Here is a 56,723-nt window from a genome sequence, read left to right as displayed (position 1 = left end):
CGAGGTTAAAATGAGGGCTAGTGTCAAAGAGTTGACAGCCATTCTTATATCAGTCCTAGCACTGGTTATATCTTGTATAAGTATTTTTCTTCAGTTTAGGGAAGTGAATAATGTAGTCGTAAGTTTAGTTGACTTCGATGCTACGGTGAACAGCGGTCAAGAGTTTAAAGCCAAGCTGGTATTTTCGAACAACGGGAATGTTAACTACTTAGTGAGCGAGGTGTTATCTGTTAAAAAAAGCTTGGGCGAAGGAGGGTACTCATATCTTTCGGACGGTAGGTCGATTTCGAAAGATGCCCCATTTGTCCTTGCAAAGGGGGACATGAAGATAGTGGAGTTGTCATTTAAAGCTGCAGATGTGGGGGTGAGTCAAGGACCACGACCTACTCATTTTGGAGTCGTAATGAGCTCAGTTGACACCGAAGGAAAGTATCACAGGGTAGAGTTATGGTACGCAGGCTTGTGTGTACTACCTGACATATTTTCAGACGGGTTTACAGTGGATCGTACTTCTACCCTGACAACCTGGGATAATACGATATTGTCTCGATCGCCATGCCCAGCCGGTTAGGCCGGTGCCGCAAAAAAGGGCACAGCTATGGCGGGGTGGCGTGAGTCGTTGAAGTGGTGTATTGATGTGCTGCCCGACATGGAGTCGGATTGGAGAGCTAAATGACAAGTCGTGCTATGCCAATTTTTACTGTCAAGCAATACACAGACCAGCAGCCTTGGATATGCATTGAGTACGCAACTGAAGAACCTGGCATGACCCACGATCTGTTCGGTTTCGATTTGAAGGCTGGAACAGCCTTTAAAAAAGCATTGGAAATCGCTGAATATTTAAACGAAAACCTTGAACACTTCACTTTTACGAAAACGACTTGAGGGCCGTTCGTCAGCGCAATAGGTGAGGGTGGCGTTATGCGGCTTCGGTGACAGGCGCGAGGAAAACCGGCAGCGCTCCGGCCATATCCCGAACAGCCTTCATCGACTCTTCTTCGTAACCCCACACGTTGGAGTCGCCAAAGCGCTCGGGCCCCAGCCAGTTGCGAGGCATTTTCTTGCCCTCGCAGATGTAGTCACGAAAGCGCTCAACCAAAGCCTTCAAAGTGCCGCCATGGCTGAAGCCTCTCCAGCGTCCGCCCCAAGGTGTTGGGTGGGTGAAAACACGCTTTCCGGTGTAGTCGTCAATTAGCCAAACCTTGCCCCGCTGATCGACCTCCAGTGTGGCGTAACGCTGGTTTGATTCGTTGAAAAAGAACCTGCGCCCGTGGTCGCCAATGATCTTGATCACCTTGTTGACCTGCTCGCAGCGCTGGCGCTTATTCCACAGGCTTTTCTCAGTGTATCTGGCTCCGCGATACTCAGGCTTCGGCTCGTACTGAGTTGGCCTGATCACAGCCGCCAGCAGCTTGGACCAAACGCCCGCTCTGTTCGGCAGGCAAAGCCCGTATTCCTTCGTGTCGTACTCGACTGTTTCGCACAGATCGATAACCAGTTCGGCCGGCACAGCGATATTGGAGCAGCCGCTGTTGTAGTAGCCCAGTCGGTCCAGAACCTCGATTTCGGTGTACACACCCGCCGGCTCAAGCGTCCAGCAGTAGCCGGTGTTATTGCCCTTCCAAAGAGTAATCGCTTTATCGCGACGCTTGGTGTGCTTGAGGCTGAGCACGATGTATTGGCTCATGGCGTTTCTCCATGCATGCGCCGCCCTCCGTGTCCGGTGGTGGCAAATTGGTTGGGATTAGTAGTCAGCTCAAACGAAACTGCTGATCCGGAAAGTCCTTTTCAAACTCCGCGAGGATGCTGTCTGCTAGTTCAGGACAATTCCGAGGTAGTGCCTTGGCGCGATCAGCAGTTGTTTCGATACGCTTTCCTACGAAGCACAACACGAACGCCCAACCTTGGGCGGTGAGGACTTGCAGCTTTGCATGTAATGCTCCCCGCCCGACATGGGCGTAGTGGCGAATTGTTTGGGGGTGAGCTGTAGATGTTCACCGGCATGGAGCCGTATCAAGGAGTGGAAATGAGCAACAAGGCGCAAATTGATGCTGTCGAGCATCTGCTAATGGCGGTTTTAGAAGAGAAAACCACTCGTGATATAGAGAGAGTTTTTGAAAAGGCTCAAGTCTCGATTATGGGCAGCGCTGGCCCTGGGGGGCCGACTCAAAAGACGCAGGCATTCGAATACCTTCGCCACATTCGTACCAATATGAGCGACTAGTCATCCTGCCATATCCGCAAAGCCTCACGCTCAGCGGCGTTGCGGGCTTTTTTTTGGAACCGAATGCCTTGCAGGGCCCACACATGACGAGAGGAACGCAAAACCGCTATGGAAGCCCTCAACCCTTCTGGACGGATAACACTTAAGCGCCGTTCACAACCGATAAGGTGCCCAAGATGAAAAAAATCAAACTGCTCAACCGCGCTATCTGCATTGCCGTTTTTCCGCTGGCAGCATTGGCTGGTAACGCATTCGCGGACTCGGACTGGGGCTCGGCCTCGGCCTCAGCAGAATCCGGTAGTGCACAGAGTGCAGCTGATCAGCGTGCAGCCATGGAGGCTGCTGCAGAGGCCGCTGCGCGATGCGGATTCGTTCTCGGAAGAGGTTATGTCTGCGATTGAATCAGCTGACTGGCACTCCATACAGGCCTGATGCGTCACTTCCATGCCTGGATGACCAAATGGATTGCGTTGCGATAGGTCTACACCTATCGCAACGCTAACAAACGCTCATCAAAGCGTTTGTGATATGCAGCTCACATTCAAACAGCAGTAAGCCAGCTCCAACTTCCGCGCCACAACTGGCGACACTGTCATTTCGTGGCGCGGAACCTCAAGGATCAGGCAGAGAAGCTGCCCAACGCCAGTCGAGCGGCATCGCCCACTTTCGCTTCAAGCACCGACTTGAACTCCTGCGCGATCTCTTCGCGCTGCACGTCCTCGCCCACCCAGCGCAGCTTGATCAACGGCTGTGCACCACTGGTGATGACCGAGATACGCAGAATGATCTCTCGCAGCTGCAGGCCTTCGAACGGCACCGTCGAGAAGATCAACGACGTGGGCAGCGTTTCTTTGCTGGTCGCCTCGATGGCATCCATCGCGCTGCGGCTGGCGCGAGTTTCGCTCACTGTGTGGTCGCTTTCCGACGTGGCTTTCACGGAGATCGTGCGAACAGCGGCGATGGCCTTCACCAGGCTGATGTTCTGCATGTCCTCACCGACCGCCGACAGGGTGCTGTGCCAGTCTTCAATCCAGTCGCTCATGTCCTTCTGCGACATGGCCCGACCACTGATGGCCTGCACAGCCTGATAGGCTCATCCAGCCCAGCGATCAAGCGTTCTTTCTGGATTTTTGTGGTTATTTGTGAAGAGTGGCTTGGATTGTAGAACGAGCTCTCAGGGTTCATGCGATCAAGATCGCTAAGCCCCAGATCATCTGGCTCGTTGAAGCTTCGCTCTAGGCGATCCAGTATCTCAGCAGTAGCAGACCGCTTATTTTGCTTCGCAGCCACCATCACCAGATCACGAAGGGCCTCTGGTATTCGGAGGTTGAACTGTGGGTCGCTACGGCTCATATCGAATTAAGTTCCATTTAACGGAACGAAATAATGCATCACCGTTATAGATTGTGCTTGGTGAACAACGGTGATGCACCGGGAGTGCGATATGAAAGTGAGAGAAATGGCTCAGGTGATATTCTGAGCCTGACATTAAAAAATGGCTCGAGAAAAAGGCAAAGCAGGAGCAGCGTAGCCAGAATTGGCTAGTAGGTAAGGCTCTGAGGGAGGCAATGAAGCGGGATGAGCAAATCAATCAGGCATGAAAAAGCCCCAAGCGTTGCAGCGCAAGGGGCCTATGAAGCAGAACGTAAATCTACTAGGAAAAACGTCATGACGAATAATAGCACAGCCGTATCCAATGTCATCCCGTTCCGCTTTGAGGAGAGGTACGCACGCTACTGATCAATGATCAGCCATGGTTCGTAGCGAACGACGTTTCTGCGGCGCTTCTTTATAGCGAAGCTTCGGCGATGACTCGCCATCTCGACGATGATGAAAAGGGTCTGTCAATTGTGCAGACCCTTGGCGGCGACCAAGAAATGCTGGTCATCAACGAGTCTGGTCTTTATTCGGCTATCCTGCGTAGCCGCAAGTCTGAAGCTAAACGCTTCAAGAAGTGGGTCACTGCCGAGGTGCTCCCGGCGATTCGAAAAACAGGCCGCTACGAAGAGCCCGTCGGCTGGATGGCAACGCTGATCGGCCAGACCATAGGCACCGACGGATTTCACATGTTGGGTGCGATAGTGAAGGGAAAGGTTTCCGGCCTGCCAAAGTCTGCCCAGCGCCGGGCGACCTCTAAAATTTGGTCGCAGGCCCACGCCGCGTTCGGCGTGCGATCCGCTGCTGACATTCCGGCCGAACTGCTGGACTCAGCTAGGAATTTCATTGCCGCCTACTGGCGGCTCTCTGCCTGCTGGCGTGAGCTATGGCCGGGTCGGTACTGGCGGACGGCTACAAGGCCGTTGGCTCTGGCCTGACCGGGATCACCACGCGTTGGTACAAGGAGCCTGCCGCCTATGGTGAGGCGCAGTGCATCGAGCTGCGTGGCAACATGGCGGCGGCGGGCGGCTACATCTACGTGCAACCCACGGCCAACGTGGTACAGACCAACCTGGCGGCCGGCGACGTTATCGAAATGGTCTCGGCTGTGGAAATCATGGGGTCGTCGCGCGGCATTCTGGCTTGGGAGGCTGAGTTGACCATCACCAAGACGGTGGGCGAGGCGTCGTCCACGTTCTACTATCGGTCGATGGACAAGTACCAAGAGCCGTTCACCATGCCGGCAAGCTTTGCCGGGGCGCTGGAAACGCAGCGCGGCACGATTGACCTGACTGAAAGCGTGATCACCTCGCGCATGGGCCTGTACTTGGCTGCAGGTGTGCCGCAGAACTCAACAGTCAAGGCCGCGCAGTTCGGGATTCGCAAGGTTTAAATATTTATGCCGAGGATGACGTGCGCTTTTGAACGAGCTCAGTCACCTGGGTTTTTGCTAAGCTATCCTCTAATATAAATATTACCTGGTGTTTATGCTAAAGCCCTCAATAGGGATTTCTTCGGTTCGATTGTAAATTGGTAAAGTGCTAAAGTTGGTCTTTTCAAGAGTTTCGCAGTTCCATGCCTTGGTTTGGGCTGCGTTATACAACATGCCCAACGTCATTGCCATTTTTGCGCGCCGATCTTTAGATCTAAAAAATACGAAAATGTCAGTCCCTTCTGGCTTGAAGTAACGGTAGTGGTCGTAGTCGCCGGATTCAACACCAAAGTGTTCGAAAAAATCCTCCATAAAGTCACTGGCGTCGTCACCATCAAGCCCTAGCTCCCAACTGACTCTAGTAGCGAGGCTGAGAGTCTCGAATGCCTTTCGGCTAAATCCTACATAAAAGTAGATTCTCTCTACAAGATAATCAGCTACTTCATAGTTTAGATTGCTTCTATCCATTTTTAAAAAAACCTGATCTTGTTCATCTACGATAGAGTTGTAGGTGTTCACGGTTATGTGTTTCATCTTGCCAGGTTTTATGTGTGGTAGGATCATGCGATGACTAGTGCTGACTGTACATGGTGGTTTCTAGGTGCTGGTGTATTTCTGAACTTAAAAATCAAAGTTGCTCCGCCCGGTCTAGAAGTTTAACTGATTAGGCCGGATAACAATTATCAATACAGTCAGCTCTAAAGGGGAAGTCCTATTTGTCAGTTCCTTGGCGTGGTATCTTCTTGAGTTAGCGTAATCCTGTAACTTCTAAGGTCGTCGCCTTCAGTGACATACTCCTTGCTGAAGTAACGGTAGACAGCGCCCTTTACCGTAATCCCTACACCATTGGGTGTGTCATGGATTGCGACGTTTTCTAAAGAACTATCCGTGATCAGAAATTCGCTTTCCTTATTAAGTTTATGCAGTACTTCTGAATCATCGCCTTCAAGCGGTTTGCTGATGAAAAAGCGTAGTGTGTCCACGTCAGTAGCCATGGCGCCGTAACGTGTAATATACAGCCAATCACCCTGAGGAAGCGCGCGCTTCAATACTACTTCATCCGCGTCACTACCGAAATCAAAAAGGTCGCCAAGAAATGCCTTGGCTATTAAAAAGACTACAAGTATCCAAAACGAATTCTTGTAAGTAAATTTAAAATTAGTATCCTTTGGATTTTGCATACAAGATCCCCATTTTTATCCATTTCTGGTCTTTGGGGTCATCCCCGTATGGAGGCAGCCAGAACCAATGGCCCCATTTATACTTTCTTGTTTTCGCTTCTCCTTGAGCGAATCCAGCGGCTCTCAGTAGAAGCTGCTCAGTTAATTGGCCGGCTGTCCCAACAGCGCCGTAATGAAAATTTCCGAAGTCTTCCCACTCAGGATGTTTTTGCTTGTAGTCCCACGGGCCCTTGTTACGGACTTTGTAGTAAAACCAACTCATGAAAGCACCCGTGCTAGGATCTTTTTTCCACTGATCGTTCGCGAGCTTCATGTGGACGTCTACATTGACTCCGGGAGGAATGAATGCTGGTATTTCGTAATTAATCGCCTGTCCCTGCGAAATCTAATGGGTGGTTATGAAAATATCTTGTTGCTGATAGCATCCCAGCCGCCAGCAATTTGTCCAGCGCTTTGCCCTGTTTTTCTACTTTGTTTGGAGTAAATAAGTTGAGTTCTTCCATAGTTCAGAGCGATAAGTTCGCTTGGGAAGCTGTTGTCTTGGTCGCCATTGCCCGTTAATGAAAAAGAACTGATAATAACTTCTTCAAGTTTTATCTCCAGGTATTTGACTTTTGGATCGCCTGCACGGAAAAGATGCACAGATACCTGCTTGAAGTGCTTGCCACTGCAGCAAGCCTCATGAAGCTTTGGGGTAGCATTATCAACAGCCTTACGAACGAGCATGTCGCTCATGTAAGCCCTGCCCGAGGTTGCGCCGCCGGCCGACGTGGAGGTGGCTGAGGCCGTCTGACTAGCTGAAAGGTCGAAGTCTTGCAGCTCGATCCAGTTTTCATAGCCTTCTGAGAGAGTCTCGCCGGGAATTCCTTCGATCTGCAGATATGCTTCTAATGACATTTTCAATTCCTTTTAATGCGATCCTGAGCTTTTGATAATACACGGAAGCATTTTTGATGTGAATCGCTCAGTCGGTGGGGCAGGACGCGCATTGTGCAGAGAAGCTGGACAAAAATTGTCGGTAGAAAACCAGGCCCGCCGCCAGCCCTTGTGGGCAGTCAATGCTGTCATAAAGCTGGCATTACTGGGCCAATACGGCCCAAAAAGGCACAAAAAAAGCATTTGCGATAAACTATAAGTGATTGATTTGTAAAGCTTTTTTGGTGGGGTCGGGGGGGTTAACCTCCGTTCGCCAGTAATCCGCTGTCGGGCAGTACTGGATAGTCAAAGTGGCATAGGTCGGGATTCGCAAGGTAGGGCCGCTTCGAGCGCTACTCCGTCCCCCCCATCTTTCCGGGCTGATTCCAGCACCTCTCATAACCTCGCGATGCTGGTCGATGACGTACTTCTGTGAGTTGATTGTCGCCCAGGAGTCGCAAGCGTCGCGCAGCAGATCAGATATCCGGCTGTCCGCGTCTCTCAGCTTTATCCGGAGCTTGTCACGCTCAAGGGCTGCGTCGTTGTGCATGTCAATCAGCTTGGTGACGTGTTTACGATATCGGTCTACCTCATCGCGCAACAGCCTATTTTCTTCCGATACCAGGTGCGCGTGTTGTTTGAGCATCTGCTCCTGCGTGGGGCAGAACGGCCAGTCTTCGGCGTAGTCGACGTTCATGATGATTGATTCTCAATTGCTGTATAGATATACAGTATTCGAGTGATTCGGGTTTGGGGAGTGGTGTTCGTCGGCAGGACGCCGGGAGGGTAGGGTTTACGACGAGTTGCGGAGCAGCATCAATTATTGCGGAGCATGAAGATCAAGGGGTACGTGACTAAAGCCTCATAACCCCTTGATTTTAAATGGTGCCCCGAGCCGGGGTCGAACCGGCACGTCCAAAGGACGAGGGATTTTAAGTCCCTTGCGTCTACCAATTTCGCCATCGGGGCGGTAGCGCCAAGAGCAGGGAATATATACACCCGGCCTCCATGAAGCAAGCTTGAAAGCGTCACAAATGGCTCAGGATGACGCTTTTTTGTCTGTCAGAAATGCTTGGCAAATCATGAGGCTACGAATTTTTATTGGAGCAAAGGCTGAATTTCCGTCTCCGGCCGATCAGGCTTTGCGCTCTTTCGCCACTGCCTCGTTAACCACGGCGTCGACTTTGTCAGCCAGTATCCGCAGGTAACTGGCCAGGGCAGCTTCTTCCAGGCGCAGGCCTTTACGCTGTCGGGAGCGGGGGAGTTTGGCCAGGTTGCCGAGCAGAAAGCCCTCCAGCACCGCAGGATGGATGTAGCATTTGCGGCAAATGGCCGGGGTGTTGCCCAGTTGTTTCGAGACGGCCTTGACCATATCGACGATGTGTCGTTTAGCGTCGGCTTCCGGTTCCCAGTGCAGCTTTTGCAGGGTGGCCAAAGCCAAAGCGCTGGCTGCCCAGGTCCGGTAATCCTTGGCGGTGAAATCCGAGCCGGTGAGGCTTTGCAGGTAGGCGTTGATATCGGATGACGTCACCGCATGACGCACGCCGTCTTCATCCAGGTACTGAAACAAGTTCTGTCCCGGCAATTCCATGCAACGCTTGATCACATTGGCCAGACGCCGATCCTTGACGCTGACTTTGTGTTCGACGCCGCTTTTACCCCTGAACTCGAACAGGACCTGGCCACCTTTGACCTCGACATGCTTGTTACGCAGAGTCGTCAGGCCGTAAGAGCGGTTTTCCTTGGCATACTGGCTGTTGCCGATGCGGATCAGCGTTGCATCGAGCAGCGAAATAACCGTCGCCATGACTTTTTCCCGGCCCATGCCGGGTTGAGCGAGTTGCGCCTCAATCTGTTTGCGCACTTTGGGCAGCGCATGGCCGAACTCGATCAGGCGCGAGTATTTGTCCTGGTCACGAATCTCGCGCCAGCGTGGGTGGTAGCGGTACTGCTTGCGGCCACGCGCATCGCGCCCGGTGGCCTGCAGGTGGCCCATCGGGTCAGCACAAATCCAGACATCGGTGTAAGCGGGTGGGACTGCCAGGGCGTTGATCCGCTTGATCTCTGCCTCGTCTTTGATCCGCTCACCCTTGATATTGAAGTAGGCAAATTTGCCGCGCAGTACCTTGCGCGTAAGGCCCGGCTGAGTGTCGTCTACGTAATGCAGTTCACTGGCGGGCGGGCTGATGGCAGTCGAGTCAGGCATGGCTAAGTTCCAAAGGCAGTTAAAAACACTGACCTCGGCCTTTTACCGTGGTGCCGTTTATTTGCTGCCTGACCGGTTTTTCAGGGCGTCAGGCCAGTACGGCAACCGCCTTTATCTGCGCCCAAAGCGACTGGCCTCTGTGCAGATTCAACTGGTCGCTGGAGTAGCGCGTGATGCGCGCTAGCAAAGGCGTGCCCCCAGCGTCCAGTTTTACAAGTACATGTGCCGAATTGTCGGCCAGCGCTTCCTCGACCACGGTGACCGGCAAACGATTGAGGATGCTGCTTTGATCGTTGGGTTGCAGGTTCAGACTGACATCCCGGGCCTGAACCTTGACGCGCAGATGGGTACCGATCTGCACTTCGGCGTGTGCGACGCGCATGCTCAGGCTGCTGCCCGGCAGGGTGACGGTCAGCAATTGATAATGACGGTCGTACGCGCTGACCGTGCCTTCGATGACCACGCCTGCATCGCCGCCTATGGCCAGCGGCAGGTCCAGGCGCGCCAGTGTTTCGCGGATCGGGCCGCTGGTCAGCACCTTGCCGGCCTCAAGTAACACCAGATGATCGGCCAGCCGCGCCACCTCGTCCTGAGCGTGGCTGACATACAGCATGGGGATGTCCAGCTCGCGGTGCAGGCGTTCCAGGTACGGCAGGATTTCACCTTTGCGCCTGGCGTCCAGCGCTGCCAAGGGTTCATCGAGCAGCATCAGGCGCGGGCTGGTCAACAGAGCGCGTGCAATGCCCACGCGCTGACGCTCGCCACCGGACAGCTTGTCAGGGCTGCGCTCTAGCAGATGGTCGATGCCGAGCAGCTCGGTGGCCTGCGGCAATTGAATGCTGCGCTGCTGACGCGGGACGCGTTTCATGCCGAATTCCAGATTGGCTCGCACGGACAGGTGCGGGAACAGGCTGGCTTCCTGAAATACATAGCCGATCGCCCGCTTGTGCGGAGCGAGGAAAATGTCTTTTTCAGTGTCTTGCCAGACTTCATCATGAACACGAATGAAGCCGTGGCTGGCTTTTTCCAGCCCGGCAATGCAGCGCAGGCAGGTCGTCTTGCCCGAGCCTGAAGGCCCGAACAGCGCCGTGATGCCCGACCCCGGCAGGGTCAGGTCGGTACTCACAGTGAAGTCCGGGTAGCTCATCTGCAGGCGAACGTCTATCGGTGACGCCATGACTCAGCTCCATCCTGCTTTGGATTTACCGCTGGAATACAGCGTCAACAGCACCAGAAAGGAGAACACCAGCATCGCTCCGGCCAGCCAGTGTGCTTGCAGGTACTCCATGGATTCGACGTGATCGAAAATCTGCACGGATACCACGCGGGTTTTCTCGGGGATGTTGCCGCCAATCATCAGCACCACGCCGAACTCGCCGACCGTGTGCGCAAACCCCAGAATCGCCCCTGTAATAAAGCCAGGCTTTGCCAGCGGCAGAATCACGTGGAAGAACGTGTCCCATGGACCCGCTCTCAATGTGGCTGCCACCTCCAGCGGACGGGTGCCAATGGCTGCAAATGCGTTCTGCAGTGGCTGGACGACGAAAGGCATCGAGTACAGGACCGAGCCGATCACCAGTCCGGCAAAGCTGAAGGTCAGTGTGCCCAGTCCCAGACTCTGGGTGAGCTGGCCCACTGCGCCATTGGGGCCAAGCAACAGCAGCAGGTAAAAGCCGATGACCGTCGGCGGCAAAACCAGAGGCAGGGCGACGACTGCGCCAATCGGCCCCTTGAGCCATGAATCAGTGCGCGCCAGCCACAGCGCGATGGGCGTGCCGATGATCAACAGGATGACGGTGGTCAATGACGCCAGCTTCAGTGTCAGCCAGATCGCCGCGATGTCGGCACTTCCCAGGGGCATTTACAGCTGGTATCCGAAAGACTTGATGATAGCGGCGGCTTTTGGGCCTTTAAGGTACTCGACCAGCGCCTTGGCAGCGGCGTTGTCCTTGCCCTTGCCCTTGTTGAGGATAACGGCGTCTTGCTTGATCGGGTCATGCAGGGCGTCCGGGACGATCCAGGCCGACCCGCTGGTCAGTTTACCGTCCTTGTAGATCTGTGACAGAGCCACGAAGCCAAGTTCCGCATTGCCGGTGGAAACGAACTGGTAGGCCTGGGTAATGCTCTGGCCTTCGACTATTTTGGCTTTGGTTGCGTCGGTCAGGCCCAGCTTGTTCAGAACTTGTGTCGCTGCCAGGCCATAAGGGGCAGTCTTGGGGTTGGCGATGGACAAGTGTTGATATTGATTGGCCTTGAGCACTTCGCCCTTGCCGTCTACATAACCGTCCTTGGCGGACCACAGCGCCAGGGTGCCTACGGCATACGTGAAACGCGATCCCTTGACGGTGTCGCCTTCCTGCTCGAGCTTTGCCGGGGTGGTGTCGTCGGCCGACAGGAACACCTCAAAAGGGGCACCATTCTTGATCTGTGTGTAGAACTGACCGGTAGCGCCAAACGCGGCAACAAGCTTGTGGCCGGTGTCCTTCTCGAAGTCAGTGGCAATCGCCTGGATGGGCGCTGTGAAGTTGGCTGCGACGGCGACCTGAACCTCGTCGGCAAACACGTTGGCTGTAGCTGATGCGGCGAAGGCCAGAGCAGAGAACTTGAGGATGGCGCGCAGCGTGGTCGTTCGCATGGAACAGCTCCTTGATGATGAAAACGCACGCCGTCGAAATAAAGGCGTTTCGCTATATAGTTAAATATATAGCGATAGCCTGTTGTTCTGAAAGCACTGTTTTACCGGGGCGAGAGAATTTTCAGCGCGTTTTCAGCCAGTTGCCGAGTCAGTTCGGTCGCGCCCAACTGATGTTTGATACCAACCGCCTGACCTGCCCACAGGTTCGTGAAGTCACTGCTGCCGCGTTTTTCTGCTTGCGCGCGCAATGGCATCAGCGCTCCGCCCGCTAAGGGGAACGCCGGGGCAAGGGCACTGACAGGGCCTGTTTCGCGCATGATTCGATTGACGATACCGCGCGCCGGACGTCCGGTGAAGAGATTGGTCAACGCAGTCTGGCTGCCCGTGGCAGTGTGCAGCGCCTGGCGATGCAGTGCACTGACGCTGGCTTCAGGGCAGAACAGATACGCCGTACCTACCTGGACCGCCGAAGCGCCCAGAACAACTGCCGCCGCAACTCCGCGGCCGTCTGCAATACCGCCCGCAGCGATGACCGGGATGCGCACGGCGTCCACTATTTGCGGCACCAGCGCCAGAGTGCCGACCTGAGTGTGCAGTTGATCGCTGAGGAATAGACCCCGATGACCACCGGCTTCGTAGCCCATGGCAATGACCGCATCGCAGCCATGCTGCTCCAGCCAGACCGCTTCCTCGACCGTGGTGGCCGATGAAATGATCTTTGCCCCAGTGGCTCTGACCCGTTCCAGCAGTGCTCGCTCGGGAAGGCCGAAGTGGAAGCTCACCAACCCCGGCTTCAGGCGCTCGACCAGCGTACAGGTGTCGCTGTCGAAAGGGACACGGTTGGAGACGGGCGTCGGTGCATCGAAATCGGCCCCCAACTCTTCGTAATAGGGTTTAAGCGTCTGTTTCCAGAGTTCGGCGCGTTCTGCATCGTAGGCCGGAGGCTGATGGCAGAAGAAGTTCAGGTTCAGCGGTGGATTGCCGGCGTATTGCCGAAAGGTGGTGACTTCCTTTTCGATTTGCTCAGGGGTCAGCATTGCGCAGGGCAGCGATCCCAGCCCGCCAGCCTTCGCGACAGCAATGGCCATTTGTGATCCGGTGGCTCCGGCCATAGGCGCTTGCAGCACCGGCAGTTCGATATTTAGCAGGTCAATAATGCGGGTGTCCGGCCATTGGCTCATGTGTTTCTCCAGCTTGCATTCAGGCAGTCATGCACAGGGTATTGAGCGCGAGACTAGCGTGAATGGCAATCGGCATTTGCGGCGCAAAACATGGACCGCGCGGCGAGGTTGACATAAAAAACGATCGGTCTAATATTCCGGCATGACTCAATTGCCTGTAAAAACCAGACGCCCCGGGCGGCCACCGAAAGTGGACCGCGACAACCTCGAAACTCGCGAGGTACTGGTGCGCCGCGGTCTGGAAGTGCTGACTGAGCAAAGCTTTTCGGCCACCGGGCTGGATTACATCCTTAAGGAAATCGGCATCCCCAAAGGCTCGTTCTATCACTACTTCACCAGCAAGGAAGCCTTCGGCCGGGCGGTACTGGATGAGTACGCCCGCTATTTTGCACAGCGGCTGGACCACTGGCTGCTGAACGAAGCGCTATCGCCGCTGGAGCGACTGGTCGGCTTTGTGCAAAGTGCCAAGAGCGGCATGGCGCGGCATGATTATCGACGCGGTTGCATGGTCGGCAACTTGGGCCAAGAAGTCGGTCTGTTGCCGGAAGGGTTTCGTAACGTACTGGAGCAGACGCTGCTGGACTGGCAGTTGAAGCTGGCGTGTTGTCTCAGGGCCGCACAGGCGCACGGTGAGTTGGCCAGAAGTGCCGATTGCGACGAACTGGCCGCGTTTTTCTGGATCGGCTGGGAAGGGGCGGTGCTCCGGGCACGGCTGGTCAAAAGCGACACACCACTGAACACGTTCATTGCCGGTTACCTTCGTGGTTTGCCGCAATGAATTGTTCTTCAGGACTATTTAAAGACGATCAGTCTAAATTGGAGGCGCATATGTTCAAGGGCATTTTGATCGACAAGGACGATGCGGGCTATCGCGTTAATCTGACCGATATCGACGAAGCACAATTGCCTTCTGGTGATGTGACGATAAACGTGTCACACAGCACGCTGAACTATAAGGACGCGCTGGCAATCACTGGCCAAAGCCCTATCGTGCGCAGTTTTCCGATGGTGCCGGGCATTGATCTGGCGGGTGCGGTGCAAGCCAGCGAAACGTCTGAGTACAAGGTGGGCGACAAGGTCCTGCTAAATGGCTGGGGTGTTGGCGAAGGGCACTGGGGCGGCCTGGCGCAAAAGTCGCGACTCAAAAGCGAATGGCTCATTCCATTGCCCGATGCGTTCACGCCCGCGCAGGCGATGGCCATCGGCACGGCGGGTTACACCGCGATGCTCAGCGTATTGGCTCTTGAGAAGCACGGTTTGACGCCCGACCACGGCGATGTGCTGGTGACCGGTGCCAATGGTGGGGTCGGCAGTTTCGCCATCGCTATTCTTGCCAGGCTTGGCTATCGGGTGGTTGCCTCCACCGGGCGCGTTTCGGAAAGTGAGTATCTGCACCAACTCGGCGCAGCGCAGATCGTTGACCGGGCGACCCTTTCGCAACCGGGGCGACCTTTGGTCAAGGAGCAATGGGCGGCGGCAATCGACTCTGTCGGTAGTCATACGCTGGCAAATGTGTGCGCCGGTATTCGTTATCGCGGCATAGTGGCGGCCTGCGGCCTGGCGCAGGGTATGGAGTTTCCGGGCTCGGTTGCCCCGTTCATTCTGCGGGGTGTCACGCTGGCCGGCATCGACAGCGTGACCCGCCCGCGCGCTGATCGGCTTGAAGCCTGGTCCAGGCTGGCGACCGACCTTGACCTCGCGCTGCTGCCGCTGATCAGTCGTGAAGTCGGCTTGAGCGAGGTGATCGACATCGCGCCGCAATTGATCGCGGGCCAGATCCGTGGCCGTGTCGTGGTGGACACTGGGCGTTGAACAGGGTCAAAAAGGGTTGCTTTGGCATTGGTCATGCCGCTCCGGCAAGCCGCCGAGTAGACGATGCAACTGAGCCGTGCCGAGCCCGGTTTCGCAGAGTTGCAACGGGATGTGATTGCCAAGTGCTGCGTTCGGGGTGATCAGCCACTGAGCGGCCCGTTCGGGCGTTTCAAACGCCCGTAAAGCGTGACTGGCAACCATTGCGACACGATCCAGACGCTCAGAGGCCACCGGGTCCAGTGACTGTTGCTGGCGCTGGCGACGTTCCAGGGTTGAAATCGATGCGTTGAACAGAGCTTCCATTTGCGGGGGAGCCAGGCGTAGCGCTTCCCGGACTGCGCGGATCCAGCCAGGCGCAAAGCCCGCCTGAATGTTGGTCAGGCGTTCGGCTGGGCTGCGCTGACTGACCTGATGGGCCAGCAACCAGAAACGTGCAGCCGCCTCGCGACGGCCATGTGCTTTGCTAGCGAGGGGCAGAATCAAGATGCTTACTTGCCTTTGGTGCCAGGGAAGAAGGCCAAGGCTATATCAGTCAGAGCGTCGTTCAAGCTGCGGTCTGTTACCGGTGATTGCCGGATGGGCTGAGGTTGTTGCGTTGAACACGCCGCGGCAAAGGTGCCGCGCTAGAGGCTCCGTGCTAAAGTCAGCCGCCTGAATACGAATGAAGAGCGACGGGGCTGTCCGCACGCGCTTGCACCAGAAAAGGCGTCGCTCCACATGCCGCATGACCGTCACAGCAACCAGGACGCACGCATTGTCAGCCAGCCTTCACTGCCTGACGTCAATAAGCCGCTGCGCATCTACCTCGACCGGCTGGCACCTTCGAGCCGCCTGACCATGACCTATGTTCTGCAGGACGCGGCAGATCGTCTGGGCATGGCTGACGTCGATATTCATGACATACCCTGGCACACCCTGCAGCCTGGCCATGTCACCGCACTGGTCGCGACACTGCGTGAAGACGACTACGCGCCCAACACCACCTCGCTGTATGTGAATGCTATCCGTGGCGTGATGAACGAAGCCTGGCGGCATGACCTGATCAGCCACGATCAGTTGCTGAAAATCCGCTCCATCAAGCCTGTCGGCGGCACGCGTCTGGTCAAAGGCCGTAATATTCGCCGTACGTTGATTCGTGAACTGATGGAGGCATGCGCTGCAGACCCCAGGCCACAGGGGCGTCGCGATGCCGCGATCATTGCGATTCTGTATGGGTCGGGGATGCGCAAATCCGAGTCGGTCAACCTGGATCTTTCACAGATCGATTTCGCCGAACGCAGCCTTCGAGTGCTGGGCAAAGGCAACAAACAGTTGATCAAATACGCCCCGGAGTGGGCGTTCAAGGCGCTGAGCGACTGGCTGGAACTGCGCCGCTCGTGCCTCCAGCCGGGGCAGGGCGATGACGCCTTCCTGTTCAACCGGATTCGACGCGGCAGTCATATCACCCGCGACCGAATCACCAAACACGCCATTTACTTCATCGCCAAGCAGCGTGGACGGCAGGTGGGCGTCGATATCATGCCTCACGATTTCCGGCGTTCGTTCATCACCCGGGTGATCGAAGAGTTCGATCTGTCGATTGCCCAGAAGCTCGCGCACCACACGCACATCTCGACCACCGCCAGTTATGACATGCGCAGCGAGAACGAGCGCCGCAACATAGTGGACGGGTTTGATCTTTAGGCAAAAAAAAGCCACCTCGCGTAAGCAGGGTGGCTTAAAGATCTAACCAAAGGAGTGATGAAGCAGAGCAGGGATTCTCAGGCCTCGCGACGCGGATTCGCCAGACCGGGGATATGTTCGTTCATCGCCGACAACGTTAACACCGCAGCCGCCGATTCGATTATCAGCGTTATTGATACCCGTCATTGCCAAAAAACATAGCGACGGCCAGCGTTTGCGGCGATGGCCATCCGGAAAATCGATTTCTCGAACCTGAGCTATCCGGCAATCGAATAGCCAACAATTGGCAACACTTTCATGCTTTACCGCACTTGAAACGTACGGAAATGAGCATGGAAAAGTTCGCTATACACCGTAAAACCCGCTTCGACTCACTGGTACATGAGTACGGGCTGGAAGGCAGTCGCCTGTTGCCATGGGACGGCTATCCAATGCCGTTTGCCGGCGGCTGGTGCGTGGTCCGTCCGGGCACCTGCAGCGAAGCGCATACTCAGATCGATCAGGAAATCTTCATTGCCATCAAGGGCAGCGCCCGTCTGGTAATCGGCGACAGGCAGATGGAATTCACTGTCGGTGATATCGCCGCCATTCCGAAACACACCAACCATTACGTCATCAATGATTCCACCGAGGACTTCCACTTTTATGTGGTGTGGTGGGACATGAATTATGTGAACGCCTTCGTGGCGCAGCATGACCAGAGCACGGGGTGCCTTGATGAGTAAGTTCATCGTTACCATCACGCCGCCCACTCCCAATGGCGATTTGCACATAGGCCATATTGCAGGCCCGTTTCTGGCGGCAGACGTCTTTACCCGGGTTCAGCGCCAGCGTGGTCACGAATGCGTGCTGATTTCCTATTCCGATGATTACCAGTCCTACATGCTGCGTAAGGGGCTGGAGCTGGGCGTCGATCCGATCGAACTGGCAGGACGTAATTCCGACCGTATCGAAGCGTCGCTGGCGGCGATCAACATAAAACCCGACAACTGGATGCGTCCGCACGACAACCCCTGGTTCGCAGAGGCGGTTGGCGAGGTCTTCAACGCGTTGCGTGACGACGGTTCGATCGAGTTTCGTGACTCCAGCGAGCCTTACTGCCCTGATTGCGATGTCTGGGGCTATGAGGCATTCGCCCGGGGCAACTGTAATTATTGTGGTGCCGAGTCCGATGCCAGCCAGTGCGAGAACTGCGCTCAGGCCCCCGACGCAGAACTGATGATCGGCTTGCACTGCAAGCTCTGCAAGCAACCGTCGCAATGGAAAACGGCTCATCGCGCGTTTCTGAAACTGGCTGATTTCAAGTCGCAACTGGCTGATCGTCTGTTGGGCCAGCAATGGCGCAAGCCGCTCGACAACTGGCTGCGCGACACGCTGGACCACCTGCATGACTGGGGCGTAACCCGTCCGGGCGACGGCGGGCTTGACCTGCAGGCCGACGGTTCCTGCCGCACCCACACCTGGTTCATGGGCCTGGCGGGCTATATGGCGGCATTTCGTGAATATGCCGACAGCGTCGAACGTCCAGAGCTATTCCGTCAGTACTGGCAGTCGGGGCAGGGCACGCTGGTGCATTTTCTAGGCTTTGACTGCATGTTTAGCCACGCCGTCGTCTACCCGGCGCAGCTGTCGGCGCTGCGCGATATCAAGGTTCGCCAGCGCTTCATGCCCAATCAGTTTTTGAAACTGGACGGCCTGAACCTGTCGACCAGCCGCAACCACGCGATCTGGGTCGGCGATATGGCCCGTGAAGCCTGCGCCGACAGTGCGCGCCTGTATCTGGCGAGCATCGCACCTGAGGAAAGCGAAGGCGATTTTCGTCTGGCGCATTTCCTTGAGTGGCGGGCCGAGGTGTTCAACGAGTTTTTCCCCGCCTTGCTGGACGCCGGGAAAAATCGTGACGACAGCTGGTGGAGCGGTCTCTGCGGAGCGGACGCAGGGCTGTTGCAGGCATTGCGCGTGCAATGGAACAGAGCCACAGAGCCTGCGAAATTCTCGATGAAAAACATGGCTCTGGTTCTACTCGACGTGATCGCCATTACCCGTGCGCGTCTGGCTGAAGGCCGGTCCGTCAGCCATCTGGCGGCGTTCATCGCAGTGGCTGGCAGGGCGCTGATTCCAGAGACGTCAGCGCACATCATGACGGCATTCGATCTGCCCGAAGCCCGGGTGAACGCCACGCTCATGAACGGCGCGGCTGCCGAATACTCCATCTGAACGGATGCACCCCATGTTCATCGATTATGAGATAGCGGTCATCGGCGCCGGGATTACCGGTGCCAGTATCGCGGCGAAGCTGTGCAGCGAAGGTGTGTCGGTCGCGCTGATCGACAAGGCCGCAGCCGGCAGTCTGGGCGCAAGCGGTTACTCTGGTGGGCTGGTTCGCCTGTACGACAGCGATCCTCTGTTGATGGAGCTGGCAGCCTGTTCGATAGGCGTGATGAATGACGGCGTTTTCGCGACGACATACGCCAGCGCGCTGCGCTGCACGGGTGTGATCTATCGGGCCGCCACCGAGCAACTGGATAATCTGTGCCGCGCCATTGAGCAATACGGCAACGAGCGCTACCCGATGCGCCTGCTTGCAGGTCATGAACTGGATGGAAGCCGCTACCCGCACTGTCCGGCAGCGAATCGGGTGAATCTGTTCGAAGCCCGCGCCTGCGTCGGCAATGTCCGTCAAGCTGTTGTCGCACTGTGTCAGGTGGTCCGTCAGCAGGGTTTGCTGCTGGAACATCGCGAGATCAAGGCCATCGATTGCCGCGCTGCTGATCTTGTGCACATCGAAATGGGCGATGCAACGCTGCGTTGTCGAGCCGTAGTGGTGGCTGCGGGTGCCTGGAGTCAGCATCTGGTGCCGCAGGCGGGGCTGGAAGCCCGTTCGATTCCATTGGCTCGGGTCGTGACCGAGAGCGACTGGTCAATGCCGGTGATCGATGAGGTTACGCAGAGCTATGGCGTGCCGCTGACTCGCCATATCGTGCAGACCGGCTGTGGCACGCGCGACAGCGGCCCTTGGCCGGAGCATCTGGCGCAGCCCGATGCGCGGCATGCCGAGGATGCCTGCAGACGGATTGCCCGGTTGTGTGGTTCTACAGCCAGCACGCGGGTGCTGGATGTGCTGCCGGGTTTCGACAGCTACAGCGTCGACGGTCGTCCGCTGCTGGGGTTCTGCGCCGAGCACAGCCCGGTTTATCTGGCCGCAGGCATGTCGGGACTGGGTTTCAAGTTTGCGCCTGGTGTTGCCGGTATCGCTTTCGAGCAATTGCGCAGTCATCTGGCCGGAAAGGACCGGCCGAGCCTCGGCTGGTCGGCATTGTCGCCACGTCGGCAGATGCCCGCTGCCAGTCTGGCGGGGATACAGCCATGATGCCCCTCGCCTCACTGGTGCCAGGCTTGCGGGTCGGTGTCAGCGCACTGTTCGACCCCCACGACACGCCGCACGCCCGGACCTTCATGAGGGCGCTGGCGGTGGCACGTAACTGCGTGCCGGGACTTGCGCGGGTGCAATGGCACTTTCTCGACGACGGAGCCAATGCCGTTCGCGGGGCCGAAGTGGCGCGGCAAATGATCGATTGGAAAGCCGATCTGGTCATCGGCCATTTCTCTTCGGACGCTGCCGTCAGCGCCGCCGCGCTATATCGGCAAGCCGGTATCGTGCTGCTGACACCCGCTGCAACGATTGATTGCCTGACGCTGGAGCATCACAACGTCTTTCGTTTTTGCCCGGCGGACAGGCAACTGGCGGTGGATCTGGTGAATTGGCTGGCAAGCCGTCAATGGTGCCGCGTGCATGTTCAGACTGATGACAGCGCTCACGGTCAGGCCCTGTGCGTTGCCATCTGCGAAGCACTGGTGCGCGCCGGATTGCAGCGCGTCGAAGAGCCAGAGCACGCCGATGTCGAGGTGTTTGCCGGCCGCCTTGCGCCCAGTCGCGAACATTTGCACGCGCGACGACTGGCCGGGAGTAACCGCCCAATGGTGCTGACTGACGACGCTGCCTCGCCATACCTGGGCTGCGCCGAGGACCAGCGTGGCAAGACGTTCGTGATCGGTTTCGGCATTCCTGACAACCCAGAAAATGGCTGCCATGCCAGCGCTCTGCACCAAACGTTGTTCGCTGCCGAGCCATACACCTACTTTCGCGAAAGCCTGCTGATGCTTTACGCGCTGGCTGAATTGGCCAATGGCGGTCTTCGCGCCGGGCAACTGCTGGACGCGTTGCAGCACACCACCTTCAACACACCGTTGGGCGCAGTTAGCTTTGATCGGGGCGAGCTGCGAGGCGCGATGACCTGCGTCTGGACCCCGGGAACCACAGGACTGACCCGCGTCACCCGATAGCCGCAAGAAAAACCAAGAACACCGCTTCACGCCAACTCTAAGGACAGGAACTTCATGGGTAACTCTACACCACACACGTTGAACCCGGACGCCGTCTGTATCGGCTTCGGTCCAGCCGGCATCGCGCTGGCCTGTGCTGTTGAAGACGCACGGGAGGCCAATGACCCGCTCGGTTCGCTGTCCATCCGCTATCTGGAAGCCGCGCAAGACAGCCAATGGCACCGCGAACTTTTGCTGTCCGGGACCGACATCAACCATCACGTATTTCGCGACCTGGTAACGCCGCGCAACCCGCGCAGCCGCTTTTCCTTCGCCATGTACCTCAAGGAACAGGGGCGGATGTTCGATTTCGGCTTGCTGGGCCGTCCCGCCAGTCGCCATGAATGGTCGGATTATCTTGCCTGGGTTTCCAGGCAAGTGGACAGCCAGACCCGCTTCAATACTCCGGCAACCGGAATTGACCCGGTGATCCGCAACGGTCGCCTGCATGAAGTCCGGGTCTGTACGCCGGATACCTGCTTCACGACGCGCAACGTTGTGCTGTCCAGCGGCAGCGCACCGCGTATTCCACCCGCGTTCGAGGCGCTGCTTGGCCCGACGCTGTTTCACACCTCGCAGTTTCTGACCCGCCTGCAAGCTTTTGGCGAACACTTGCCCAAGCGCTGGCTGGTGCTGGGCTCGGGGCAGAGCGCAAGTGAGTCGGTGCTGGAGCTGGTCAGTCGCGATCCTGCCATTGAGGTGCATTCAGTGCATCGCTCTGCCGGTTTCAAGCTCACTCAACTGGGCCAGTTCCCCAACCGGGTGTTTGCCCCGGATCACGTTGATTACTTCCATAGCCTGAGCCCCGCAGCGCGGCAGCGCTTTCTCGACTGGAGCCGTTCGACCAACTACGCCGGTATCGACCCTGATGAAAGCCAGAAGCTGTTTTCACTGATTTATGAGGACTCCATCGCCGGACGCAAGCGTCTGCAGACCCACGCCTACAGCCTGATCAGTGCCATCGAGCACAGCGCCGATGGCTACCGGATCGAGCTGACCGACACCTTCAGCCAGCGTACCCAAGTGCTGCAAGTCGATGCCGTTGTACTTGCCACCGGTTATCAGCAGTACCTGATACCGCCGCTATTGAGTGGCTTGCAGCCATGGCTCAAGGCCGATCTGGATGGCGGCCTGCTGATTGGTCGGGAATACCGCGTCGCTACGCAGGGCGAGTGCGACGTGAATATCTGGGTCAACGGTCTTTCCGAACGCAGCCACGGAATCAGCGACAGCCAGTCGTTCTCGCTGATGGCGCTGCGCGCCGAGCGTATCGCCACTGCGCTTCAGCAGGCGGTAACACCGGCAGCCGAACCTTTGCTGGCACAGTGGAAGTGACCCCTATGTACGACTCTCTTTGCGACATCGTCCACGATCAGACCTTCCTCAAGGTTTCTGGTCTGGGCGAAGACTTTTTCCTGAAGCTGGAATCACTCAACCCGGCCGGCTCGATCAAGCTCAAGACCGCCGCAGGGCTGATCAATGACCTTCAGACTCGGGGTTTGCTGGGCCCTGACACGATTCTGATCGAATCTTCGTCGGGCAATCTCGGTGTGGCGCTGGCGATGATCTGCGCGGAGCGGGCGATCCCTTTCACCTGCGTGGTCGACCCCAACAGCTCCAGCCACAATATCCGCATGATGCGCAGTTACGGCGCCGAAGTGATTCAGGTCGAGGCCCCGGATGCCAATGGCGGGTTTCTGGGGACGCGAATTGCGCTGATCAGAGAAATACTCGCCAGCGATTCGCGATACGTCTGGCTCAATCAATACGAGAATGCCGCCAACCCGCGTGCTCACGCCCGGACCACGGCACGCTCGATCAGCCAGCACTTCGGTCATGTCGACTATCTGTTCGTCGGCGCCGGGACCACCGGCACGCTGATGGGCTGTGTCCAGCATTTTCAGCGGCATCACCCGAGCACCAGAATCATTGCCGTCGACAGCGTCGGTTCGGTGACCTTTGGCACTCCGGCCAGCCGTCGCTTCATACCGGGGCTGGGCACCAGCCAGCATCCGCCGATCTTCAAGGCTGATGGTATTCATGCGCTGGAGATGGTCCCGGAATCCTGTACCGTCGCCATGTGTCGCATTCTGGCGCGCAGCAAGGGTTTGCTGGTTGGCGGGTCCACCGCGACGGTAATCGCTGCGGTACATGCCTGGCGCGAGCGCATCGAGCCGGGCTCGGTGGTCGTGGCATTGTCGCCGGACTGGGGCGAACGCTACCTGGATACCCTCTACGACGATCAGTGGGTCGAGCAGCGTTTTGGCCGTGAAGTGCTGAGCATGACCCTGGCGGATCTGCCCCCATCAGGGGCTGCGACATCTCCGGGAAACGTAAAAACGCCTCCGCGAGCAAGCTCGCTCCCACAGGATGAGTGTGTGTCTGAGCTGTCTCCACAGCAGCAGTGTTCAACCCTCTGGCTGGCCGCCGAGCGGTTGAAGCAGGCAGCCTTTCATGTGGTCGACGGTGAAGTGGTTGCGCGCCTGCTGGCGGCGGATCCTCTGGCTTGCATCAATGATGTGCAGGCAGCTTATCTTGCTCACGAGGCCGGGAGCACGATCAACCCTGACAGTTACTTTCTGCGCTTTCCCGAGGCACCGGCCAATCGGATCATTGCCTTGCCCGCCAGCCTGTCCGGCGAGCAGGCAGTCAGTGGCATCAAGTGGATATCCAGCTTTCCGGACAATATCGAGACGGGCCTGCAACGCGCCTCGGCCGTGCTGATCCTCAATGACCCACTGACCGGCTACGCCTTCGCCTGCCTGGAAGCCTCACGGATTAGTGCCATGCGCACGGCTGCCTCGGCGGTACTCGGTGCGCGCTGGATGAACCGTCATCAACGTCATGTCGGACGAATAGCGTTCATCGGTGCCGGTTTCATTGCCCGAACCATCCTCGACATGTTTGTCAGCGATGGCTGGACGATGGACGCAGTAAGCGTCTTCGATCAGCACGAGAGTTCAGCGTTGGCGCTGGTCCGGTACGCCGCCAGTCGACATCAGTTGAACAGCGCATCGAGCGACTTGCCTGCCTGTTTACAGGCGGATGTAGTGGTGTTCGCTACCACCGCGTCGAGCCCTTATGTGCTGGAACCGGTGTTTCAGCCCGGGCAACTGATACTGAACATTTCGTTGCGTGATCTGGGCCCGGAAGTCATCGCGCAGGCCAACAATATCCTTGATGACGTCGAACACTGCCTCAAGGCGCAGACTTCACCTGATCTCGCCGTTCAGCAGTATCAGGACCGTTCCTTCATCACCGGGACGCTGGCGCAGTTGATGACCGGGCAGGTGGAACTAAGGCCGGATCGGGCCTCGGTCTTCTCGCCATTCGGTCTCGGCGTGCTGGACCTTGCCGTGGGCCAGCGCGTGTATTGCCAGGCAGTGGCCGAAGGCAGTGCGTTGCCGGTGCCGAAGTTCTTCTTTGAGTCGAAGCGCTGGTGATGGCCGTGCAGACGCATACCGTAGCGATTATCGGTCTGGGCTCACGTGGTTTGAGCATTCTGGAGCAGTTGATCGGCCTGAGTCGCCATGCCGATCGGCCTTTGAATATCGAAGTGTTCGACCCGCAACCACCCGGCAGCGGGCTGCACCAGGCGCAGCAGCCGGATTACCTGATGCTCAACACCATGGCCGGCCAGTTATCCGCGTTTTCTTCCGCATTCCCGGCTTGCGCGCCACCAGGCCCAACCTTTCTGCAATGGTGCCGCAGTCAGGATGTGCGCCTTGACGAGCGCGGCCATGTCAGCACGGACGGGCGGGGCAGAGCGGTGGTGTTTGGCGACTTTTTGCCGCGCGCATTGCTCGGGCGCTACTTGCAGGATAGCTATCGCTTGCTCCTGCAGTGCTGCCCGGCGCATGTGCAGGTGCGCTATCACGCCGAGCAGGTCATGACCTGTCGGCCGCTATTGGAGACTCCCGGCTTCAGGTTGCGCACTCGACGTCTGGGGATGGATGTCGATGCCGTGTTCCTCACCAGCGGGCATGCCTCTGAAACCGGCGTGCAACTGGAGGTCGGCGATAGTGTGGCCATCGAGGGGCAGGGACTGACCGCGATGGACACACTGGCCCACCTGACTCAAGGGCGCGGCGGGCGCTACGTGCGGGATGCCGGCTTTGCAGGTTGGCGATATCTGCCGTCCGGACGCGAGCCCAAGGTGTTCCTGTACTCGCGCACAGGGCTGCCGTTTCATGCACGGCCGCAATGGCATGCCTCCAGCCAGCCCCCATTGCCGAGGCTGTTCTTAACCGCTGCCGCCATAGCCCGTTTGCGCGAGCAAAAGGAGGGCGGGCAACTCGACTTTCGCGCCGATGTACTGCCCCTGATCAAGGATGAAATGTGCGCCGTGTTTTATCAGGCCAGGGTCCGGCTCGATGCGCCCGCGAAGTTGGCTTCCGTGCAGCGGCTGCTGCGCGAGTCAACCGCCAGACCGGCAGCGTTTGAGCGGCTGGCTGAGCGGTGGGGTGAGTTTGACCCTGAGCAATGGCTGTTGACCCAACGCTGGTCGGGTACGCAAGGCACGTATGGCCAATGGTTCGTCGACTGGATCAAACGGGACCTGGCGCTGAGTCGGCTGGGCACGGCAGGCAGTCCGATCTGCCAGGCACTGGAAGTCTGGCGAGATTACCGCGACCTGCTGCGCCTGATCGCGGATCGCAACGGCCTGACCGAGTCGTCGACTCTGGAGTTTTATGGCACATGGGCCGGGCTGAGCAACCGGCTGGTCGGCGGGCCGCAGAAGGAGCGCCATGAAGATCTGCTGGCGCTGATCGAGGCTGGCGTCGTGACGATCCTGCCACCGATGGACGATGTGCAAAGGACCGATTTTCGCCCCGACAGCATCATTGGTGCGCGGGTCGCCCACGGCGGTCTGTCGGGCAATGGCCCTGGACTGATCAGTGATTTGCACGAGCAAGGACTGATTCGCGCTGCGCATGCCTGGCCTGCCGACGGTATTGAAACCGATGAGTCTGCTCGTGCCATTGGCCGCGATGGTTCTGTGCAGCAGCGGCTCTGGGTTCTGGGACCAGCCGTGGAAGGCTGCACCTTCTACAACCACTACGTGCCCACGCCTGACCCGACCTGCCGCGCACTGATCGAAGCGCGCAGAGCGGTCGAGTCATGCCTGGAGGTGCTGGCGAAGCACACTTCAAGTTGCATTACATTCAAGTTTAATAAAGCTGTTTAACTTATTAATTAAAAAGGAATTAATGATATGTATGAAGTCACTTTACTCACCGCGCTGGCGGGAGCGTTTATCGTGCTGATCATCAGTCCCGGCCCGAACTTTCTGGTGATCACCCAGCTCTCGTTCAGCCAGTCCCGGCAGCAGGGCATCTGTGCAGGGCTGGGTGTGGCTTCGGGCAGCATTCTCTGGGCGTTGCTGGCGGCTACCGGATTGGGGTTGGTGTTTCAGCAGTTGCCGTGGCTACAACCGGCGTTGCAGTTGCTGGGCGGTGCTTATCTGACCTGGCTCGGCACCAAGAGCCTGCGCAGTGCCGGCAGCCAGCCCAAACCGAGGGACATCGGTGCACTGGGCATCGGCAGCCTGAGCCGTGCCTATCGGTTCGGCCTGCTGACCAACCTGACCAATCCCAAGGCGCTGGCGTTCTACACCAGCGTGTTCACCACTGTGACCACGCCGGGCATGCCGATGTGGGTGCGCACTGCGGGGGTGTCGATCATTGCGGTACTGGCGATCTCCTGGTTCGTGCTGCTGGCCACGTTGTTTTCGATCCCTGCCGTGCAGGCGCGCTATCAGCGCATGAAAAAGGCCATCGATATCGTCACCGGTATTTTCATGATCGCCTTCGGTCTGCGCCTGCTGATCGGTTTGCTGCCCGCCAACTTCATCTACTGAAATAACCTGCAAGGGACTACGTACATGCACAGCAACGACTGGCACTACCCGACTTCAATCCGTGCAGGCGCTGGACGCGTCAACGAGCTGGCCGACGCTTGCCGGAAGACCGGCATAAAACGGCCGTTACTGATTACTGACAGCTTTCTCGGCAGTACCGACATGATCGCCAGCGCCGTGGAGGATTGCCGCAGCCAATTAGGCCATTGCGGTCTGTTTGACCGGGTCAAGGGCAACCCGACCGGCACCAACGTCGCCGAGGGGCTGCACGCCTACAGAGCCGGCGATTACGACGGCGTCATTGCGTTTGGTGGCGGTTCGGCGCTGGACGCGGCCAAGGCGGTTGCTTTGATGTCTGGCCAGACCCGCCCGTTATGGGATTTCGAAGACATCGGGCAGAACCACCTGCGCGCCGACCCGAAAGGCATTGCGCCGGTGATTGCGCTGCCGACCACGGCCGGGACCGGCTCTGAAGTAGGGCGTGCATCGGTCATTACCGACGAACAGGCACAGGTCAAGCGCACCATCCTGCACATTCGCATGATGCCGCGCATCGCGATTCTGGATGCCACGCTGACCCTGAACCTGCCGACGCACCTGACTGCCGCGACGGGTGCGGACGCCTTGACTCACTGCATGGAATCCTGGTGTTCACCGGCGTGGCACCCGATGGCCGAAGCGGTTTCGGTCAAGGGCATGCAGATGATCAAGGAATATTTGCCTCGGGTTGTTGCTGACGGCCACGACCTGGAGGCACGTCAGCAGATGCTGGTGGCCTCCAGCCTCGGTGCAGCGGCGTTTCAGCGCGGGCTGGGCGGCGTACACGCGATTGCACAGAGCCTGGGTGCGCTTTACGACCAGCATCACGGTTTGCTCAATGCGATCCTGCTGCCTTACGTGCTGGAGGCCAATCGCTCGGCATTACTGACGCAAATGGATGAGCTGGCAGTCTACCTGCGTTTGCCCACACCGGGTTTTAGCGGGGTTATGGAGTGGTTATTGACATTGCGCGAGCAGATTGGAATCCCGCATACGCTCGGCCAGATCGGTATCGATGATCGCGACGCCGAGCGCGTCGGGAAGATGGCGTTTGCCGATGGCTGCTCGCACACTAACCCGATTCGTCATTCGGCCGAGGTGTACGCGCAAGTCTTCAGCCGTGCGGTCAGGGGCCAGTGAGTCATGACCGCACTGGATGAACCCGCCATGCAGCGTCTCGACAGCGTCTGGCAACGCTTTATCGGTCAGGGCCGGATCGTCGGCGGTGTCCTGTTGCTGGCTTGTCGTGGGCGCACATGTTACGCCAGTGCGCTCGGCTGGGCTGATCGCGAACAGCAGATTCTGATGACTCGCAGCACACGCTTTCGGCTGGCGTCACTGACCAAGCTGCTGACGTCGGTGCTGGTGTTGCGGCTGTGCGAGGCGGACGTCCTGAGGCTTGATGCCTCGGTGACGGACTGGTTGCCAGCCTTTCGTCCGCGTCTGGCCTGTGGCCGTGAGCCTGTCATTACGCTGCAGCATTTGCTGTCGCACACTTCCGGCTTGAGTTACGGCTTCGAACAAGCGCCCGACAGCGCCTATCACCGCGCAGGAGTGTCGGACGGGCTGGATTGTGTCGCCTTCGATCTACAGGAAAACCTGGCCCGGTTGGCGCGTCTGCCCTTGTTGTTCGAGCCGGGCAGCGCCTGGGCCTATTCGTTGGCCACTGATGTGCTGGGCGCGGTAATTGAACAGGCCACCTGCATGCCGCTGTCAGAGGCTGTTGCCAAGTGGGTCACCCTGCCTTTGCGCATGGATGCGACCTCCTTCAGGCACGACCAGCAAAGAACGCTGGCCAGCGCCTACAAGGACAGTATCAAAGGCCCGCAGCGTATCGGTGACCACGATGTGTTGTTGCTCGACAGTGGACAGGCGCGGTTATCATCGGCTCGGGCTTGTGACGCAGGCGCATATGAGTCTGGCGGGGCAGGCATGCTGGGCACAGCTGATGACTATCTTCGGCTGCTTGAGTGCCTGCGTCGGGGGGGCGCGCCGTTATTAAGCGCCGTCAGCACCGAGCGCTTGCTGAATAACGCGATTGGAAACATGACCATCGCCAACCGTGGGCCTGGCTGGAAGTTCGGCCTGGGGCCGATGATCCTTGCCGAACCCGCTGCTGTGCGGGGTCAGCAGCAGGGTGTCGGAACCTGGTCATGGTGCGGCCTGTATGGCAGCCATTACTGGGTCGATCCGGTTTCCTCGCTCAGCATGGTTGTCCTGACCAACACGGCTGTTGCGGGCGCGTGGGGTGAGTTTGCCGAGGCGCTCGTCGATGCGGTCTACGCCAGACCCGAGGTCACGCCCGGGCAAACTGCTTGCGGTAGCTGCTCGGGCTGACGCCCACCAGATTGCGGAAGTGCCGGCGAAAGGACTCTTCGGAGCCGAAACCGGCCCGATCCACCACTTCGTTGAGACGCAGCTTCGAGGATTCCAGTAATTCCTTGGCGTAGGCAATGCGTTCGCCAAGCAGCCAGTCGTAAGGCGTCAGGCCGGTACTCTCCATGAAGCTGCGGTGCAATGTCCGGGTACTGAGCGCCGCCCGTGAGGCCATTTCCTTGATGGTGTGGGGACGTTGCAGGTCGCTGCGAATCCAGTCCATGAGGTTGGAAATCGGCCCGTCGCTGGCCGACACCAGCTGCCTGGAAGCATATTGCGACTGACCGCCTTCGCGATGCGGCGGTATGACCATGCGCTGCGCCACCATGTTGGCAACGCGCGAGCCGTGATCGTTGCGCACCAGGTGCAGCATCATGTCCAGCCCGGCGGCCGAGCCCGCAGCGGTCACGATAGTGCCCTGGTCCACATACAGCTCGTTAGGCTGAATGGTCAAGCCCGGATACATGGTTGCCAGCAGGTCTGTATAGCGCCAGTGGGTAGTGACCTTGTGCCCGTCGAGCAAGCCGGCTGCGGCCAGAACGAAGGCACCCGTACAGATGGAACAGATCCGCGCGCCGCGTGCATGAGCAGCCTGGAGCTGTTCGATGAGCCGTTGCGGAACCTCGGACTCCACCCCACGCCAGCCCGGCACGATGATGGTATCGGCGTTTTCCAGCAGCACTTCGCCTGGCGTTGGCACGATGGTAATGCCACCGGCGGCGGTAATCGGCCCATCGTCGACCGGAAAGGTCGCGAACTCGTACCAGCTGACGCCCAGTTCGGGCCTTTTCAGTGCAAAGACTTCGACCGTGCAGCCGAATTCGAAGGTGCACAGCTGGTTGTATATAAGTGCGACGACAAGGTGATTTTTCATGGCGCGATGTTACCGGATATTGGCATTTCAGCCAGTAGTTTGGCGTGATGCTACTGGTTAATCTGCACGCTGTCACTCGCTTGAACCCGCTTGAACTTTAATATGCAAGAGGCCTGCCCGGCAGGCCCTGGAGCCAACTCGTGCCATTCAATATCGGTATCTACGTTTATGACGACGTCGAGGTTCTCGACTTCGCTGGCCCCTACGAAGTGTTCACCACCGCAACGCGCATGCACGCTCGCAACAGCCGTGATGACCGGCAGTTGTTCAACGTGTTCACCATTGGGCGCAGCACTGCACCGGTGCGTGCCCGCGCCGGACTCAAGGTCGATCCGGATTTCTCGATCAATGACCATCCGGCCATCGACTGTCTGATCGTCCCTGGCGGCGTTGTGACTGCCGAGCTGGAAAAACCTGACGTGATTCACTGGATCAGTGATCAGTCGGAGCCCGGGCGCGTCGTCGCCGCAGTGTGCACCGGTGCCTTTCTGTTGGCCCGGACCGGCAAGCTGGCAGGCAAACAGGTCACCACGCACTGGGAAGACATCGACGACCTCAAGGAAATGTTCCCGTCAGTAGACGTGCTCAGCACGCTGCGCTGGGTCGACGAAGGCTCGTTCGTGACATCGGCAGGCATCTCCGCCGGTATCGACATGAGCCTTCATCTGGTGGAGCGCCTGCACAGCCGTGAACTGGCCGAACGCACGGCGCTGCAAATGGATTTCGACTGGACCGAGAACGACTGAGGCTGTCAGTAACCCCCGGTCTCCTCTGAAGACGCTGTGTGCCCGAAACGTGCATAGCGAACCCTTCAAAGCGATAGCCAGCCATCGCCATACCCCCGCTCGAGACATTCGCCCGAATGGCCGATAACCCGGCCATTCCGGTGTTTCAGCGGGGGTTTCCTGTATTCCCGAGCCTTTGGCTCAGCGGCAGGGCCGCACCCATCTTTGCAAAACCAGAGTGCAGGACACATGAAAACCCACTTCTTCAAAGTCGTTCAAACCGTTGCACAGCACGGTTCGTTCTCGGAGGCCGCAGCCATTCTGGGCTGCAGCCAGTCGAACATCAGTTATGCCATCAAGGAAGTCGAAGATTTTTTCGAGAAACGCCTGTTCATTCGCAGCCGCACCGGTTGCACACTCACCCCTGAAGGCAAGGTCATCAGCCAGACCCTCGGAAACATCATGGCCACGCTCGAACAACTAAAAAAAATGGGGTCAGTGGCAGCGTAACCATTCATTACCATTCGCATATCCTCGAGACCAGCCTGAGCGCCTCGCTGGACTTTCTCGCCCATCACTACCCCGATATTCATCTGAACGTGCTGCACCGCAGCGAACAAAACCCGTCGCTGGATGCCTTGATAAAGGGCGTGGCCGATATCGTGGTTCTGCCGGCTATCGTGCTGGACGAGCATTATCTCGAGCATCATTGCTGGTCGGATCATTACGTGCTGGTGGCGGCGCGCAGCAGGCAGGAGACGCCGCAGCGCTTCGCCGAGCTGTCGCAGGTGTCACGTTACGTGGCCTGGCGGCATCCTGGGGTCGAACGCCTGCACCAGCAACTGGCATCGGCGCACGTGCGGCTCAGTCAGCGCGGCGAACTGACCTGCCTGGACACGCTTCTGGATCTGGTCGCAAAGCGCCATTGCATCTCGATCCTCCCCAGCGCGCTGTTGAACGGACGCTTGCGTGAACTGGAGTCGATCCCGCTTCCATTGACCGTGATGCGACACATCAGTGTCGTGGCGCGGCCGGTTTCGCTGCTGTCCAATGCCGCAACTGCAGTGATTCAGGCTCTGAAAAAGCCCCCGGCCTCCATTCCTCAGCCACATTGATGCTGCAAAAGCCTGTCAGCGTGCTGTCGACGAGCGTTTGACCGCGACATGAATGCAACGAATCGGGCCCTGTGGGCTCATATCCGTAGGTAATACATTCAGGACGCTCCGCCCGCGGAGCGTCTCAGTTCGCCGATTCGAGAGGAAGACTGGACGCTATGACGATACCGGACAAGCAATACGTGGACTGGCTGGTCGAGCAATCGATGCTGAATGCCGCAAGACAGCGCGCCAAGACCTATTCGGGGCAGGGCAGGCTCTGGCAGCGTCCTTTCGCCCTTGCACGTCCCAGAGATGCATCCGCTATCGCATCGGTCTGGTTCACCGCCTATCCGGCTTCTATCGTCACCCGTGAAGGTGGCTCGGTGCTGGAAGCTCTGGGCGATGAAACCCTGTGGCATGCGTTGTCGGAGATCGGCATTCAGGGCATCCACAATGGACCTCTGAAATTGTCCGGCGGGCTGAAAGGTCGCGAACGGACCCCGAGTATTGATGGCAACTTCGATCGCATCAGTTTCGGCATCGACCCTGATCTGGGCACTGAAGCGCAGCTGTTAAGCCTGACGCGCATTGCCGCAGCGCATAACGCCGTGATCATCGATGACATCATCCCGTCGCACACCGGCAAAGGGGCGGACTTCCGTCTTGCCGAGCTGGCGTACGAGGATTATCCCGGCCTGTTTCATATGGTCGAGATTCGTGAGGAAGACTGGCAGTTGCTGCCTGACGTGCCGACCGGGCGCGATGCGGTCAACCTGATGCCCGATGTGGTTGATCAATTGCGCGACAAGCATTACATCGTCGGCCAGTTGCAACGAGTGATTTTCTTCGAGCCCGGCGTCAAAGAAACCGACTGGAGCGCAACCGACGTGGTGCACGGCGTCGATGGCAAGGCTCGGCGTTGGGTCTATCTGCATTACTTCAAGGATGGTCAGCCTTCATTGAACTGGCTGGATCCAAGCTTCGCCGCGCAGCAGATGATCATCGGTGACGCGCTGCATGCCATTGATGTCATGGGGGCCAGGGTATTGCGTCTGGACGCCAACGGTTTTCTCGGTGTGGAGCGTCGCGCCGAAGGCACCGCCTGGTCGGAAAGCCATCCGTTGTCGATCACCGGCAACCAGCTTTTGGCCGGGGCGATCCGCAAGGCGGGCGGTTTCAGCTTTCAGGAACTGAACCTGACCATCGATGATATTGCGTCCATGGGGCAGGGCGGCGCGGATCTGTCCTACGACTTCATCACCCGACCGGCTTATCAGCATGCCCTGCTGACCGGCACCACCGAGTTCCTGCGCTTGATGCTGCGTCAGGTGCATGCGTATGGCATCGATCCGGCTTCGCTGATCCACGCCTTGCAGAATCACGATGAGCTGACCCTGGAACTGGTGCATTTCTGGACGCTGCACGCCCACGACACCTTCCATTATCAGGGCCAGACATTCCCCGGCAATATCCTGCGCGAGCACATTCGCGAAGAGATGTACGAGAAGTTGTCCGGCGAACACGCGCCGTACAATCTCAAGTTCGTCACCAACGGCGTCTCCTGCACCACGGCGAGTATCATTACCGCGGCGCTGGGCATTCGTGATCTGAGCACGATTACTGCTGCCGACATTCAACAGATTCAGCACATTCACCTGCTGCTGGTGATGTACAACGCTATGCAGCCGGGCGTGTTTGCGTTGTCGGGCTGGGACCTTGTGGGCGCGTTGACGCTCCCTGCCGAGCAGGTCGACCACCTGATGCAGGACGGCGATACTCGCTGGGTTCACCGAGGTGCCTACGATCTGGTCGATCTTGACCCCGACGCCGAGTTTTCTGCGGGCGACATGCCGCGTCCCCAGACGCTGTACGGCAGCCTGGTCAGTCAGCTGCAGCGACCTGACTCGTTTGCCTCGCAGCTCAAGAAGATTCTCGCTGTGCGCCGCGCCTATGACATCGCGGCAAGTCGCCAGATTCTGATTCCCGATGTCGAGCATCCAGGGCTGCTGGTCATGGTTCATGAGCTGCCAGCCGGGAAGGGGACCCAGATCACCGCGCTTAATTTCAGTGCCGAGACCCTGGTTGAAACCCTGCACCTGCCCGGTATCGCGCCGGGTCCGGTGGTCGATATCATCAATGAACGGGTTGAAGGCGATCTGAGCGAGCAGGGCGAGTTCACCATAACACTGGACGCCTATGAAGGGCTTGCTTTGCGCGTGGTCAGCACCTTGCCGATCTGACCAGCGACGCGCAGCCTGACTGGCTGCGCGTTACCATCAAGGTCAGGCCCCTCGTGACTGCTGTTTCTTCAGGCGATAGGCGAACTGGGCGCGACTCAGGCCCAGCAACCGTGAGGCAGCCGCCAGGTTGCCTTCACTCTTGTCCAGTGCTTCCTGAATCAGTCGTTGTTCGAGTTCGTCGATGGAAAACGCCTGATCGGGCTGCGTCAGGTTGTCCAGCAGCGCGGCTGTGGGCGCTTGCTGCGCGTCTGAAGCGGGAAGCTGTCGCAATGCGCCTTCGTGGTTCAATGAGTAGGAATCCACGGGTAGTGGCTCATTCCGGAAAATATGCATCAGATCGATCGCTTGGCCTTCGTCGCTGGCAATCAGCCCGCGCTCGATCAGATTTTGCAACTCGCGCACGTTCCCGGCGAAGTCGTAACGCAACAGCGTTTTCAGGGCCCGCATGGTCAATCCGGCCGGCGTCCTGCCGTACTCCTGACAGAAACGTTTGAGAAAGGCATTGATCAGCAATGGAATGTCATCGCGGCGTTCGCGTAGCGGAGGCAGGGCGATCGGGTAAACGTTCAGTCGATAGAACAGGTCTTCGCGAAAATCGCCGTCGGCCACGGCCTTGCGCAGGTCCACGTTGGTTGCCGCCACAACTCGGACATTGACCCTGATGCCATGGCCGTCCCCGACACGTTCGATCTCCCGTTCCTGCAAGGCGCGCAACAGTTTGCTCTGGCCGGCCAGGCTCAAGGAAGTAATCTCGTCCAGAAACAGCGTACCGCCATCGGCACGCTCGAAGCGCCCGGGCCTTGAATGTGTCGCCCCGGTGTAAGCCCCACGCTCGACTCCAAACAGCTCCGCCTCGATCAGGTTGTCGGGAATGGCTGCGCAGTTAAGCGCAACAAACGGGCCTTCACGGTTGCGGCTGAGCTGGTGCAACTGACGGGCAAACATTTCCTTGCCGACGCCTGACTCACCGCTGATCAATACCGTCGCCGGGGTCATGGCCACGCGTTGCAGAGCCTGGGTGGCAGCGTTGAAAGCGGCGCTTGCGCCGATCAGTGGCTGTTCGGTGCCGGTCGGCGGCTCGGGATGGTGCCTTACCTTTGCCAGCGATACGGTTTGTTCCGGGGCGGCTGACTTGACCACATTCAGGTAGCTCAAGTCTCGTTCGACATCACCCCATTGTTCCGACGTCTTGCCGACTACCCGGCAGCTCGCGTGACCCATGCCGCGGCACTCCACTTCGCGGAAAACCACCATTTGCCCGAAAAGCCCGCTGACGAAACCCATCGCATAGCCTATTTCGGTCCAGCACACCGCATCCTGTCCGATACCATACGCCGCAACATGCTCGTCGGCTTCGCAGGAGTTGTGCCAGAGAAACTCCCCTTCATAAAACCCGGACTCGGCGTCGAACTTGAAGTGCATGGGCTCGACCTTGGTCATGCCTTCCAGCGTATGCAAGTGCGTACCGGCACGAAACGCCGAGGTGGCATCAGCCAGTGGCCAGCGCTCCCGAATCAGCCGCGCATCGCGCGCCCCGGAGAGGTAACCGGCACGGGTGAACATGCCGCGCGCCTGCTCCTGGCCCAGACGCTCGATGATTTCGCGGCGCAAGGTGCCGAACGATGAGGTGTGCAGTAACAACATCCGTTGATCGTTAAGCCATATGCGCCCGTCGTCAGGCGAGAAAAACAGGCAACTGGTCAATTCCTCGGCGGTCGGCGAGCCACTGGCGTCCGGCTGACTGCTGTCACCCTGGGCGAGAGGCGTTCGGTGGGGGCGGCAGGGTCGGAAAGCTCGCAGTGAGGAATTCTCATTTTTTGTATCTCGTCCTGGTATTGCTCTAAATGATCAACTGATGAGTCCGTTAATAAATATAACTTGATCAAATGAACAAGTCGGCTCAGACGTACTTTTCGACTCGGGACGCCAGAAACATCTTTGCTATTGGCGAAGACGCCTGTTCCAGAGCGTTCCAGATGCTATATGACAAACTGTTTGCAATCCCGGCACAGGCTTTGCTCAGGCCTGTTTACGGCGCGTGCTGTCCATTGGAGTGGAGCAGGCGATTACAACCATAAAAGCCGGAGTCTGAATATGTCAGCGTCTGATGGCACCCCTCTGTTGCAGCGCGCGATTGAAGCCGAATGTGTATTCAATGGCGACTGGATTCCTTCCTCTTCTCCCTTACAGCCTGTCATCGAGCCTGCGACCGGTGAGCTGTTGATGAACACGGCCATGGCCGATGCAGCGGATATCGCCGTCGCGTGCCGGGAGGCTGCGCTTGCCCAGCCTGCCTGGGCGGCGCTGGGGCCTCGTGAAAAAGCCGAAATATTTTTGCTGGCTGCCGATCACGCGGTCTGTGCTTACGATGAACTGGCCTTGTATGTCGCACGCGAAACCGGTGGCAGCCTGCACAAGGGACAACACGAGGTGAACGAGGCCATTGTGCTGTTGCGACAAGCAGCAGGCATGCTTTCGCAGGCTCATGGCCACGGCCTGATCCTGCCCAGCGCGGCTGGCCGCCTGTCTTATGCACGGCGCGTGGCGCACGGCGTGGTAGGGGTGATTTCGCCTTTCAATTTTCCGTTGGTGCTGTCCATGCGCTCGGTCGCCCCGGCGCTTGCGGCAGGCAATGCCGTGGTGCTGAAGCCTGACCCGCAGACGCCGGTCAGTGGCGGCTTTCTGATTGCCCGGCTGTTCGAGGAAGCCGGACTGCCCAGAGGGCTGTTGCAGGTGCTGCCAGGTTCGGCTGAGGCAGGCGAGGCATTGTGCCGCGACACCAACGTGCAGATGATCACTTTCACAGGTTCTACCGGGGCCGGACGCAAGGTTGCCGAAGCCGCCGGGCGTAATCTGAAGAAAGTCTCGCTGGAACTGGGAGGCAAGAATCCACTGGTCATTCTCGAGGATGCCGATCTTGACCTGGCCGCCGGCAGTGCGGCGTTTGGAGCCTGGCTGCATCAGGGGCAGATCTGCATGGCCACCGGCCTGATTCTGGTTCACGAATCGATTGCCGCTGACCTGACCCGCAAGCTGGCGGACAAGGCACGGGCGCTGTCGGTCGGTAATGCCGCACGCGGCGAAGCTGCATTGGGGCCGCTGATCAACAAACGCCAGTTGCAGCACGTACATCAGGTGGTCAGCGACAGTCTGCAAGCCGGTGCGCAACTGGAAACCGGTGGTGAATACGAGGGGCTGTTCTATCGTCCTACGGTGCTAAGCGGCGTGAAGCCCGGTATGCGCGCATTCGAGGAAGAAATTTTCGGCCCGGTGGTGGCGGTGGTCAGCTTTTCGACCGACGAGGAAGCCGTCGAACTGGCCAATCGCTCTGAATATGGCCTGGATGCTGCTGTTATTTCGCCGAACGTGGGGCGTGCAACGGCCATTGGTGACAGGCTCCGGTGCGGCATGCTGCACATCAACGACCAGACCGTGGCGGACGAGTGCATCAACTCGTTCGGCGGGCGAGGCGCGTCGGGCAACGGCGGCAGCGCAGGCAGTCCGTCGGACTGGGAGGAGTACAGCCAGTGGCAATGGGTGACGGTGAAGAGCCAGCCCCCGGTCTATCCGTTCTGAGTGTGCCTGCGGTTTTAAATTGTATTGCAAGTAGTGTGATTCAACGACAAGACGTGATCCAACAACAATAAGAGCGCGCGACTATGAACCTGAATAACAAAACACTGATCGTTACGGGTGTGTCATCCGGTATTGGCGCTGAACTCGCGCGGGTGGCGCGCTTTCAAGGTGCCAGAGTAATTGGCATTGATCGCCATGAGCCGCAGTTGACCGTGGACGGGTTCTTTGAGGCGGATCTGGGCGATCCTGACAGTATCGATGCGCTGATCGAGCGCCTGCCAAGGCAGATCGACGCCTTGTGCAATATCGCCGGCGTACCCGGCACTGCGCCTGTCCAGGCGGTAGCCCGAGTCAATTATCTCGGGCTGCGCCATCTGTCTCAGCGCCTGCTGCCACGCATGGCACCGGGCGGCAGTATCGTCAACGTAGCGTCGATACTCGGTGACCAGTGGGCCAGACGGCTTGAACTGCACAAGGCACTGGCTGCCACTGAAAGCTACCGCGAAGGACAGGCGTGGCTGGCGGCCAATCCGGTGGCCCAGGAGACCTGCTATCAGTATTTCAAGGAGGCGCTGATCGTCTGGAGCTTTCAGCAATCGCAAGAATGGTTTCGCGAGCAGTCGGTGCGGGTCAATTGTGTCGCGCCGGGGCCGGTGTTCACGCCGATCCTCGGTGATTTTGTCAGCATGGTCGGCCAGGAGCGTGTCACCCGTGATGGTCTGCACATGAAGCGTCCTGCGCTGGCCGATGAGGTGGCCGAGGTGATTGCGTTTCTGTGTTCCGACGCATCGAGATGGATCAACGGTGTCAACCTGCCGGTAGACGGAGGGCTGGCAGCCTCTTACGTCTGATGGCGGCAGGCATTACTACCCCGGCGGCGCGCTCGCGGCGTCGGGGCTATTGAAAAACAACAACAATAAGTACAGGAATCACAAGATGCCCAAGTCTATCTTGCGTACCGTCGCGACCGTATCAATCATCGGCCTTTCATCGACCGCTTATGCCTATGACCTGCCTGGCCTCAATCTGGGCAACACCAGCTTTTACGACGGCTCGCCAGCCCCGGACGGGCCAGGCTGGTATCTGGAGGAATACCTCAACTACGCCAGGGCCGATCGCTTCAATGATGTAAATGGCAACAAGCTGCAACTTCCCAGGCAGGATGTGGATGTATTGGCGGTGACCACCCAGCTCATTTATGTCGGCCAGCCGATGGCCAATGGCGCGATGCCGGGGATTACCGCTATAAATACTTCACTGGCGCATGCTGATGTGGACGATGGTCTGGATAACACCGTACTGAGTTCGCGCGCAGGTTTCGGCGACCTGATCATCGGCCCGTTTCTGCAATTACCGACCCTTACTCGCGCTGATGGCAGCCCGCTGCTGACCCAGCGTATCGAGGCGGACATTGCGATTCCGGTCGGGGCCTACAATCGCAATCGCTCGATCAACCCTGGCAGTCATTTCTGGTCGTTCAACCCGTACTACGCGGCGACTTACTGGTTTTCTGCGAAGTGGTCCGCCAGCGGGCGTTTCATGTACCTGTGGAACGGCAAGAATGACGACCCTCAGGCCGGGTTCGGCAATGTCTCCGACACCCAGGCAGGTCAGGCGCTGCATGCCAACCTGACCTTGCAATACGCTGTGACAGAGCAGCTCTCTCTGGGGCTAAATGGCTATTGGCTCAGGCAGTTCACTGACACTCAGGTAGATGGCCATGATGTCAGTGGCCGTAAGGAGAAAGTCTGGGCCATCGGCCCCGGCTTCCTGTATGCCTTCAGCAAGAAGAACGTGCTGACGGTCAACAGCTACTTCGAACAGGGTGCCGAAAACCGCACCGAAGGCAACAAGGTTGTGCTGAATTTTCTGCACAAGCTGTAGGACGCTGCCGTCGGATGATTGTTGTGTCGGTGCGTTGCATTGCCACGATAGTCCGCTCAACCCCGGTTGCAGCGATGATCGCTGCGACGTGAGGCACCATCCGCCAGGCCGCTCAGCCGGTGGCCTTGAGCGCATGCTTCCCGGCTGCGGCCGACCGGGACAGCACCACGATCGCTGCCAGTGCGGCGACCACCAGGCCTGGCGAGGTGGCCAACAGTACGCCGGCGGTTCCCGCACCAGCTCCGAGCAGATGCCCGGCAGCCAATGGACCGGCCACAGAGCCGAGGCGGCCGATGGCTACCGCAGCACCGACGCCGGTGGCACGTACCGAAGTCGGGTATGAAGGAGGGGCCAACGAGTACAGCACCAGTTGCGCGGCCATGACAAATACGCCGGCAGCAAACCCGGCAATTGCCATTGGCACGATACCGATCGATAAACCCACGCCCGCCAGTGCAGCCAGCAAACCGGCATAAACGAACAACACAACCTTGATACCGTTGCAGCGATCCAGCAACAGCCCGCCCAGCAACGAACCCGAGGCACCACCAATGTTGAACAGCATCTGCACCATGCCTGCCTGCGGTTTGCTGAAACCCTGGCCGATCAACAGCGACGGCAGCCAGTTGAGCAGCATGTACATCACGGTCAGAGTAAAGAAGTAGCCGACCCACAAGGCCAGTGTCGTGCGAGCCCGGCCTTCACCGAACAGCGCACTGGCACTTGAATGTCGAACAGGGCTGGCAGTCGTCTGCTGTTTAAAGGCGCTGGATTCGGGCAGCAACATGATCATCAGCGGGACCACCAGCAAAGGCACCAGACCGCCAATGATGAAGGTTGTCTGCCAGTGGTCGCTGGTAAACATCGCGACAACCGCCGCCAGGGCACCGCCTAGCGGAACGCCTGCGTACATGACGCTGATGGCGAGCCCTCGGTGGCGCTCGCCGACTGCTTCGGCGCACAGCGCGATCAGGTTGGGCAGTGCAGCTCCCAGCCCCAGGCCGGTCATGAAGCGCACCAGTAACAGCGCGGAAAAGCTTTCGACGTAAGCGGTGCTCAGAGAAAAGACCCCGAACAGCAGCACTGCGCTGACCAGAATCTTCTTGCGGCCAATTCGGTCGGCGATCCAGCCACCAAAAAAAGCACCTGGCAGCAGGCCAATGATGCCGGCACTGAATACCCAGCCCATCATTTTCGGGTCAAGGGCAAAGCTCTGACGCAGTCCTGCGGCGGCTGTTCCGGCAGCCTGTAGGTCGAACCCTTCGATGAGCGCGACGATAAAACACAAGACGATGGTCAGCGTCGAACGACGCAATGAACTGTTCATGGCAAGCCTCGTTGTTGTTTTTGTTGTGGAGAAAAGCCTGTTCCCGGGCGCCGGCTACGGCGTTGTGACAGGTGCCGATCAAGGTAACAAAAATAACTAAAAAGTGAATCTGCGCCGAAATTTCAGGAGAACCAGGGTTTATTCATTTAGAAACATTGGGTTAGGTCGCCAGTTCAGGCGTGCCGATCAAGTAGTTAATAATATTAACGTTCGATTATCGAACATTCCGGATTGACGTCGATACCGAATCCTTCAACTCTCTGTCCACGGGCCTGCAGCGAATCGCCGGACCGAATCCAAAAACAACAACAATAAGTGGACAACTGACATGCCAACGCTCACTCGTGGTACAGCAAGCGCTGTGTCAGCGCGCTTTTTTCGTGGGAAAAATTGCAGCCTCGCACTGGGCCTGCTGGGCATCAGCGCTATCCCCGATCCTGCACAGGCTCAGGGTTTTATCGATGACAGCCACGGCACTCTGACGCTGCGTAATTACTACATGGACCGTGATTACAAGGACGATGACACCAAGACTGCCACTCGGGAGTGGGCGCAGGGGTTCATCTTCAATGCCGAGTCCGGGTTTACACAAGGGCCGGTAGGTTTCGGCCTTGATGCGCGAACGCTGATAGGCATAAAGCTTGATTCCTCGCCAGACCGCAGCGGCACCGAGCTGTTGCCGGTGTCCGCCAGTGACGGGCGGGCTGCTGACGAGTATTCCCGATTGGCCCTGACGGGCAAGCTGAAATTTCACCAGACGACAGTCAAGACTGGCGATGTGTCGATTTTCCTGCCGTTCGCTTTCGCCAGCCCCCCACGTCTTCTGCCACAGACCTTTCGTGGCACCACAGTGACCTCAAAGGAAATCGACAATCTGACCTTCAATGCCGGCTATATCGACCGGGTCAACAAACGCGACTCCAGCAACTATCAGGCGATCACTATCGCTGCGCCGAACCGTCGCTTCAACGGTGCGGCAACGTCCTCGCACATGGTTTATGCCGGGGGCGACTATCAGGTCGACAAGGAACTGAGCATTCGTGCCTATCACGCCGAGGTGGATGACTTCTATACGCAGAACACGCTCGCGCTGCTGCACAAACTGGCGATCGGCGATGGCGTGCTGAGCACTGATCTGCGGAGCTTTTTCAGCCGCGACACGGGCAGTGCGAAAGCCGGGGAAGTGGATAACCAGAACCTCTCGGCGCTGCTGGGCTACAAATGGGGAGGGCACAGCGTCAGCCTCGGCTATATGCATTCGAGTGGCGATACAGCTACGCCCTATGTATCGGGAACCGAACTGATGGGCTTGAGCGAGATGACCATGAGTTCTGACTTCCTCAATGCCAGGGAGCGCACCTGGCAAGCCATTTATGACTATGACTTCACTGCTGTCGGCCTTGTCGGGCTACGCAGCCGGCTGCGTTATGTGCGGGGCGACAACATCGAGCTGGCTGCTTTCAATGCTGACGATCGCAAGGAACGTGAGTTTCAGATGGAGCTGGGTTACGTCATTCAAAGCGGCCCGCTGAAGAGTATCGGCTTGCTGGCGCGCAAGTCGATCTACCGCAACGACTTCCCGGCAGGTGCAGCCTTTCGTGATGAAAACCAGACGCGTTTCATTGTGCAGTACAGTTTGCCGCTCTGGTGATCAGCCGGTCATCGATGGCAGGACCTGCCGTCGATGACTTGCTCTTACGACTGATAAACCTTTTTCAGCAGCCTGAGCAGGTCCTGGCGTTCCTTATCATCCAGCGCTGAAGTGGAATCAAGATCACTGTCGGCGGCGATCTGTTTCAGTTCGCGCAGCAATGTTTCACCACTCTTGCTGAGAAAGATGCCATACGAGCGTTTGTCCGGTTTGCAACGAACCCGCACAGCCAGCGCGCGCTCCTCGAGTTTGTTCAGCAACGGTACGACCTGGGGCGGCTCGATCGCCAGCGCCTTGGCCAGATCGGCCTGCATAAGGCCGGGGGTCTGCTCGATGATCGCCAGCGCCGAGAACTGCGCGGGGCGCAAGTCGTGGGAGGACAGGCGACTGATCAAGTTCTGGAACAGCTTGAGCTGTGCCCGGCGCATGGCATAACCGATCAGATCATCCAGCGCAGAATCCGTTGGCAAAGCTGCCTCGGCGACCTGTGTGGGGGCCTGGCAAATGTCGGCAATGTCGGATGGCTTGGCCATTGAAAGTGCAGTCCTTTTGATGGGGTGGGTCAAACAGCCGATCAGTTTGCCGAGGTTAGCGAACGATAGCTATGGGGTATACGTGACTGTGACCAGCCTCTACGGGCAGAGTGCCGACTTTTTGATTAATATAAATAACAGTTAATTTAAATAACTATATTTGCGGTTTAGCGTTGAGCTATCGTCAAGCCAAGAGCAAGAGAGTATCGCCATGAGCAAGTACGAAGGTCGCTGGACAACCGTCAAGGTCGAGATCGAGCAGGGCATCGCGTGGGTCATCCTTAACCGGCCCGAAAAGCGCAACGCCATGAGCCCGACGCTGAACCGCGAAATGATCGATGTACTGGAAACACTCGAGCAGGATCCCGAGGCGGGCGTGCTGGTGTTGACCGGCGCCGGTGAGGCCTGGACCGCTGGAATGGACCTCAAGGAATATTTTCGCGAGGTGGATGCAGGGCCGGAAATTCTTCAGGAAAAAATCCGTCGTGAGGCCTCCCAGTGGCAGTGGAAGATGCTGCGCATGTACGCCAAGCCCACCATCGCAATGGTCAATGGCTGGTGCTTCGGCGGTGGTTTCAGCCCTCTGGTGGCATGTGACCTGGCGATCTGCGCCGATGAGGCGACCTTTGGCCTGTCTGAGATCAACTGGGGCATTCCGCCCGGCAACCTGGTGAGCAAGGCGATGGCCGACACGGTGGGCCATCGTCAGTCGCTGTACTACATCATGACCGGCAAAACCTTCGACGGTAAGAAAGCCGCTGAAATGGGACTGGTCAATGAGAGCGTGCCGCTGGCACAGCTGCGCCAGGTGACTATCGATCTGGCCCTTAATCTGCTGGAAAAGAATCCGGTGGTGCTGCGCGCCGCGAAGCATGGCTTCAAGCGCTGCCGCGAACTGACCTGGGAGCAGAACGAAGACTACCTGTATGCCAAGCTCGATCAATCGCGCCTGCTGGACAAGGAAGGCGGCCGCGAGCAGGGCATGAAGCAATTCCTCGACGACAAGAGCATCAAGCCAGGCCTGGAGGCGTACAAGCGGTAGATGCGAACCAGGCCTGTACCTAAAGTGGCTGCGCATCGGTGATGCGGCGTTGAAAACAGGCTCGGAATGCAAGCGTAATACTTTGAGTTTCAAGCGTGCAGCTTGAAACTCGTAGCGCCTCTGAACACTAATAATAAAGAGGAATCACCATGCTGGACGTGCAACTGCTGATCGGCGGCCGTTCGTGCCCCGCCCATGATGGACGTACATTTGAACGCTGCAATCCGGTGACCGGCGACGTGGTATCGCGTGTCGCCGCTGCGACTCTCGAAGATGCCGACGCGGCAGTCGCGGCCGCCCAGGCTGCTTTCCCTGTCTGGGCAGCGCTGGCACCGGGTGAGCGTCGTGATCGCCTGCTCAAGGCTGCCGGGCAGTTGCAGGCCCGCAGCGGTGAATTTATTGCCGCTGCAGGAGAAACCGGAGCGATGGCTAACTGGTACGGCTTCAATGTACAGCTGGCCGCCAGCATGCTGCGCGAAGCCGCGTCCATGACCACGCAGATAACCGGTGAAGTCATTCCCTCCAACGTCCCCGGCAATTTTGCCATGGCGCTGCGCCAGCCCTGCGGCGTCGTGCTCGGTATCGCTCCATGGAACGCTCCGGTGATCCTGGCTACCCGTGCCATCGTCATGCCGCTTGCCTGCGGCAATACCGTGGTACTCAAGGCGTCGGAGCTCAGCCCGGCGGTGCATCGTCTGATCGGTCAGGTATCGCAGGATGCCGGACTGGGTGATGGCGTGGTCAATGTGATCAGCAATGCGCCGGCCGATGCCGCGGCGATTGTCGAGCGCCTGATTGCCAATCCGGCCGTACGGCGAGTCAATTTCACCGGGTCGACGCATGTGGGACGCATCGTCGGTGAGCTTTCGGCACGCCACCTTAAACCTGCCTTGCTGGAGTTGGGTGGCAAGGCACCGTTTCTGGTGCTGGATGACGCTGATCTCGACGCTGCGGTAGAAGCAGCAGCATTTGGTGCGTATTTCAATCAGGGGCAGATCTGCATGTCCACCGAACGACTGATCGTTGATCAGAAAGTGGCCGATGCGTTCGTGATGAAACTGACGGCCAAGATCGAGACACTGCGTGCCGGCGATCCGCAGGACAGCAAATCGGTGCTGGGTTCGCTGGTAGATGTGGGCGCTGGCACGCGCATCAAAGGCCTGATCGACGACGCCGTCAATCTTGGTGCAACGCTGATGGCTGGCGGGCAACTGCAGGGCAGTATTCTGCAACCGACGCTCCTCGACGGCGTAACGGACAGCATGCGTCTGTACCGTGAAGAGTCCTTCGGCCCGGTTGCTGTGGTCCTTCGCGGTAGCGGTGACGAGGCGTTGTTGCGGCTGGCCAACGATTCGGAATTCGGCCTTTCAGCGGCGATTTTCAGCCGTGACACCGGCCGGGCGCTGGCACTGGCGCAACGGATCGAGTCCGGTATCTGCCATATCAACGGCCCGACAGTGCATGACGAGGCGCAAATGCCATTCGGTGGCGTGAAGTCCAGCGGTTATGGCAGCTTCGGCGGCAAGGCTTCCGTCGAGCACTTTACCCAGTTGCGCTGGGTGACCTTGCAAAACGGGCCACGACATTACCCGATCTGAATCCTCCGGAGCTGGCTTCAACGGCCTGTTGCAAGAGACCGTGTCGCCAGCAAATCAGGCATAACAATAACGAGGCTGCAGCCGGGTGCTGCTACGCCCGGCCCTAACCGCTGCAAGCCGTTCGGTGTCTGCGCACCTTGATGGAGAGAATGCACGTGAGTTCCGATATCAGATCATCAACGCTGCACAGTGAAGACAGCCTGCCGCGCTATCGCCAGGTCTCTATCGGCCACCCGCCCATCGAGGTGCGGGAAGAGCAGGGCATTCTGCACATGCGCGCCCTTGAACCCCTGGATCCATTGCCCGACCGATTGCTTGACCGGCTGGTGCACTGGGCCCGCTTGCGCCCGCAACAGACCTTTATTGCCGCCCGCGACAGCCGTGGCGGCTGGCGCAAGGTCAGTTACGCCGACATGCTGAATGACGTGCGCGCTGTCGCGCAGGGCCTGCTGGCTTACGGGCTGTCAGCCGAACGGCCGCTGGCGCTGCTGTCAGGTAACGATATCGAGCATTTGCAGCTTGCTCTGGGGGCTATGTACGCAGGAATTCCCTACTGCCCGGTATCACCGGCGTACTCGGTCATGTCGCAGGATTTCGCAAAATTACGTCATGTCTGCGACGTTTTGCAGCCCGGGCTGGTATTTGTCGGCGACGCCGCGCCGTTTCAGCGCGCCATCGACGCGGTCATCCCGGTGGATACACCCGTTATCACGGTACGCGGTCAGCTCACTGGCCGGCATAACCTGAGCTTTTCCAGCCTCTTAGAACAGCCGGGAGGCAGTGAAGCCGAGGCTGCTTTCCAGGCCAGCGGTCCGGACAGTATCGCCAAGTTCCTTTTCACGTCCGGGTCGACCAAACTGCCCAAGGCGGTAGTGACCACCCAACGCATGCTGTGTGCCAATCAGCAGATGTTGCTGCAGACCTTCCCGGTGTTCGGCGAAGAGCCGCCGGTACTGGTCGACTGGCTGCCGTGGAACCACACCTTCGGCGGCAGTCACAACCTCGGCATCGTGCTCTACAACGGCGGCACGTTCTATCTGGACAACGGCAAACCGACGGCTCAGGGTTTTGCCGAGACATTGCGCAATCTCAAGGAAATCTCGCCCACCGCTTACCTGACCGTGCCCAAGGGCTGGGAAGAGCTGGTCAACGCCCTTGAGCAGGACGCCGAATTGCGCGACCGATTCTTCTCGCGCATGAAACTGTTCTTCTTCGCTGCTGCCGGCTTGTCACAAAGTATCTGGGACCGCCTCGACCGGGTCGCCGAGCAGCATTGTGGCGAGCGCATCCGCATGATGGCCGGGCTGGGCATGACCGAAGCTGCGCCGTCCTGCACCTTCACTACCGGACCATTATCGATGGCCGGGTACATCGGTTTGCCCGCACCCGGATGCGAAGTCTGTCTGGTGCCGGTGGATGGCAAGCTCGAAGGGCGTTTTCGCGGCCCGCACATCATGCCGGGTTACTGGCGCTCGCCGCAGCAGACTGCCGAGGTGTTCGACGAAAACGGTTTCTACTGCTCCGGCGATGCGATCAAGCTTGCCGATCTTTCGGCACCCGAACTGGGCCTGATGTTCGACGGGCGTCTGGCCGAGGATTTCAAGTTGTCGTCCGGCGTGTTTGTCAGCGTCGGGCCGATGCGCAACCGCGCAGTGCTGGAAGGCTCGCCTTACGTCCAGGATGTCGTCATCACCGCGCCTGATCGCGAATGCCTGGGCGCGCTGGTGTTTCCGAGGTTGCATGAGTGTCGACAATTGGCCGGGCTGGAGACACAGGCTACTGATGCGCAGGTATTGGCCAGTGCGCCGGTGCGTGCGTGGTTTGCCGACTGGCTGGCGCGCTTGAATCGAGGCGCGAATGGCAACGCCAGCCGCCTGGAGTGGATCGTGCTGTTGGCTGAACCTGCGTCCATCGACCGCGGCGAAATCACCGACAAGGGGTCGATCAACCAGCGCGCTGTGTTGCAGTGGCGCGCAGATAAGGTCGGGGCACTTTATCGTGATCAGGACCCGGACAAGTTACGGGCAGAGCTGAATTCATGAGCAGTGGCGGGCACTATTCGGCGTTCAGCGACGTGGCCATTGTCGAGGCTGTGCGCACACCGTGGGTCGACCTGGGCGGCGCTTTGGGGCATGTCTCGCCCATCGATCTGGGCATAAAGGTCGGTCGTGAGGTACTGGCGCGTGCTGCCGTCGACTCGCGTCAGGTCGACAGCGTATTGACCGGGTCCATTGCGCAAGCCAGTTTCGACGCCTACCTGCTGCCCCGGCACATAGGCCTGTACAGCGGCGTGGCGCAAAGCGTTCCTGCGCTGGGAGTGCAAAGGATCTGCGCGACAGGTCTGGAATTGTTGCGCCAGGCCGCTCAGCACCTGAGCGAGGGCGGGCAGATGGCGCTGTGCGTCGCTGCCGAATCCATGTCGCGTAACCCGATTGCGGCCTATACCCATCGCGACGGCTTCCCGTTGGGCGGCACGGTGCAGTTCAAGGACTTTCTCTGGGAAGCACTTTACGACCCCGCACCGGCGATGGACATGATCGCCACCGCGGACAACCTCGCGAAACGTTACGGGCTGAGCCGTGAAGCCGTGGATGGCTATGCACTGCTCAGGCATCAACGGGCACTGCAATCGCAGCTTGCCGGCAAATGGACTGGCGAAATTGTGCCGGTCCGCAGTGAAGGCTTCGAACTGGAGGGGTATCAGCCGCGTGGCATCAAGTTGCCGCGTGGGGTTGAAGCGGTCACACAGGACAGTCATCCGCGAGCGACCAATCTGGCTGCGTTATCCCGTTTACGTGCCATTCATGCCGATGGCGTACAGACCGCAGGCAATAGCTGTGCAGTGGTCGACGGCGCGGCGGCCGCGTTGATAGGCCGTGCGTCGCAGTCACACGGACCGGTATTGGCGCACCTGCTGGCCAGCGCGGTGGTTGGCGTCGCTCCAGAACTCATGGGCATAGGCCCGACGCCCGCCATCCGGTTGTTATTGCAGCGCAGCGGCCTGACGCTGAGCGACATCGGCCGGCTGGAGATCAACGAAGCGCAGGCGGCCCAGATTCTGGCAGTGACCCGTACACTGGATCTGGAAAGCGAAAGGCTCAACTGTCTGGGTGGCTCACTGGGTCTGGGGCACCCTTTGGCAGCCACCGGGCTACGCCTGATCATGACCCTGGCCCGGCAACTGCGTGAGGAAAACCTGCGCTACGGCATCGCCGCTGCCTGTGTTGGCGGGGGGCAGGGCATGGCGTTGCTGATCGAGAATCCGGCGTTTTCGGGCTGATTAGCCTGCGTTTTTGTCCATGACTCGAAAGCGATACTCGGCCATTCAAGGCACTGCTCTGACACAGGCCATCCGTTAGCGCTTGACCGAATCGAAGCGAACAGTGAATCTCGCACCTCTCGACACTACGGAACTCCGTCTATGCGTGCCCTCGCTGAGCTTTCTTTCGATTTCGTCTGGCATTTGATGTTCACGGATGACGAGCAGCTCGACCAGGATCTGGCGGTGCGCTCGCTGGAAAGTCTTTCCGACTGTTTTTCGATGATGTCAGAAGAAGAGAAAAGGGCGTTCATCGCGGTTGCGCATGAACGCAAAGCGCGTCTTTTCGCAGTGCCCGATGCCGACGGCTACTCGCCGCTAAGACTGGTGACCGAAGAGCAGGCGCAGTTTCTCGATCATGCGGTATCCGGACAGTTCTTTCGCCAGTTCGAAGAGCCCTCCACGGTCGACACAAGCGACCGCGTGGTACCGATTCGCCGCTGAGCGGACGCAGGGCTGGTGATTATTCCATGGTGGTTTCCGGCAACCTGGCAATCACCTTGATTTCTAGGTCAAAGCCGTAAGGCCATTCGCACGCAATTGGCAGTAATGTGGCCCGGCTCAAACGTGGGCCGGCTCAACGTCGTGCAGAAAGTTGCTGAGGTGCCAGAAATGCATCGTGGAAATAGTTACGGAATGCCTGCATCGCCGGGCTCAAATCGCGTTCGCGGTGCCAGGCCAGGCCGACGCTCATCGGTGTGACTGTATCGGTAACGGTCATCGTTTCAATACGTTTGCCTTCCAGCGACCAGGGACGATGCACCAGGTCGGACAGAATCGCTACGCCGCTGCCGTTGGCGACCATGCTGCGCACCGCTTCCACCGAGCTGGTGCGTACTCTCACGGCAGGCCGCTGGCCGGCCAGTTCCCAGTAGCGCATGGCACTTTGCTCCGCTTCGTCAACGGTCAGCAGGATATACGGCTCCTGCGCCACATCGGCCAGACTTACGGCGGCGCGCTGGCATAGCGGATGGTGGCTGGACAGCCACAATCGGCGTTCGGAATTGAATAGCGTCTCCGAGATGATGTCCGGGTGAGTGATGTTGGCCGTAAGCACCACCGCCATATCGAATTGACCCTCCAGCAGGCCCTGTTCGATGGCGTGCCGTTCCCGTTCATGAACTTCGATGGCCACGTCCGGGTGCCAATGTTCCAGCCGCTGCAGGTGATGCGGCAGGAAGTAGCCAATCACGGTATAGCTCGCAGCCAGGCGCAAGACGCCGCTGGCACGCACGTCGGGTAGCGGGCTGTTCAGTGCGTCGTCGACGCTGCGCTGAATCACGTAGGCGCGGTTGAGAAAATGCCGGCCCGCTTCGGTCAGGTTCATGCCTTGCGCCGAGCGCTGAAACAACAGCGTACCGAGCATGCTCTCCAGTTCCTTGATCGCCGTGGTAACCGCCGACTGGGAAATGTTCAGATGGATAGCCGCCTGCGAGATCTGCCCGATCTCGGCAGTTGCCACAAAATAGCGGACCTGGCGCAGGGTAAGGGACATAAGCACTCCAAATAGGCATTGCACGGAGTAGCGTATCTGTTTTTCAGAAGATGGCGTATCTGTTAATAGATCTACCCAAGGGGTGCGAGTGAATCTAACGTGCTTTGCATGAAGCCGGACAGTCCCTTGCCCGGCCAGCCCTCAGGAGGACCAGCCATGCAGGTGGATTTCAACTCGGACATGGGTGAGAGCTTTGGCGCGTGGACCATTGGTGACGGCGTCGATGCTGAATTGATGACTTTTATCAGCTCGGCCAATATTGCTACCGGTTTTCACGCGGGTGATCCCGGCACCATGCGCCGCACTGTCGAGCAGGCGAAACGTCTGGGCGTTGCCATCGGCGCACACCCGGGTTTCCGCGATCTGGTCGGTTTTGGACGGCGGCATATCAACTCGACGCCTCAGGAACTGGTCGATGACATGCTTTACCAACTGGGGGCCCTGCGCGAGCTGGCACGGGCTCAGGGCGCGGCATTGCAGCATTTCAAACCGCATGGGGCTTTGTACATGCACCTGGCTAGGGACGAGGCTGCAGCCCGACTTCTGGTCGAGAACCTGCAACGCCTGGAGCCTGAGTTACTGCTCTACTGCATGCCCGGTTCGGTGATCTGCAGGATTGCCGAGGAGCTGGGCCAGCCAGTGATTCGCGAGTTCTACGCTGATCGCGATTACGACCTCAGCGGCTCGATCGTCTTCACCCGCAACGTACGGTCCCTGGACCCGACCGAAGTCGCAGCGCGCGTGGTTCGCGCTTGCCTGCAAGGTCTGGTGCGCACCGTCGAGGGTGAGGACCTGAATATCGAATTTGATTCGATCTGCCTGCACAGCGACACACCGGGCGCGCTGGACCTTGCCGAGGCGACCCGCAAGGCACTGGACGCGGCAGGTATCAAGGTGCGTGCGCCGCGCTGAGTCAAATGGCATCGTGCGCGCAGATGCATGAGCCGTATCACTGATGTTTGCCTGCCGTTCTACAACGATTTCAAGAAAGGAACAGACATGGCTGATCCGATTCGCTACAGCTTTGGCGCTGATGAACATTTGTTCGCCGAGGTCAGTGACAGTATGTCGCTGGAGGCATTTTTCAAGGGGCTGGCGGTAACCCGTGCGGTCGAGCGCCTGGCGCTGGACGGTGTGCTGGACGTGTGTCTGGCCAATGCTTCGTTCCAGATCCGCTTCGACCCGGACCGTATTGCACCTCAGGCATTGCTCGAAGCGGTAAGAGCTGCCGAGGCCGGTGCGGTCGCTGAGCGCACCCTGCAAACCCGGATCATCGAAATTCCGGTGCTTTACAACGATCCGTGGACCCATGAAACCCTGATGCGTTTCCGTGACCGCCACCAGGACCCGGGTTCGACGGACCTGGAATACGCTGCGCGGATCAATAATCTGGCGGATGTCGACGCGTTCATTGCCGCTCACAGTGGCGCACCGTGGTTCGTCTCTATGGTCGGTTTTGTTGCCGGCCTGCCGTTCATGTTTCAGATGGTCGAGCGCGAACGCCAGTTGCAAGTCCCCAAGTACCTGCGGCCGCGCACCGATACGCCAAAGCTTACGCTTGGTCATGGCGGCTGTTTCGGCTGTATCTACTCGGTGCGCGGGGCGGGCGGCTACCAGATGTTCGGCGTCACGCCAGCCCCGATCTACGACCCGCAGCAGCGCCTGGCCTACCTGAAAGAACACATGGTTTTCTTTCGGCCGGGCGATATTGTCCAGTTCAAACCGCTTGATCGTCAAGCCTATGACGCAGCCGTTGCGCAGGTTGAGGCCGGGCACTTCGACCTGCGGATCCGCCCGGTCGAGTTCTCGCTGGATGCCTTCCTGGCTGATCCCGCGGGTTATCCCAAGTCGCTGCAGGAGGTGCTGGCATGATCAAGGTGCTCAAACCCGGCCTGGCCACTTCGGTTCAGGATCTTGGCCGCGAAGGCTATTACCATCTGGGCATCCCGCCGTCCGGTGCGCTGGATCAATATGCGCTCAGCGCCGCCAATCGACTGGTCGGCAACCCGCCAGACGCTGCGGGGCTTGAATGCACGTTGCTGGGGCCGGAGCTGGAGTTCCAGTGCGACACATTGGCAGCGGTCTGCGGCGCGCACATGGCGGCACGCCTCGACGGTGTGGAGATGCACCACGACACCGCCTTTGCCGTAAAAGCCGGGCAGATACTGCGTTTCGATTTCCCCAAAGACGGTGCGCGCGCCTACCTGGCCGTTGCGGGCGGTATTGATGTGCCGCTGGTGCTGGGCAGCCGATCCACTTACACCCTGGGCGCGCTTGGCGGTTTTAAGGGGCGGCGCCTGATGGCTGATGATCGGTTGCCGATCGGCGTTCCCGGCGGCAAAGGCCGTGTCGGGGCAAGCCTGCCGATGGCGTTGCGACAGTCTTTGGGTGGGGAGGTGTATCTGCGTGTAGTGCCGGGGCTGTATTACGAACGCCTGACCGAGTTCGCAGCCACCAGTTTTTTCTCTGAGCCCTGGAGCGTAGGCTCGGAAGCCGACCGTATCGGCTACCGCTTCAAGGGTGGCAGGGCGTTGACGTTTCAGCCTCGGGAGCAGCCTTTCGGGGCCGGTTCGGACCCCTCGAATATCGTCGACAGCTGCTATCCAATAGGTTCGATCCAGGTCCCTGCCGGGCTGGAGCCGATCGTGCTGCACCGCGATGCGGTGTCTGGCGGAGGCTACGCCATGATCGGTACCGTGATCAGTGCCGACCTCGATCTGATCGGTCAGATGCAACCCAATCAGAAAGCCCGGTTCGTGGCGGTAACGCTTGAAGAGGCCCTGGAGGCACGGAAGTCATACAAGAAGAAGCTGGCGTGCCTGAGCAAACTGTTTCCCGACTAGGAACAGTCAATGGGCCTGAGCGGTTGCAGCTGTGCCAGCATATTTGCACGGCACACATCGAGTATTTCGTCTGCCAATGGCGAGTCGTTCGGGCAGCTGCGCGATAACAGCAATGCTCCCAAAGCGTGGGCAAACCGGTCGATGGTGTTTGCCCGCGCCTGTTTCCATTGCGCGTCGTCCGGGGACGTATTTGCCGGAGCAAGCGCTGCGATCATGCTCTCGATGCCATCGGCAAAGGTCGCTTTGACGTCGTCCGACTGACGCGCTGCATCACCGCTGAGCGCGGCCATCGTGCAGCCCGTGCCCGGGTTATCCCGGTGCTCTCTGGACAGGTAGTATTCAATGAACCGCGCAGGATCGACGTCTTTCGATTGCTCGACCGCTTGCGAGATGGAGCAGGCCGCCGACTCGGCCATCAGGTCGGACTTGGAGCCGAAATGCTTGTAGAACCCGCCATGGGTAAAGCCCGCCGCGGCCATCAGGTCTGCCACGCCGACACCGTCAAAGCCGCGCTCGCGAAACTGGACGGATGCCGTCTCGACGATGTGTGCCCGATTGGCCTGGGCCTGCGCCTTGGTGACTCTCATGTAGGTTGCCTCTCTTGCCTGACTGATTTTGCCCGGCTGGGTTCGCCAGGACGTGAATATAGCATTGATGCTGACCATCATCAAAGTGATTGACAGTTATGATGTTGATCGTAATTATAATTGTTCGACGCAGCGTGTTGCTCGCTATCCGTAGGCCCCTGCTATTCAGCAAGCACAAGTTCTGCCCGCTGAGCAGTCCTCTCCATCGTCAGGATCAAGACCATGAAATACAGAACGTTTGGCAAAACCGGGCTCAGTGTTTCCCAACTGGCGCTGGGGACAGGAAACTTTGGTACAGGCTGGGGCCACGGCGCTGATCCTTTAGTCAGCAAGGCGATCTTCAACGCCTACGCAGAGGCGGGCGGCAATTTCATCGATACAGCCGACATTTATCAATTCGGACAATCCGAAGCGCTTCTCGGTACGCTGCTGGAAGGCAGGCGCGACGACTTTGTGCTTGCAACCAAGTTTACCAAAGGGGCTTCGGCCAATCCCGGCAGGCTGACCACTGGCAACAGTCGCAAGGCAATGGTCAGCTCGTTAGAGGCAAGTCTCAAGCGTCTGAAGACAGATCGAATTGACCTTTACTGGGTGCATCATCCAGACGCGGTCACGCCCATCGAGGAAATTCTCAGAGGCTTTGAAGATCTGGCGCGTGCGGGGAAAATCCTCTATGCGGGACTGTCCAATTTCCCTGCGTGGAGGCTTGCTCGTGCCGTTACGCTGGCCGAGGTCAGCCGGACATTACCGATTGCAGCAGCTCAGTTCGAACACAGTCTGGTGCATCGCGAGCCCGAAACCGATCTTTTTCAGGCGTCTTATGCGCTGGGCCTTGGCGTTGTGACCTGGTCGCCTCTGGGGGGGGGCATGCTGACCGGTAAATACCGCAAGGGGGAAAAGGGGCGTGCCGAAGGCTTTGGCGGAAAAGTGTTTCAGCCGGAAAATACGGTGCAGCGCACTTTGATCCTCGACACTGTTCTGGAGATCGCCGATGAGCTTGGCGTCAGCGCAGGGCAGGTTGCCATTGCCTGGGCAGGTTCGCACGGCGCTGTCCCTATCATCGGCCCTCGTTCGCACGAGCAGATCGCCGATAATCTTGGCGCACTGTCGTTGACGCTGGCTGACGAGCAGACTCAACGCCTGGACTCGGTCAGCAATCTGAATCCCTCCCTGCCGGCAAGGTCAGCGGCTGATCGGTCAAACGAGACTCGGGCGCAGGTGATCGCCTGAGCTGCCGGGCGTTGCCCAGGATCATTCTTTGGCAGAAATCCGACTGAAAACCCTGTGATGCGGAGCGTCACAGGGTGCATACCACGCTGATCTTCGCCCCGGCGTTGAAAGTGTTAGCGTATTCTCCACGTTTTTCTTTTTAACCAGAAAGGCCAGACTGCTCGCCATTCGGTTTACCACACCCCGCGAGCAGCGTGTGTGATGAACGTCACCACCCAAACGTGCACGCAAGCCCCTGATGCTGACGGAGCAGCCCGTGCTACCCCATCAGGAGAGCCCATGCATCGAAAGGTAAAGTCCGCAGCACTCACCGTTATCACTGCGGCCACACTCACCACCTCATTGGCTTACGGCGCGACAATCACAGAATTGCCGGCAAGTGCCCCTGCCGACAAACCCATAGGCAAGCTCGAGCAGGTTCATGCCTTTTACGATGCGATGCCCACCGGTGTGACGGTGACTGAAACCGGCCGAATATTCGTCAATTTCCCGCGTTGGGGTGACGATGTGCCTTTTACTGTGGGCGAGATTCGTGATGGCAAAGTGGTTGCCTACCCCGATCCGGCCGTCAACAAAGAGAACCCCAAGGACCCTGGCGACGGGCTGATCAGCGTGCAGAGCGTGGTGGCCGACGGTAAAGGACGTGTCTGGCTCCTGGACACGGCGGCACCGGGTTTTGCGTCTCCGCGTCCAGGCGGTGCCAAACTGGTTGCGGTGGACCTGGCCACCAACCGGATTGTCAAGCGCCTGATATTTCCCGATAGCGTCATTTTGCCCGGCACCTATGTCAACGACATGCGCTTTGACTTTCGCAAGGGATCGGAGGGGACGGTCTATGCGACTGACTCATCCTTGAGCGGGCCGGGCGCGATCATTGTCATGGACATTGCCAGCGGTCACGCCGTGCGGCGTTTGAACGGGGCGCAGGCAACGTCTGTCGATCCGGCTTTCGTACCCGTCGTCGAAGGTGTGGCCGTGCTGGGCGATGGCCCGAACGGCACGCGCAAACCTGTCGGTGTCGCTTCGGATGGCATTGCCTTGTCGGCAGACGGCAAAACACTGTATTTCTCGCCGTTGTCCAGCCGCCATCTGTATTCCGTGGCCACCGAGCTTTTGAACGACAGCAAGGTCAGCGAGCAGCAGTTGGCAGCGGCGGTGCAGGACCTTGGTGAAAAAGGCGCTTCTGATGGTCTGGAGGCTGATGCCAGCGGCGCGGTATACGCAGGCGACTACGAGCATAACTCGATTCGCAAACGCCTGCCGGATGGCACTTGGCAAACAGTGGCACACGATCCCCGCATGCTGTGGCCTGATACCTTGTCGATCGGCCCGGATGGCTACCTGTACTTCATCGTCAACCAGTTGCACCGTCAGGCTGGCTTCAACTCCGGTCATGAC

The 56,723-nt window shown here is 58.7% G+C and carries 52 protein-coding genes, 1 tRNA gene and 4 pseudogenes (1 of these 57 running past the window's edge); 36 read left to right on the top strand and 21 right to left on the bottom strand.

The genetic code is table 11. The features are described from left to right. Window positions 1-672 precede the first annotated feature (672 nt). Complete coding sequence (locus MME58_RS14480) at window positions 673-885, top strand: hypothetical protein (RefSeq protein WP_147479886.1); 213 nt, start codon at window positions 673-675, stop codon at window positions 883-885. Window positions 886-919: 34 nt separating this feature from the next. Here the strand turns inward: MME58_RS14480 and MME58_RS14475 are convergent, their stop codons facing one another. After that, complete coding sequence (locus tag MME58_RS14475; protein ID WP_055005005.1) at window positions 920-1,687, bottom strand: hypothetical protein; 768 nt, start codon at window positions 1,685-1,687, stop codon at window positions 920-922. A gap of 339 nt (window positions 1,688-2,026) precedes the next feature. Here MME58_RS14475 and MME58_RS14470 point away from each other — a divergent pair, with 339 nt between their 5' ends. Both MME58_RS14470 and MME58_RS14465 read left to right on the top strand, forming a co-directional pair. After that, entirely contained in the window at window positions 2,027-2,224 is a 198-nt protein-coding gene (locus MME58_RS14470) for a hypothetical protein (RefSeq protein ID WP_054987428.1), read from the top strand. A gap of 176 nt (window positions 2,225-2,400) precedes the next feature. After that, the gene (locus MME58_RS14465) at window positions 2,401-2,625 is read left to right on the top strand and encodes a hypothetical protein (RefSeq protein ID WP_055005006.1); all 225 of its coding nucleotides are present in this window, start codon (window positions 2,401-2,403) and stop codon (window positions 2,623-2,625) included. Between the two features lie 218 nt (window positions 2,626-2,843). On the opposite strand, the pseudogene MME58_RS14460 reads toward MME58_RS14465, so the two are convergent. Both MME58_RS14460 and MME58_RS14455 read right to left on the bottom strand, forming a co-directional pair. Then, window positions 2,844-3,317, bottom strand: a pseudogene (locus tag MME58_RS14460) (DUF2303 family protein); the annotation flags it as partial. Next, entirely contained in the window at window positions 3,263-3,577 is a 315-nt protein-coding gene (locus tag MME58_RS14455) for an Arc family DNA-binding protein (protein WP_082427090.1), read from the bottom strand. The gene MME58_RS14455 and the pseudogene MME58_RS14460, both read right to left, overlap by 55 nt. 383 nt (window positions 3,578-3,960) lie before the next feature. Between MME58_RS14455 and MME58_RS27590 the strand changes: the two are divergent. Further along, window positions 3,961-4,143: pseudogene (locus MME58_RS27590) on the top strand (BRO-N domain-containing protein); the annotation flags it as partial. A gap of 304 nt (window positions 4,144-4,447) precedes the next feature. Further along, a pseudogene (locus MME58_RS14445) lies at window positions 4,448-4,994 on the top strand (SGNH/GDSL hydrolase family protein); the annotation flags it as partial. Between the two features lie 81 nt (window positions 4,995-5,075). Here the strand turns inward: MME58_RS14445 and MME58_RS14440 are convergent. The 11 genes and pseudogenes from MME58_RS14440 to MME58_RS14390 form a co-directional block, all read right to left on the bottom strand. Further along, window positions 5,076-5,501: a DUF1493 family protein gene (locus MME58_RS14440; RefSeq protein WP_054987426.1), complete on the bottom strand. Its 426-nt coding sequence runs from the start codon at window positions 5,499-5,501 to the stop codon at window positions 5,076-5,078. A gap of 251 nt (window positions 5,502-5,752) precedes the next feature. After that, a complete protein-coding gene (locus MME58_RS14435) occupies window positions 5,753-6,214 on the bottom strand; it encodes a hypothetical protein (RefSeq protein ID WP_054987425.1) in 462 nt (153 codons plus the stop codon). Beyond that, on the bottom strand, window positions 6,192-6,581 hold the full coding sequence (locus MME58_RS14430; RefSeq protein WP_054091333.1) for a polymorphic toxin type 44 domain-containing protein: 390 nt from the start codon (window positions 6,579-6,581) through the stop codon (window positions 6,192-6,194). Before MME58_RS14430 ends, MME58_RS14435 begins: the two co-directional genes overlap by 23 nt. 29 nt (window positions 6,582-6,610) lie before the next feature. After that, on the bottom strand, window positions 6,611-7,111 hold the full coding sequence (locus MME58_RS14425; protein WP_055005008.1) for an Hcp family type VI secretion system effector: 501 nt from the start codon (window positions 7,109-7,111) through the stop codon (window positions 6,611-6,613). Window positions 7,112-7,487: 376 nt separating this feature from the next. Further along, a pseudogene (locus MME58_RS14420) lies at window positions 7,488-7,826 on the bottom strand (hypothetical protein); the annotation flags it as partial. A 186-nt stretch (window positions 7,827-8,012) separates the two neighbouring features. Then, a tRNA-Leu gene (locus tag MME58_RS14415) sits at window positions 8,013-8,098 on the bottom strand. Window positions 8,099-8,264: 166 nt separating this feature from the next. Beyond that, a complete protein-coding gene (locus MME58_RS14410) occupies window positions 8,265-9,335 on the bottom strand; it encodes a DNA topoisomerase IB (RefSeq protein ID WP_054987422.1) in 1,071 nt (356 codons plus the stop codon). An 88-nt stretch (window positions 9,336-9,423) separates the two neighbouring features. After that, complete coding sequence (gene modC, locus MME58_RS14405) at window positions 9,424-10,512, bottom strand: molybdenum ABC transporter ATP-binding protein (protein ID WP_055005009.1); 1,089 nt, start codon at window positions 10,510-10,512, stop codon at window positions 9,424-9,426. Window positions 10,513-10,515: 3 nt separating this feature from the next. After that, window positions 10,516-11,196: a molybdate ABC transporter permease subunit gene (modB, locus tag MME58_RS14400; protein WP_054987420.1), complete on the bottom strand. Its 681-nt coding sequence runs from the start codon at window positions 11,194-11,196 to the stop codon at window positions 10,516-10,518. After that, entirely contained in the window at window positions 11,197-11,970 is a 774-nt protein-coding gene (modA, locus tag MME58_RS14395; protein ID WP_055005010.1) for a molybdate ABC transporter substrate-binding protein, read from the bottom strand. Between the two features lie 101 nt (window positions 11,971-12,071). Then, window positions 12,072-13,151, bottom strand: coding sequence for an NAD(P)H-dependent flavin oxidoreductase (locus MME58_RS14390; protein WP_055005011.1), 1,080 nt, complete (start codon window positions 13,149-13,151; stop codon window positions 12,072-12,074). A gap of 142 nt (window positions 13,152-13,293) precedes the next feature. On the opposite strand from MME58_RS14390, the gene acuR reads away from it, so the two are divergent. Both acuR and acuI read left to right on the top strand, forming a co-directional pair. After that, window positions 13,294-13,929, top strand: a complete 636-nt coding sequence (gene acuR, locus MME58_RS14385; RefSeq protein ID WP_054987417.1) for an acrylate utilization transcriptional regulator AcuR — start codon at window positions 13,294-13,296, stop codon at window positions 13,927-13,929. A 50-nt stretch (window positions 13,930-13,979) separates the two neighbouring features. Continuing rightward, window positions 13,980-14,963, top strand: a complete 984-nt coding sequence (gene acuI / locus MME58_RS14380) for an acrylyl-CoA reductase (NADPH) (RefSeq protein WP_054987416.1) — start codon at window positions 13,980-13,982, stop codon at window positions 14,961-14,963. Between the two features lie 6 nt (window positions 14,964-14,969). On the opposite strand, the gene MME58_RS14375 is transcribed toward acuI, so the two are convergent. Continuing rightward, a complete protein-coding gene (locus MME58_RS14375) occupies window positions 14,970-15,446 on the bottom strand; it encodes an antitoxin Xre/MbcA/ParS toxin-binding domain-containing protein (protein WP_082427092.1) in 477 nt (158 codons plus the stop codon). A 234-nt stretch (window positions 15,447-15,680) separates the two neighbouring features. On the opposite strand from MME58_RS14375, the gene MME58_RS14370 reads away from it, so the two are divergent. The 11 genes from MME58_RS14370 to MME58_RS14320 all read left to right on the top strand — a co-directional run bounded on the left by MME58_RS14370 (window position 15,681) and on the right by MME58_RS14320 (window position 29,265). Next, complete coding sequence (locus MME58_RS14370) at window positions 15,681-16,646, top strand: site-specific integrase (RefSeq protein WP_055005012.1); 966 nt, start codon at window positions 15,681-15,683, stop codon at window positions 16,644-16,646. A gap of 332 nt (window positions 16,647-16,978) precedes the next feature. Continuing rightward, complete coding sequence (locus tag MME58_RS14365) at window positions 16,979-17,371, top strand: cupin domain-containing protein (RefSeq protein WP_054987414.1); 393 nt, start codon at window positions 16,979-16,981, stop codon at window positions 17,369-17,371. Next, window positions 17,364-18,863, top strand: a complete 1,500-nt coding sequence (locus MME58_RS14360) for a methionine--tRNA ligase (protein ID WP_054987413.1) — start codon at window positions 17,364-17,366, stop codon at window positions 18,861-18,863. Before MME58_RS14365 ends, MME58_RS14360 begins: the two co-directional genes overlap by 8 nt. A 13-nt stretch (window positions 18,864-18,876) precedes the next feature. Next, window positions 18,877-20,016 carry an NAD(P)/FAD-dependent oxidoreductase gene (locus MME58_RS14355; protein WP_055005013.1) on the top strand — a complete coding sequence of 380 codons (1,140 nt, stop codon included), beginning with the start codon at window positions 18,877-18,879 and terminating at the stop codon, window positions 20,014-20,016. Continuing rightward, a complete protein-coding gene (locus MME58_RS14350) occupies window positions 20,013-20,990 on the top strand; it encodes an ABC transporter substrate-binding protein (RefSeq protein WP_054987411.1) in 978 nt (325 codons plus the stop codon). The genes MME58_RS14355 and MME58_RS14350 overlap by 4 nt, the downstream gene beginning before the upstream one ends. A gap of 54 nt (window positions 20,991-21,044) precedes the next feature. After that, window positions 21,045-22,364, top strand: a complete 1,320-nt coding sequence (locus tag MME58_RS14345; protein WP_054987410.1) for a lysine N(6)-hydroxylase/L-ornithine N(5)-oxygenase family protein — start codon at window positions 21,045-21,047, stop codon at window positions 22,362-22,364. Between the two features lie 5 nt (window positions 22,365-22,369). Beyond that, a complete protein-coding gene (gene sbnB / locus MME58_RS14340) occupies window positions 22,370-24,472 on the top strand; it encodes a 2,3-diaminopropionate biosynthesis protein SbnB (protein WP_082427094.1) in 2,103 nt (700 codons plus the stop codon). Then, a complete protein-coding gene (locus tag MME58_RS14335; protein ID WP_055005014.1) occupies window positions 24,472-26,217 on the top strand; it encodes an FAD/NAD(P)-binding protein in 1,746 nt (581 codons plus the stop codon). The genes sbnB and MME58_RS14335 overlap by 1 nt, the downstream gene beginning before the upstream one ends. Before the next feature lie 27 nt (window positions 26,218-26,244). After that, window positions 26,245-26,889, top strand: a complete 645-nt coding sequence (locus MME58_RS14330; RefSeq protein ID WP_055005015.1) for a LysE family transporter — start codon at window positions 26,245-26,247, stop codon at window positions 26,887-26,889. Between the two features lie 24 nt (window positions 26,890-26,913). Next, on the top strand, window positions 26,914-28,068 hold the full coding sequence (locus MME58_RS14325) for an iron-containing alcohol dehydrogenase (RefSeq protein WP_055005016.1): 1,155 nt from the start codon (window positions 26,914-26,916) through the stop codon (window positions 28,066-28,068). A gap of 3 nt (window positions 28,069-28,071) precedes the next feature. Beyond that, window positions 28,072-29,265, top strand: a complete 1,194-nt coding sequence (locus tag MME58_RS14320; protein WP_054987406.1) for a serine hydrolase domain-containing protein — start codon at window positions 28,072-28,074, stop codon at window positions 29,263-29,265. On the opposite strand, the gene ftrA is transcribed toward MME58_RS14320, so the two are convergent. Next, window positions 29,225-30,178: a transcriptional regulator FtrA gene (ftrA, locus tag MME58_RS14315; protein WP_054987405.1), complete on the bottom strand. Its 954-nt coding sequence runs from the start codon at window positions 30,176-30,178 to the stop codon at window positions 29,225-29,227. The genes MME58_RS14320 and ftrA overlap by 41 nt on opposite strands. Window positions 30,179-30,318: 140 nt before the next feature. Here ftrA and MME58_RS14310 point away from each other — a divergent pair, with 140 nt between their 5' ends. The 4 genes from MME58_RS14310 to treS all read left to right on the top strand — a co-directional run bounded on the left by MME58_RS14310 (window position 30,319) and on the right by treS (window position 34,240). Continuing rightward, a complete protein-coding gene (locus MME58_RS14310) occupies window positions 30,319-30,924 on the top strand; it encodes a DJ-1/PfpI family protein (RefSeq protein ID WP_054987404.1) in 606 nt (201 codons plus the stop codon). Between the two features lie 228 nt (window positions 30,925-31,152). Beyond that, the gene (locus MME58_RS14305; RefSeq protein WP_010430082.1) at window positions 31,153-31,413 is read left to right on the top strand and encodes a helix-turn-helix domain-containing protein; all 261 of its coding nucleotides are present in this window, start codon (window positions 31,153-31,155) and stop codon (window positions 31,411-31,413) included. 35 nt (window positions 31,414-31,448) lie between these two features. Further along, window positions 31,449-32,018: a LysR substrate-binding domain-containing protein gene (locus MME58_RS14300; protein ID WP_233591027.1), complete on the top strand. Its 570-nt coding sequence runs from the start codon at window positions 31,449-31,451 to the stop codon at window positions 32,016-32,018. 158 nt (window positions 32,019-32,176) lie between these two features. Beyond that, window positions 32,177-34,240, top strand: coding sequence for a maltose alpha-D-glucosyltransferase (gene treS / locus MME58_RS14295; RefSeq protein WP_055005017.1), 2,064 nt, complete (start codon window positions 32,177-32,179; stop codon window positions 34,238-34,240). 42 nt (window positions 34,241-34,282) lie between these two features. Here treS and MME58_RS14290 read toward each other — a convergent pair whose 3' ends face one another. Further along, the gene (locus MME58_RS14290; RefSeq protein WP_233591023.1) at window positions 34,283-35,884 is read right to left on the bottom strand and encodes a sigma-54-dependent Fis family transcriptional regulator; all 1,602 of its coding nucleotides are present in this window, start codon (window positions 35,882-35,884) and stop codon (window positions 34,283-34,285) included. A gap of 450 nt (window positions 35,885-36,334) precedes the next feature. Between MME58_RS14290 and MME58_RS14285 the strand changes: the two genes are divergently transcribed. From MME58_RS14285 to MME58_RS14275, 3 genes are all read left to right on the top strand, one after another. Then, window positions 36,335-37,816 carry a benzaldehyde dehydrogenase gene (locus MME58_RS14285; RefSeq protein ID WP_055005019.1) on the top strand — a complete coding sequence of 494 codons (1,482 nt, stop codon included), beginning with the start codon at window positions 36,335-36,337 and terminating at the stop codon, window positions 37,814-37,816. A gap of 83 nt (window positions 37,817-37,899) precedes the next feature. Continuing rightward, a complete protein-coding gene (locus MME58_RS14280) occupies window positions 37,900-38,667 on the top strand; it encodes a coniferyl-alcohol dehydrogenase (protein ID WP_054987400.1) in 768 nt (255 codons plus the stop codon). 85 nt (window positions 38,668-38,752) lie between these two features. Further along, complete coding sequence (locus MME58_RS14275) at window positions 38,753-39,700, top strand: SphA family protein (RefSeq protein WP_054987399.1); 948 nt, start codon at window positions 38,753-38,755, stop codon at window positions 39,698-39,700. A 112-nt stretch (window positions 39,701-39,812) separates the two neighbouring features. Here the strand turns inward: MME58_RS14275 and mhpT are convergent, their stop codons facing one another. Next, a complete protein-coding gene (gene mhpT, locus MME58_RS14270; protein WP_055005020.1) occupies window positions 39,813-41,027 on the bottom strand; it encodes a 3-(3-hydroxy-phenyl)propionate transporter MhpT in 1,215 nt (404 codons plus the stop codon). A 328-nt stretch (window positions 41,028-41,355) separates the two neighbouring features. Between mhpT and MME58_RS14265 the strand changes: the two genes are divergently transcribed. Then, entirely contained in the window at window positions 41,356-42,678 is a 1,323-nt protein-coding gene (locus MME58_RS14265; RefSeq protein ID WP_055005021.1) for an OprD family porin, read from the top strand. 44 nt (window positions 42,679-42,722) lie between these two features. Here MME58_RS14265 and MME58_RS14260 read toward each other — a convergent pair whose 3' ends face one another. Next, window positions 42,723-43,211, bottom strand: coding sequence for a MarR family winged helix-turn-helix transcriptional regulator (locus MME58_RS14260; protein WP_055005022.1), 489 nt, complete (start codon window positions 43,209-43,211; stop codon window positions 42,723-42,725). A gap of 211 nt (window positions 43,212-43,422) precedes the next feature. On the opposite strand from MME58_RS14260, the gene MME58_RS14255 reads away from it, so the two are divergent. The 5 genes from MME58_RS14255 to MME58_RS14235 all read left to right on the top strand — a co-directional run bounded on the left by MME58_RS14255 (window position 43,423) and on the right by MME58_RS14235 (window position 49,614). Further along, complete coding sequence (locus MME58_RS14255) at window positions 43,423-44,253, top strand: p-hydroxycinnamoyl CoA hydratase/lyase (RefSeq protein WP_054987395.1); 831 nt, start codon at window positions 43,423-43,425, stop codon at window positions 44,251-44,253. Window positions 44,254-44,402: 149 nt separating this feature from the next. Then, window positions 44,403-45,851: an aldehyde dehydrogenase gene (locus MME58_RS14250; RefSeq protein WP_055005023.1), complete on the top strand. Its 1,449-nt coding sequence runs from the start codon at window positions 44,403-44,405 to the stop codon at window positions 45,849-45,851. A 155-nt stretch (window positions 45,852-46,006) separates the two neighbouring features. Continuing rightward, a complete protein-coding gene (locus MME58_RS14245; protein WP_054987542.1) occupies window positions 46,007-47,893 on the top strand; it encodes a feruloyl-CoA synthase in 1,887 nt (628 codons plus the stop codon). Continuing rightward, on the top strand, window positions 47,890-49,131 hold the full coding sequence (locus tag MME58_RS14240; protein WP_055005024.1) for a thiolase family protein: 1,242 nt from the start codon (window positions 47,890-47,892) through the stop codon (window positions 49,129-49,131). The genes MME58_RS14245 and MME58_RS14240 overlap by 4 nt, the downstream gene beginning before the upstream one ends. A 141-nt stretch (window positions 49,132-49,272) precedes the next feature. Beyond that, window positions 49,273-49,614, top strand: a complete 342-nt coding sequence (locus tag MME58_RS14235) for a hypothetical protein (protein ID WP_054987393.1) — start codon at window positions 49,273-49,275, stop codon at window positions 49,612-49,614. 133 nt (window positions 49,615-49,747) lie between these two features. On the opposite strand, the gene MME58_RS14230 is transcribed toward MME58_RS14235, so the two are convergent. Further along, the gene (locus MME58_RS14230; protein WP_054987392.1) at window positions 49,748-50,665 is read right to left on the bottom strand and encodes a LysR family transcriptional regulator; all 918 of its coding nucleotides are present in this window, start codon (window positions 50,663-50,665) and stop codon (window positions 49,748-49,750) included. Window positions 50,666-50,821: 156 nt separating this feature from the next. On the opposite strand from MME58_RS14230, the gene MME58_RS14225 reads away from it, so the two are divergent. From MME58_RS14225 to MME58_RS14215, 3 genes are all read left to right on the top strand, one after another. Beyond that, window positions 50,822-51,577: a 5-oxoprolinase subunit PxpA gene (locus tag MME58_RS14225; protein WP_055005025.1), complete on the top strand. Its 756-nt coding sequence runs from the start codon at window positions 50,822-50,824 to the stop codon at window positions 51,575-51,577. 87 nt (window positions 51,578-51,664) lie between these two features. Next, the gene (locus MME58_RS14220) at window positions 51,665-52,537 is read left to right on the top strand and encodes a 5-oxoprolinase subunit B family protein (RefSeq protein ID WP_054987541.1); all 873 of its coding nucleotides are present in this window, start codon (window positions 51,665-51,667) and stop codon (window positions 52,535-52,537) included. Then, on the top strand, window positions 52,534-53,508 hold the full coding sequence (locus MME58_RS14215; RefSeq protein WP_055005026.1) for a 5-oxoprolinase subunit C family protein: 975 nt from the start codon (window positions 52,534-52,536) through the stop codon (window positions 53,506-53,508). Before MME58_RS14220 ends, MME58_RS14215 begins: the two co-directional genes overlap by 4 nt. On the opposite strand, the gene MME58_RS14210 is transcribed toward MME58_RS14215, so the two are convergent. Further along, window positions 53,505-54,095, bottom strand: a complete 591-nt coding sequence (locus MME58_RS14210) for a TetR/AcrR family transcriptional regulator (RefSeq protein WP_054987540.1) — start codon at window positions 54,093-54,095, stop codon at window positions 53,505-53,507. The genes MME58_RS14215 and MME58_RS14210 overlap by 4 nt on opposite strands. A gap of 222 nt (window positions 54,096-54,317) precedes the next feature. Here MME58_RS14210 and MME58_RS14205 point away from each other — a divergent pair, with 222 nt between their 5' ends. Together MME58_RS14205 and MME58_RS14200 are read left to right on the top strand one after the other, a co-directional pair. Continuing rightward, on the top strand, window positions 54,318-55,325 hold the full coding sequence (locus tag MME58_RS14205; RefSeq protein ID WP_054987389.1) for an aldo/keto reductase: 1,008 nt from the start codon (window positions 54,318-54,320) through the stop codon (window positions 55,323-55,325). 279 nt (window positions 55,326-55,604) lie between these two features. Next, a protein-coding gene (locus tag MME58_RS14200) for an L-dopachrome tautomerase-related protein (protein WP_055005027.1) crosses the window boundary here: on the top strand, window positions 55,605-56,723 show its 5' portion. Its footprint extends 66 nt past the window's final position; the window shows 1,119 of its 1,185 coding nt (coding positions 1-1,119); the start codon lies at window positions 55,605-55,607; the stop codon falls past the right edge of the window.

It is taken from the genome of Pseudomonas syringae pv. tagetis (assembly GCF_022557255.1).
GTDB lineage: Bacteria > Pseudomonadota > Gammaproteobacteria > Pseudomonadales > Pseudomonadaceae > Aquipseudomonas > Aquipseudomonas caricapapayae.
This window is presented reverse-complemented; position numbering and strand designations above follow the sequence as displayed.

Bases quoted from the DNA above. Each gene is read 5' to 3' on its own strand.
- MME58_RS14480 (WP_147479886.1), top strand. From the start codon at position 673: ATGACAAGTCGTGCTATGCCAATTTTTACTGTCAAGCAATACACAGAC.
- MME58_RS14475 (WP_055005005.1), bottom strand. From the start codon at position 1,687: ATGAGCCAATACATCGTGCTCAGCCTCAAGCACACCAAGCGTCGCGAT.
- MME58_RS14470 (WP_054987428.1), top strand. From the start codon at position 2,027: ATGAGCAACAAGGCGCAAATTGATGCTGTCGAGCATCTGCTAATGGCG.
- MME58_RS14465 (WP_055005006.1), top strand. From the start codon at position 2,401: ATGAAAAAAATCAAACTGCTCAACCGCGCTATCTGCATTGCCGTTTTT.
- MME58_RS14455 (WP_082427090.1), bottom strand. From the start codon at position 3,577: ATGAGCCGTAGCGACCCACAGTTCAACCTCCGAATACCAGAGGCCCTT.
- MME58_RS14440 (WP_054987426.1), bottom strand. From the start codon at position 5,501: ATGGATAGAAGCAATCTAAACTATGAAGTAGCTGATTATCTTGTAGAG.
- MME58_RS14435 (WP_054987425.1), bottom strand. From the start codon at position 6,214: ATGCAAAATCCAAAGGATACTAATTTTAAATTTACTTACAAGAATTCG.
- MME58_RS14425 (WP_055005008.1), bottom strand. From the start codon at position 7,111: ATGTCATTAGAAGCATATCTGCAGATCGAAGGAATTCCCGGCGAGACT.
- MME58_RS14410 (WP_054987422.1), bottom strand. From the start codon at position 9,335: ATGCCTGACTCGACTGCCATCAGCCCGCCCGCCAGTGAACTGCATTAC.
- modC (WP_055005009.1), bottom strand. From the start codon at position 10,512: ATGGCGTCACCGATAGACGTTCGCCTGCAGATGAGCTACCCGGACTTC.
- modB (WP_054987420.1), bottom strand. From the start codon at position 11,196: ATGCCCCTGGGAAGTGCCGACATCGCGGCGATCTGGCTGACACTGAAG.
- modA (WP_055005010.1), bottom strand. From the start codon at position 11,970: ATGCGAACGACCACGCTGCGCGCCATCCTCAAGTTCTCTGCTCTGGCC.
- MME58_RS14390 (WP_055005011.1), bottom strand. From the start codon at position 13,151: ATGAGCCAATGGCCGGACACCCGCATTATTGACCTGCTAAATATCGAA.
- acuR (WP_054987417.1), top strand. From the start codon at position 13,294: ATGACTCAATTGCCTGTAAAAACCAGACGCCCCGGGCGGCCACCGAAA.
- acuI (WP_054987416.1), top strand. From the start codon at position 13,980: ATGTTCAAGGGCATTTTGATCGACAAGGACGATGCGGGCTATCGCGTT.
- MME58_RS14370 (WP_055005012.1), top strand. From the start codon at position 15,681: ATGCCGCATGACCGTCACAGCAACCAGGACGCACGCATTGTCAGCCAG.
- MME58_RS14365 (WP_054987414.1), top strand. From the start codon at position 16,979: ATGGAAAAGTTCGCTATACACCGTAAAACCCGCTTCGACTCACTGGTA.
- MME58_RS14360 (WP_054987413.1), top strand. From the start codon at position 17,364: ATGAGTAAGTTCATCGTTACCATCACGCCGCCCACTCCCAATGGCGAT.
- MME58_RS14355 (WP_055005013.1), top strand. From the start codon at position 18,877: ATGTTCATCGATTATGAGATAGCGGTCATCGGCGCCGGGATTACCGGT.
- MME58_RS14350 (WP_054987411.1), top strand. From the start codon at position 20,013: ATGATGCCCCTCGCCTCACTGGTGCCAGGCTTGCGGGTCGGTGTCAGC.
- MME58_RS14345 (WP_054987410.1), top strand. From the start codon at position 21,045: ATGGGTAACTCTACACCACACACGTTGAACCCGGACGCCGTCTGTATC.
- sbnB (WP_082427094.1), top strand. From the start codon at position 22,370: ATGTACGACTCTCTTTGCGACATCGTCCACGATCAGACCTTCCTCAAG.
- MME58_RS14335 (WP_055005014.1), top strand. From the start codon at position 24,472: ATGGCCGTGCAGACGCATACCGTAGCGATTATCGGTCTGGGCTCACGT.
- MME58_RS14330 (WP_055005015.1), top strand. From the start codon at position 26,245: ATGTATGAAGTCACTTTACTCACCGCGCTGGCGGGAGCGTTTATCGTG.
- MME58_RS14325 (WP_055005016.1), top strand. From the start codon at position 26,914: ATGCACAGCAACGACTGGCACTACCCGACTTCAATCCGTGCAGGCGCT.
- MME58_RS14320 (WP_054987406.1), top strand. From the start codon at position 28,072: ATGACCGCACTGGATGAACCCGCCATGCAGCGTCTCGACAGCGTCTGG.
- ftrA (WP_054987405.1), bottom strand. From the start codon at position 30,178: ATGAAAAATCACCTTGTCGTCGCACTTATATACAACCAGCTGTGCACC.
- MME58_RS14305 (WP_010430082.1), top strand. From the start codon at position 31,153: ATGAAAACCCACTTCTTCAAAGTCGTTCAAACCGTTGCACAGCACGGT.
- treS (WP_055005017.1), top strand. From the start codon at position 32,177: ATGACGATACCGGACAAGCAATACGTGGACTGGCTGGTCGAGCAATCG.
- MME58_RS14290 (WP_233591023.1), bottom strand. From the start codon at position 35,884: ATGTTGTTACTGCACACCTCATCGTTCGGCACCTTGCGCCGCGAAATC.
- MME58_RS14285 (WP_055005019.1), top strand. From the start codon at position 36,335: ATGTCAGCGTCTGATGGCACCCCTCTGTTGCAGCGCGCGATTGAAGCC.
- MME58_RS14280 (WP_054987400.1), top strand. From the start codon at position 37,900: ATGAACCTGAATAACAAAACACTGATCGTTACGGGTGTGTCATCCGGT.
- MME58_RS14275 (WP_054987399.1), top strand. From the start codon at position 38,753: ATGCCCAAGTCTATCTTGCGTACCGTCGCGACCGTATCAATCATCGGC.
- mhpT (WP_055005020.1), bottom strand. From the start codon at position 41,027: ATGAACAGTTCATTGCGTCGTTCGACGCTGACCATCGTCTTGTGTTTT.
- MME58_RS14265 (WP_055005021.1), top strand. From the start codon at position 41,356: ATGCCAACGCTCACTCGTGGTACAGCAAGCGCTGTGTCAGCGCGCTTT.
- MME58_RS14260 (WP_055005022.1), bottom strand. From the start codon at position 43,211: ATGGCCAAGCCATCCGACATTGCCGACATTTGCCAGGCCCCCACACAG.
- MME58_RS14255 (WP_054987395.1), top strand. From the start codon at position 43,423: ATGAGCAAGTACGAAGGTCGCTGGACAACCGTCAAGGTCGAGATCGAG.
- MME58_RS14250 (WP_055005023.1), top strand. From the start codon at position 44,403: ATGCTGGACGTGCAACTGCTGATCGGCGGCCGTTCGTGCCCCGCCCAT.
- MME58_RS14240 (WP_055005024.1), top strand. From the start codon at position 47,890: ATGAGCAGTGGCGGGCACTATTCGGCGTTCAGCGACGTGGCCATTGTC.
- MME58_RS14235 (WP_054987393.1), top strand. From the start codon at position 49,273: ATGCGTGCCCTCGCTGAGCTTTCTTTCGATTTCGTCTGGCATTTGATG.
- MME58_RS14230 (WP_054987392.1), bottom strand. From the start codon at position 50,665: ATGTCCCTTACCCTGCGCCAGGTCCGCTATTTTGTGGCAACTGCCGAG.
- MME58_RS14225 (WP_055005025.1), top strand. From the start codon at position 50,822: ATGCAGGTGGATTTCAACTCGGACATGGGTGAGAGCTTTGGCGCGTGG.
- MME58_RS14220 (WP_054987541.1), top strand. From the start codon at position 51,665: ATGGCTGATCCGATTCGCTACAGCTTTGGCGCTGATGAACATTTGTTC.
- MME58_RS14215 (WP_055005026.1), top strand. From the start codon at position 52,534: ATGATCAAGGTGCTCAAACCCGGCCTGGCCACTTCGGTTCAGGATCTT.
- MME58_RS14210 (WP_054987540.1), bottom strand. From the start codon at position 54,095: ATGAGAGTCACCAAGGCGCAGGCCCAGGCCAATCGGGCACACATCGTC.
- MME58_RS14205 (WP_054987389.1), top strand. From the start codon at position 54,318: ATGAAATACAGAACGTTTGGCAAAACCGGGCTCAGTGTTTCCCAACTG.